Source organism: Metapseudomonas cellulosilytica (assembly GCF_049334135.1).
Taxonomy (GTDB): Bacteria; Pseudomonadota; Gammaproteobacteria; order Pseudomonadales; family Pseudomonadaceae; genus Metapseudomonas.
On the sequence record NZ_JBHZGN010000003.1, the window covers coordinates 112,766 to 168,543 of the forward strand.

49 protein-coding genes, 1 tRNA gene and 4 pseudogenes (1 of these 54 cut by a window edge) are annotated in these 55,778 nt (G+C 62.9%); 23 read left to right on the forward strand and 31 right to left on the reverse strand.

Going from position 1 to position 55,778, the window contains the following annotated elements:
- Nucleotides 1-198 precede the first annotated feature (198 nt).
- Complete coding sequence (locus ACFW0H_RS04765) at nucleotides 199-2,490, forward strand: TonB-dependent receptor (protein ID WP_422912752.1); 2,292 nt, start codon at nucleotides 199-201, stop codon at nucleotides 2,488-2,490.
- 485 nt (nucleotides 2,491-2,975) lie between these two features.
- Here ACFW0H_RS04765 and ACFW0H_RS04770 read toward each other — a convergent pair whose 3' ends face one another.
- Both ACFW0H_RS04770 and ACFW0H_RS04775 read right to left on the reverse strand, forming a co-directional pair.
- Nucleotides 2,976-4,052, reverse strand: a complete 1,077-nt coding sequence (locus ACFW0H_RS04770) for a PhnD/SsuA/transferrin family substrate-binding protein (RefSeq protein ID WP_422912753.1) — start codon at nucleotides 4,050-4,052, stop codon at nucleotides 2,976-2,978.
- Nucleotides 4,053-4,102: 50 nt separating this feature from the next.
- A complete protein-coding gene (locus ACFW0H_RS04775) occupies nucleotides 4,103-6,370 on the reverse strand; it encodes a TonB-dependent receptor (protein WP_422912754.1) in 2,268 nt (755 codons plus the stop codon).
- 370 nt (nucleotides 6,371-6,740) lie between these two features.
- Between ACFW0H_RS04775 and ACFW0H_RS04780 the strand changes: the two genes are divergently transcribed.
- From ACFW0H_RS04780 to ACFW0H_RS04795, 4 genes and pseudogenes are all read left to right on the forward strand, one after another.
- Nucleotides 6,741-7,811, forward strand: coding sequence for a sigma-54 interaction domain-containing protein (locus tag ACFW0H_RS04780; RefSeq protein WP_422912755.1), 1,071 nt, complete (start codon nucleotides 6,741-6,743; stop codon nucleotides 7,809-7,811).
- 467 nt (nucleotides 7,812-8,278) lie between these two features.
- Nucleotides 8,279-8,420, forward strand: a pseudogene (locus ACFW0H_RS04785) (phage integrase); the annotation flags it as partial.
- A 144-nt stretch (nucleotides 8,421-8,564) separates the two neighbouring features.
- On the forward strand, nucleotides 8,565-10,481 hold the full coding sequence (locus tag ACFW0H_RS04790) for a sulfatase-like hydrolase/transferase (RefSeq protein WP_422912990.1): 1,917 nt from the start codon (nucleotides 8,565-8,567) through the stop codon (nucleotides 10,479-10,481).
- Nucleotides 10,478-11,356: a formylglycine-generating enzyme family protein gene (locus ACFW0H_RS04795; protein ID WP_422912756.1), complete on the forward strand. Its 879-nt coding sequence runs from the start codon at nucleotides 10,478-10,480 to the stop codon at nucleotides 11,354-11,356. The genes ACFW0H_RS04790 and ACFW0H_RS04795 overlap by 4 nt, the downstream gene beginning before the upstream one ends.
- A 100-nt stretch (nucleotides 11,357-11,456) precedes the next feature.
- On the opposite strand, the gene ACFW0H_RS04800 is transcribed toward ACFW0H_RS04795, so the two are convergent.
- From ACFW0H_RS04800 to ACFW0H_RS04815, 4 genes are all read right to left on the reverse strand, one after another.
- Complete coding sequence (locus ACFW0H_RS04800; protein WP_422912757.1) at nucleotides 11,457-12,824, reverse strand: DUF1329 domain-containing protein; 1,368 nt, start codon at nucleotides 12,822-12,824, stop codon at nucleotides 11,457-11,459.
- Nucleotides 12,825-12,882: 58 nt separating this feature from the next.
- A complete protein-coding gene (locus tag ACFW0H_RS04805; protein ID WP_422912758.1) occupies nucleotides 12,883-14,853 on the reverse strand; it encodes a DUF1302 domain-containing protein in 1,971 nt (656 codons plus the stop codon).
- Between the two features lie 163 nt (nucleotides 14,854-15,016).
- Nucleotides 15,017-16,405: a glycoside hydrolase family 1 protein gene (locus tag ACFW0H_RS04810; protein ID WP_422912759.1), complete on the reverse strand. Its 1,389-nt coding sequence runs from the start codon at nucleotides 16,403-16,405 to the stop codon at nucleotides 15,017-15,019.
- A gap of 26 nt (nucleotides 16,406-16,431) precedes the next feature.
- The gene (locus ACFW0H_RS04815) at nucleotides 16,432-17,877 is read right to left on the reverse strand and encodes an MFS transporter (RefSeq protein WP_422912760.1); all 1,446 of its coding nucleotides are present in this window, start codon (nucleotides 17,875-17,877) and stop codon (nucleotides 16,432-16,434) included.
- Nucleotides 17,878-18,077: 200 nt separating this feature from the next.
- Here ACFW0H_RS04815 and ACFW0H_RS04820 point away from each other — a divergent pair, with 200 nt between their 5' ends.
- Nucleotides 18,078-18,698 (forward strand): TetR/AcrR family transcriptional regulator, encoded by a 621-nt coding sequence (locus ACFW0H_RS04820; RefSeq protein WP_422912761.1) that lies wholly within the window; start codon nucleotides 18,078-18,080, stop codon nucleotides 18,696-18,698.
- Between the two features lie 290 nt (nucleotides 18,699-18,988).
- Here ACFW0H_RS04820 and ACFW0H_RS04825 read toward each other — a convergent pair.
- Nucleotides 18,989-19,147: pseudogene (locus ACFW0H_RS04825) on the reverse strand (helix-turn-helix domain-containing protein); the annotation flags it as partial.
- On the opposite strand from ACFW0H_RS04825, the pseudogene ACFW0H_RS04830 reads away from it, so the two are divergent.
- From ACFW0H_RS04830 to ACFW0H_RS04845, 4 genes and pseudogenes are all read left to right on the forward strand, one after another.
- Nucleotides 19,112-19,399, forward strand: a pseudogene (locus tag ACFW0H_RS04830) (hypothetical protein); the annotation flags it as partial. The pseudogenes ACFW0H_RS04825 and ACFW0H_RS04830 sit on opposite strands and share 36 nt — an antisense overlap.
- A 125-nt stretch (nucleotides 19,400-19,524) precedes the next feature.
- Nucleotides 19,525-20,031 (forward strand): ClbS/DfsB family four-helix bundle protein, encoded by a 507-nt coding sequence (locus ACFW0H_RS04835; RefSeq protein WP_422912762.1) that lies wholly within the window; start codon nucleotides 19,525-19,527, stop codon nucleotides 20,029-20,031.
- 351 nt (nucleotides 20,032-20,382) lie between these two features.
- Entirely contained in the window at nucleotides 20,383-20,913 is a 531-nt protein-coding gene (locus ACFW0H_RS04840; protein ID WP_422912763.1) for a helix-turn-helix domain-containing protein, read from the forward strand.
- Nucleotides 20,910-22,178: a type II toxin-antitoxin system HipA family toxin gene (locus tag ACFW0H_RS04845; protein WP_422912764.1), complete on the forward strand. Its 1,269-nt coding sequence runs from the start codon at nucleotides 20,910-20,912 to the stop codon at nucleotides 22,176-22,178. Before ACFW0H_RS04840 ends, ACFW0H_RS04845 begins: the two co-directional genes overlap by 4 nt.
- A 62-nt stretch (nucleotides 22,179-22,240) precedes the next feature.
- Here ACFW0H_RS04845 and ACFW0H_RS04850 read toward each other — a convergent pair.
- From ACFW0H_RS04850 to ACFW0H_RS04875, 6 genes and pseudogenes are all read right to left on the reverse strand, one after another.
- Nucleotides 22,241-22,657 (reverse strand): annotated as a pseudogene (locus tag ACFW0H_RS04850) (Arm DNA-binding domain-containing protein); the annotation flags it as partial.
- 592 nt (nucleotides 22,658-23,249) lie between these two features.
- Nucleotides 23,250-23,477, reverse strand: coding sequence for a hypothetical protein (locus ACFW0H_RS04855; protein ID WP_422912765.1), 228 nt, complete (start codon nucleotides 23,475-23,477; stop codon nucleotides 23,250-23,252).
- A gap of 507 nt (nucleotides 23,478-23,984) precedes the next feature.
- Nucleotides 23,985-24,539, reverse strand: coding sequence for a hypothetical protein (locus tag ACFW0H_RS04860; protein WP_422912766.1), 555 nt, complete (start codon nucleotides 24,537-24,539; stop codon nucleotides 23,985-23,987).
- Between the two features lie 84 nt (nucleotides 24,540-24,623).
- Nucleotides 24,624-24,914, reverse strand: coding sequence for a hypothetical protein (locus ACFW0H_RS04865; protein ID WP_422912767.1), 291 nt, complete (start codon nucleotides 24,912-24,914; stop codon nucleotides 24,624-24,626).
- A 168-nt stretch (nucleotides 24,915-25,082) separates the two neighbouring features.
- Complete coding sequence (locus ACFW0H_RS04870) at nucleotides 25,083-26,870, reverse strand: AAA family ATPase (RefSeq protein WP_422912768.1); 1,788 nt, start codon at nucleotides 26,868-26,870, stop codon at nucleotides 25,083-25,085.
- Nucleotides 26,871-27,014: 144 nt separating this feature from the next.
- Nucleotides 27,015-27,293 (reverse strand): hypothetical protein, encoded by a 279-nt coding sequence (locus tag ACFW0H_RS04875; protein WP_422912769.1) that lies wholly within the window; start codon nucleotides 27,291-27,293, stop codon nucleotides 27,015-27,017.
- A gap of 259 nt (nucleotides 27,294-27,552) precedes the next feature.
- Between ACFW0H_RS04875 and ACFW0H_RS04880 the strand changes: the two genes are divergently transcribed.
- From ACFW0H_RS04880 to nadS, 3 genes are read left to right on the forward strand one after another with little or no spacing between them, the layout of a single operon-like run.
- Nucleotides 27,553-28,236, forward strand: coding sequence for a tyrosine-type recombinase/integrase (locus tag ACFW0H_RS04880; protein ID WP_422912770.1), 684 nt, complete (start codon nucleotides 27,553-27,555; stop codon nucleotides 28,234-28,236).
- A gap of 44 nt (nucleotides 28,237-28,280) precedes the next feature.
- Entirely contained in the window at nucleotides 28,281-28,595 is a 315-nt protein-coding gene (locus ACFW0H_RS04885) for a type II toxin-antitoxin system RelE/ParE family toxin (protein ID WP_422912771.1), read from the forward strand.
- A 5-nt stretch (nucleotides 28,596-28,600) separates the two neighbouring features.
- Complete coding sequence (gene nadS, locus ACFW0H_RS04890; RefSeq protein ID WP_280286606.1) at nucleotides 28,601-28,888, forward strand: NadS family protein; 288 nt, start codon at nucleotides 28,601-28,603, stop codon at nucleotides 28,886-28,888.
- A 93-nt stretch (nucleotides 28,889-28,981) separates the two neighbouring features.
- On the opposite strand, the gene ACFW0H_RS04895 is transcribed toward nadS, so the two are convergent.
- The 4 genes from ACFW0H_RS04895 to ACFW0H_RS04910 form a co-directional block, all read right to left on the reverse strand.
- Nucleotides 28,982-29,055, reverse strand: a tRNA-Gly gene (locus tag ACFW0H_RS04895).
- A 97-nt stretch (nucleotides 29,056-29,152) separates the two neighbouring features.
- Entirely contained in the window at nucleotides 29,153-30,034 is an 882-nt protein-coding gene (locus ACFW0H_RS04900; RefSeq protein WP_422912772.1) for an alpha/beta fold hydrolase, read from the reverse strand.
- A gap of 398 nt (nucleotides 30,035-30,432) precedes the next feature.
- Complete coding sequence (locus ACFW0H_RS04905) at nucleotides 30,433-31,125, reverse strand: pseudouridine synthase (RefSeq protein ID WP_422912773.1); 693 nt, start codon at nucleotides 31,123-31,125, stop codon at nucleotides 30,433-30,435.
- Nucleotides 31,125-31,337 (reverse strand): cysteine-rich CWC family protein, encoded by a 213-nt coding sequence (locus tag ACFW0H_RS04910; protein ID WP_422912774.1) that lies wholly within the window; start codon nucleotides 31,335-31,337, stop codon nucleotides 31,125-31,127. Before ACFW0H_RS04910 ends, ACFW0H_RS04905 begins: the two co-directional genes overlap by 1 nt.
- Nucleotides 31,338-31,599: 262 nt before the next feature.
- On the opposite strand from ACFW0H_RS04910, the gene pcsA reads away from it, so the two are divergent.
- From pcsA to ACFW0H_RS04925, 3 genes are all read left to right on the forward strand, one after another.
- The gene (gene pcsA, locus ACFW0H_RS04915) at nucleotides 31,600-32,322 is read left to right on the forward strand and encodes a phosphatidylcholine synthase (RefSeq protein ID WP_422912775.1); all 723 of its coding nucleotides are present in this window, start codon (nucleotides 31,600-31,602) and stop codon (nucleotides 32,320-32,322) included.
- A 166-nt stretch (nucleotides 32,323-32,488) separates the two neighbouring features.
- Nucleotides 32,489-32,929, forward strand: coding sequence for a carboxymuconolactone decarboxylase family protein (locus ACFW0H_RS04920; protein ID WP_422912776.1), 441 nt, complete (start codon nucleotides 32,489-32,491; stop codon nucleotides 32,927-32,929).
- Between the two features lie 7 nt (nucleotides 32,930-32,936).
- The gene (locus ACFW0H_RS04925; protein ID WP_422912777.1) at nucleotides 32,937-33,356 is read left to right on the forward strand and encodes a cupin domain-containing protein; all 420 of its coding nucleotides are present in this window, start codon (nucleotides 32,937-32,939) and stop codon (nucleotides 33,354-33,356) included.
- 353 nt (nucleotides 33,357-33,709) lie between these two features.
- Here ACFW0H_RS04925 and ACFW0H_RS04930 read toward each other — a convergent pair whose 3' ends face one another.
- The 4 genes from ACFW0H_RS04930 to ACFW0H_RS04945 all read right to left on the reverse strand — a co-directional run bounded on the left by ACFW0H_RS04930 (nucleotide 33,710) and on the right by ACFW0H_RS04945 (nucleotide 38,825).
- Nucleotides 33,710-34,972 (reverse strand): OprD family porin, encoded by a 1,263-nt coding sequence (locus tag ACFW0H_RS04930; RefSeq protein ID WP_422912778.1) that lies wholly within the window; start codon nucleotides 34,970-34,972, stop codon nucleotides 33,710-33,712.
- Between the two features lie 126 nt (nucleotides 34,973-35,098).
- Nucleotides 35,099-36,757: a cation acetate symporter gene (locus tag ACFW0H_RS04935; protein WP_422912779.1), complete on the reverse strand. Its 1,659-nt coding sequence runs from the start codon at nucleotides 36,755-36,757 to the stop codon at nucleotides 35,099-35,101.
- A complete protein-coding gene (locus ACFW0H_RS04940; protein WP_422912780.1) occupies nucleotides 36,754-37,083 on the reverse strand; it encodes a DUF485 domain-containing protein in 330 nt (109 codons plus the stop codon). The genes ACFW0H_RS04935 and ACFW0H_RS04940 overlap by 4 nt, the downstream gene beginning before the upstream one ends.
- A 119-nt stretch (nucleotides 37,084-37,202) precedes the next feature.
- Nucleotides 37,203-38,825 (reverse strand): acyl-CoA synthetase, encoded by a 1,623-nt coding sequence (locus ACFW0H_RS04945; RefSeq protein ID WP_422912781.1) that lies wholly within the window; start codon nucleotides 38,823-38,825, stop codon nucleotides 37,203-37,205.
- Nucleotides 38,826-39,045: 220 nt separating this feature from the next.
- On the opposite strand from ACFW0H_RS04945, the gene ACFW0H_RS04950 reads away from it, so the two are divergent.
- The 5 genes from ACFW0H_RS04950 to ACFW0H_RS04970 all read left to right on the forward strand — a co-directional run bounded on the left by ACFW0H_RS04950 (nucleotide 39,046) and on the right by ACFW0H_RS04970 (nucleotide 45,191).
- Nucleotides 39,046-41,298 carry a PAS domain-containing sensor histidine kinase gene (locus ACFW0H_RS04950; RefSeq protein ID WP_422912782.1) on the forward strand — a complete coding sequence of 751 codons (2,253 nt, stop codon included), beginning with the start codon at nucleotides 39,046-39,048 and terminating at the stop codon, nucleotides 41,296-41,298.
- 26 nt (nucleotides 41,299-41,324) lie between these two features.
- On the forward strand, nucleotides 41,325-41,957 hold the full coding sequence (locus ACFW0H_RS04955; RefSeq protein ID WP_422912783.1) for a response regulator transcription factor: 633 nt from the start codon (nucleotides 41,325-41,327) through the stop codon (nucleotides 41,955-41,957).
- A gap of 129 nt (nucleotides 41,958-42,086) precedes the next feature.
- Nucleotides 42,087-42,296, forward strand: a complete 210-nt coding sequence (locus ACFW0H_RS04960) for a hypothetical protein (RefSeq protein WP_422912784.1) — start codon at nucleotides 42,087-42,089, stop codon at nucleotides 42,294-42,296.
- Nucleotides 42,297-42,404: 108 nt separating this feature from the next.
- On the forward strand, nucleotides 42,405-43,769 hold the full coding sequence (locus tag ACFW0H_RS04965; RefSeq protein ID WP_422912785.1) for a glutamine synthetase family protein: 1,365 nt from the start codon (nucleotides 42,405-42,407) through the stop codon (nucleotides 43,767-43,769).
- A gap of 108 nt (nucleotides 43,770-43,877) precedes the next feature.
- Nucleotides 43,878-45,191, forward strand: coding sequence for an NAD(P)/FAD-dependent oxidoreductase (locus tag ACFW0H_RS04970; protein WP_422912786.1), 1,314 nt, complete (start codon nucleotides 43,878-43,880; stop codon nucleotides 45,189-45,191).
- A gap of 234 nt (nucleotides 45,192-45,425) precedes the next feature.
- Here the strand turns inward: ACFW0H_RS04970 and ACFW0H_RS04975 are convergent, their stop codons facing one another.
- The 8 genes from ACFW0H_RS04975 to metG form a co-directional block, all read right to left on the reverse strand.
- Complete coding sequence (locus tag ACFW0H_RS04975; RefSeq protein WP_422912787.1) at nucleotides 45,426-45,605, reverse strand: PA3496 family putative envelope integrity protein; 180 nt, start codon at nucleotides 45,603-45,605, stop codon at nucleotides 45,426-45,428.
- A gap of 108 nt (nucleotides 45,606-45,713) precedes the next feature.
- Nucleotides 45,714-46,352, reverse strand: coding sequence for an endonuclease III (gene nth / locus ACFW0H_RS04980; RefSeq protein ID WP_422912788.1), 639 nt, complete (start codon nucleotides 46,350-46,352; stop codon nucleotides 45,714-45,716).
- A complete protein-coding gene (locus tag ACFW0H_RS04985) occupies nucleotides 46,352-46,921 on the reverse strand; it encodes an Rnf-Nqr domain containing protein (protein WP_422912789.1) in 570 nt (189 codons plus the stop codon). Before ACFW0H_RS04985 ends, nth begins: the two co-directional genes overlap by 1 nt.
- Complete coding sequence (locus ACFW0H_RS04990) at nucleotides 46,918-47,526, reverse strand: RnfABCDGE type electron transport complex subunit G (protein WP_422912790.1); 609 nt, start codon at nucleotides 47,524-47,526, stop codon at nucleotides 46,918-46,920. Before ACFW0H_RS04990 ends, ACFW0H_RS04985 begins: the two co-directional genes overlap by 4 nt.
- Nucleotides 47,523-48,530, reverse strand: a complete 1,008-nt coding sequence (locus ACFW0H_RS04995; protein ID WP_422912791.1) for an RnfABCDGE type electron transport complex subunit D — start codon at nucleotides 48,528-48,530, stop codon at nucleotides 47,523-47,525. The genes ACFW0H_RS04990 and ACFW0H_RS04995 overlap by 4 nt, the downstream gene beginning before the upstream one ends.
- A gap of 12 nt (nucleotides 48,531-48,542) precedes the next feature.
- Nucleotides 48,543-49,910, reverse strand: coding sequence for an electron transport complex subunit RsxB (rsxB, locus tag ACFW0H_RS05000; protein WP_422912792.1), 1,368 nt, complete (start codon nucleotides 49,908-49,910; stop codon nucleotides 48,543-48,545).
- Nucleotides 49,907-50,461 (reverse strand): Rnf-Nqr domain containing protein, encoded by a 555-nt coding sequence (locus ACFW0H_RS05005; protein WP_422912793.1) that lies wholly within the window; start codon nucleotides 50,459-50,461, stop codon nucleotides 49,907-49,909. The genes rsxB and ACFW0H_RS05005 overlap by 4 nt, the downstream gene beginning before the upstream one ends.
- A gap of 237 nt (nucleotides 50,462-50,698) precedes the next feature.
- Complete coding sequence (gene metG / locus ACFW0H_RS05010; RefSeq protein WP_422912794.1) at nucleotides 50,699-52,732, reverse strand: methionine--tRNA ligase; 2,034 nt, start codon at nucleotides 52,730-52,732, stop codon at nucleotides 50,699-50,701.
- 146 nt (nucleotides 52,733-52,878) lie between these two features.
- On the opposite strand from metG, the gene apbC reads away from it, so the two are divergent.
- On the forward strand, nucleotides 52,879-53,973 hold the full coding sequence (apbC, locus tag ACFW0H_RS05015; protein WP_422912795.1) for an iron-sulfur cluster carrier protein ApbC: 1,095 nt from the start codon (nucleotides 52,879-52,881) through the stop codon (nucleotides 53,971-53,973).
- A 90-nt stretch (nucleotides 53,974-54,063) separates the two neighbouring features.
- Nucleotides 54,064-54,630, forward strand: coding sequence for a dCTP deaminase (gene dcd, locus ACFW0H_RS05020; protein WP_422912796.1), 567 nt, complete (start codon nucleotides 54,064-54,066; stop codon nucleotides 54,628-54,630).
- Between the two features lie 211 nt (nucleotides 54,631-54,841).
- Here the strand turns inward: dcd and nadE are convergent, their stop codons facing one another.
- Both nadE and pncB read right to left on the reverse strand, forming a co-directional pair.
- Nucleotides 54,842-55,669, reverse strand: coding sequence for an ammonia-dependent NAD(+) synthetase (gene nadE / locus ACFW0H_RS05025; protein WP_422912797.1), 828 nt, complete (start codon nucleotides 55,667-55,669; stop codon nucleotides 54,842-54,844).
- A 12-nt stretch (nucleotides 55,670-55,681) separates the two neighbouring features.
- Nucleotides 55,682-55,778: the end of a nicotinate phosphoribosyltransferase gene (gene pncB / locus ACFW0H_RS05030; protein WP_422912798.1), read on the reverse strand. Its footprint extends 1,109 nt past the window's final position; the window shows 97 of its 1,206 coding nt (coding positions 1,110-1,206); its start codon lies off the right edge, out of view; it ends in the stop codon at nucleotides 55,682-55,684.

The following is a 55,778-nucleotide window of genomic DNA, read 5'->3' on the forward strand; positions in this document are numbered from 1 at the left end:
CTTTGTTTTTTCGCTATTTAGCGAGATGGCACAGTTGTTGCGCTTTCGCTCGGGACTTCTAGTCACAAGCCTGTGTGCAGATATCTGGCCTTCTTATTTAAGGAACTGATGATGTTGTATCGTGCTCTTCCGTGCGTGATTGATGACGACCCCGAGTTATCTCGACTCTATTCGTTGAAACCAGGCCGGCGCCTGACGGTGGCTGTTTCCCGCGCTTGCCTGGCCGGCAGCCTGATGGTGGGAAGTGCCTGGGCGGCGGAATCGACCGGCGATGCCGAGAGTCAGGACGGCACGCTGGAGACGGTGGTGGTCACCGCCTCCAAGCGCGCCGAGAAGATCAAGGATGTGCCCATTCCAATCACCGCGATCACCGGCGAGGCGATCCGCGACAAGAACATCACCACCTCATCGGACATCGAGCGACTGGCGCCCAACCTGTCCGGCCAGTCCAGTGGCAACACCGGCGGTCGATCCGGCAAGCCACGCTGGTTCCTGCGCGGCATTGGCACCAACGACCCGAACGCCAACCAGGAAGGGCCGCTGGCCATCTACGTCGACGAGGTGGTGGTCGGCCTGCAGGGCGACCAGAACTTCCCGCTGTTCGACCTGGAGCGGGTGGAAGTGCTGCGCGGACCGCAGGGTACGCTGTGGGGCAAGAACAATACCGGCGGCGCGATCCACTTCATCTCGCGCAAGCCGACGTTCGAAAGCGATGGCTATACCAAGCTGGGCGTCGGCAACTACGGTAGTCGCCTCACTGAAGCTGCGGTCGGTGGAGAGCTGGTGCCGGAGAAGCTCGCCGGTCGTGCGGCGATCTACTACGAGAAGGGCGAGGGCTGGGCCGACAACATCGTTACTGACACCACCGGCCCGCGCTTTGAAGACTTCAACGGCCGCTTCCAGTTGCTCGGCAACCTGACCGACAACCTGGACGCGCTGCTGATCCTCAACCTGCGCAAGCTGAACACCGGCAACACGCCCAATTACATAGTGGGTGCCACCAGCGTCAACAACGTCACGACGCCCAATCCGGGCGGCGGCATCAACCAGGGTGGCAGCACCTTCTTCCCGCCCTATGGCGATGATCCGGACAACAAGAGCGACTTCTTCAGCACCCTGGCCAATGGCTCGAACAACTGGTACGGCACCACCCTCAAGCTGAACTGGTACCTGGGCGAGAACACCCTGACGTCGATTACCGGGGTCAACACCGGCGACGGCGACACCTGGCTCAATCCGCTGATTCCGGCGGGCAGCACACTCGACAAGACGGCCTCTCGCGGCAGCACTTCTTCCGACCAGTACACCCAGGAAATTCGCCTGAGCTCGCCGACCGACCAGGCGCTGAGCTGGATCCTCGGCGGCTACTACTACAATCTGCAGGCTGACGCGGAATCCGCCCAACTGCGCTTCCAGTCGGGCACCACCCGCGAACAGTTCTCGACCAGTTCCTGGGATCAGGACGCGAAGAGCTGGGCGCTGTTCGGCAACCTCAAATACCGTTTCACCGAGCGTGCTGCGCTGACCCTCGGCTTGCGCCAGACCTGGGAAAGCAAGGAGATCACCGAGACCACGTTGACTGCCACCGACACTGCCGGCAATCCGAACGTGGTGATCATCGGACCCGGCGGCATCGACTCGGTGGGCGGCTCGGGCGTGGTCGCGCCGCTGCGCTTGAGCAAGGATGCCGACTGGACCAGGACCACCTGGGACATCACCCCGGAGTACCGCTTCACCGACGACATCCTCGGCTACATCCGTATCGCCACCGGCTTCCGCTCCGGCGGGTTCAACCAGTCCATCGTGCGCGACGAGATCATCGAGACCGATCCGGAAACCCTCACCGACTACGAGATCGGTCTGAAGACGTCGTGGCTGGACGGGCGCCTGAACGCCAACTTCTCGGCTTTCTACTACGACATCAAGAACCTGCAGCTGAACATCCAGCAGCAGGTACCCGGCACCACCATTACCAGCACCGCCGGCGCTTCTGACGGCAACGTCAAGGGCGTCGAGCTGGAGGTCGAGGCGCTGCCGCTGGAGAACTGGCGCTTGGCCGCCAGCCTGGGCCTGCTGAAGACCGAATACACCGACTTCGTCTTCACCGTCGGCCCGACCACCCTGGATGCCAGCGGCAACGAGTTCTACCGTACCCCCGAAACCTCGTTCCGCCTGGATACCGACTACCGCGTCCATCTCGGCGACGTTGGCCATTTGCTGTTTGGCACTGACTGGTCATACCGCAGCCACATCTTCCACAACGCCACGGTGCAGGATGACCCGGTACAGGAGACGCCGTCGTACTGGAACGGCAACGCACGAATCAGCTACTTCACCCCGGACAACTCGCTCCAGGTCACCGGCTTCGTGAAGAATGTCACCGACCAGTCGAACAAGGTGCTGTCGCAGATCGTCAACCAGCGTGGAGTCTATCCCACCGGGTTCGTGGCACCGCGGACTTACGGTTTGCAGCTCACCTACAACTTCTGACACTTGGCAACGAGATGGTAGAGCCCTCGCCAGAGGGCTTTTTTCATTGGAAGGGCAGGGTCATGCGTCATCGGCACTGCCTGCGACGAATCGAACTGCACAGAGGGGGTGAGTAGGAGCGAGCTTGCTCGCAAAAGGGCAGGCACAGGAGGTTCGCGAGCAAGAACTTGGCGCCCCCCGCTTGCTCCTGCACGTGCGGCGCCGCTCAGAACACCAAGGTTGGCCACGCCCGCTTGCAGGGAGCGAGGCACGAGCCAAGCGTCTGGATCCTGGCTTGCGCACGTTACGGCCCGCACATCGGTGGAGGCGAGTTCCTGCTGATGGAGAGAGGGGTGAGACCAGGATGCCGCCGGGACGGCGGGACGCGAGTCGCGCGATGCCCGCGGAGTCGCTGAAGCGGATTCGCTATGGATGGGGGATCGAGCGGTAAGCGTGAGGGGGGCCGGCCGTTGCGGAACTTTCGCGAACGGCCGGTTGTTGGACATTCACTGTCCAGCCAGGTCGCGCGGCGTGTCTTTCCAGTAGTCCTGCAGCTGCAAGGCCTCGAGGCCCTGTTCGACGAACCTGGGTTCGAGCAGGGTGTCGACGTCCAGGTCGCTGCGGATCAGCCCGGCCTTGCGGCTGTAGGTGATGGCATCAGCGTAGTGCTGGCGCAGGGCCTGGTCGTAGTGGGGAGTGAATTGGGCTGTCCAGGATTCACCCGCCACTTCCCGCTGCAGCACGTTCAGCGGCTGGCCGGATTGCGACAGGTAACCCTGGTAGGTGTCCTTGTTCGCTTCCTGGGCAGTCCAGGAGGCGGCCTTGAGGTAGGCGTTGACCACCAGTTGGGTCAGCTCGGGCTGCTGGGTGACGAACTCGCTGGCGCCCCAGAGTTCGGCGCGCATCTTCCAGTCCCGCGGTGCCTGCTTGCTCGACCAGATGATCTTGCCGACCTGCTTGTCTTCCAGCAGGAAGGCGTCGCTCAGGGTGAAGAAGGCGTCGACCCGTCCGGCACTGAGGGCGGCTGCGCCGGCCTGGGGATTGAGGTTGAAGATGCGGAAATCCTTGAAGTCCAGCTGGTTGGCCTCGAGCAGTTTGGCGAACGACAGCTCCCAGGGACGGCCACGGTGCAGGGCGATGCGCTTGCCCTTGAGGTCGGCAATGGTGTTGGCTTTGGAGCCGCTCGGCACCACCAGGTAGACATTGTTGCCACTGCCCCCCGGGGCGATCAGCCGGGTGGAAACGCCCGAGGCGTTGGCGATGATGGACGGCAGATCGCCGTAGAAGGCGAAGTCGATGCGCTTGTTGGCGAACTCTTCGTTAACGAAGGTGCCGACCGAGGCGGTGGCCGCCGGCACCCATTCCAGCTTGATGTTGCGTCGGGCCAGTTCCTGCTCCAGCCACTTGTCGCGGTCCATTACGTAGGCGGGGCCGTTGAAGGTGATCTTGCCTGCGTTGGCATAGGCCACTGTGGCGATCCGCACGCTCTGCGGCGGGTCGGCGGCGACGACCTGGGCCGCGAACAGGGTTGCCGGCAGCAGAGCCAGGCGGCGCAGCAGGCGAGTGAAGAGGGCTGCATTCATGGAAATTACCTCGCGATGGCCCGCACCCCGCTGGGTGCGGGCGGGGTGGCTCAGAAATCGGTGGTGACGGACAGGCCGACGGTGCGCGGGTCGCCGAACATCACGGCGGCGCTCTGGAATCCGCCCGGCAGGGTGTGGTTGCGGTATTCCTTGTCGGTGAGGTTGTTCACGAATGCCGTGACGCGGGTGGTTTCGCCGGGCAATTCGTAGGTCACCTGTGCGTTGCCCAGGGTGTAGCCGCCGCTGCGCATGTTCCGACTCTGGTCGTTGGAGAAGAAGTACTGGCGGCTGCGGGTATTCCAGTCAGTGGCGAGGATGATGGCTCCACCGACATCCAGCGGGATGCGGTAGTCGGCGCCGAGCACCGCCGAGACATTGGGCGCGCGCGCGAACTTGTTGCCCGAAAAGTCGCTGCTGCCGGAGCTGAAGTCGGTGAACTCGGTATGCAGCAGGCCGAGGGCGAAGCTCAGGTGGAGGTTCTCCACCGGCACTGCCTCCAGTTCCAGCTCGGCGCCATAGGCTTCGCCCTGGGCGCCGTTGGCCAGACGCGAAACCGTCTGATTGTTCACCGCGGTCACAATGTTGAGCTGGATGTCCTCGTAGTCGTAGTAGAACAGCGCGGCGTTGGCGTTGAGCCGGCCGTCCAGCCACTCCGACTTCAGGCCAAGTTCGTAGGAGGTCAGGTACTCCGGGTCCACCGTGGCGACCGTGGCTTGGCTGGTCACGCCGGTGTTGTAGCCGCCGGAGCGGAAGCCGTAGGCGTAGCGGAAATAGACCCGCGCATTGTCGCTTATCCGGTACTCGGGGGTCAGGTCATAGGTCCAGTCGCTCCAGGTATTGCTCTCATCCTGGGTAGCGTCGACCACCAGGGGCGAGAGGAGGTTGTCCTGCTTCCACCAGTCGCCGGGGCCGAAGTTGGCCTGGCCCTGGTTACGCAGGCGGATCAGGTCGATGTCCTTGGTCTCGCGGGTCCAGCGCAGGCCGGTGGTCAGGCTGAAGGCGTCGGTGAAGTCGTAGGTGGCGCTGCCGAACAGCGCGTAGCTCTCGGTACCCTGGTCGAAGCTGACATTGTTGTAGAAGCGCGGGATGAAGGGATTGGCCAGCGCGGCGTTGGCGTTCTCGGACTCCAGGTCCTCGTTGAAGTAATGGAAGCCCAGCACCCATTTCAGTCGCTCCTCACGGGGCGAGGCCAGGCGGAACTCCTGCGACCACTGCTTGCTGTCGGCGAAGCTGGAGCTGCGCTGCAGCTCCAGCGGGGTGTTGTCGCTGTCGCTTAGCCCGTCGCGGGTGAAATGCTCGAAGGCGGTAATGGAGGTCAGCTCCAGCTCGCCGAGCAGCCAGTTCAGGGTGAGGTTGGTGCCTGCCTGGTCTATGTCGACTGCAAACTTGGCGTTGTAGTTGACCTTGCCTTTCTCGGGGTCGATGAAATAGCCGAACTGGTTGGTGCCATTGGGGCGGGTGCCGTACCCCACGGTGCTGTAACCGCCGGTGTCATGGTAGTGGCGGGCATGCAGGTTCAGGTTGGCTTCCAGGTCGTCGTTGATCCGGGCGAGGAATTGCAGGCGTGCTGCGTCGTCTTCCAGGGCGCCCTGATCCTTGTTGTCGTTGAGGTTCTCGTTGTAGCCGTCGCGGCCCTGATGACGGAATGACAGGCGCGCGGCCAGGCGATCCTCCACCAGTGCATCGCTCACCGCGCCTTCAAGCACCCGGTCGGCGTAGTCGCCAATGCCTGCCTTGAGATAACCGGATTGGTCGAAGGTAGGCCGGCGCGAAATGAAGTTGATCGCACCGGCAGTGGTGTTCTTGCCCCACAGCGTGCCTTGCGGGCCGCGCAGCACTTCCACGCGTTCCAGGTCGAAGAGCGGGAAGCCGGTGGCACTGATGTTGGCGATGTAGACGTCGTCGACGTAGATACCCACCGGGCTCACGGTATTTGCGCCCTGGTCGCCGGTGCCCAGGCCTCGGATCCACCAGCGTGGCCGACCGTGGCCCTCAGTGGTTCCAGCGGAGGCGTTGGGAATGAACCGGGTGACCTCGTTGGCCGATTGCAGGGAAGAGTCCCGCACCTTGTCGCCGCTCAACACCGAGATGGATGCGGGAACCTTCTGCACGGTTTCCTCGCGTTTCTGCGCGGTGACCGTGACTGTGGCCAGGGCGGGTGCCTTGCTGGCTGGTGTCTCGCCGCCGTGCTCGCTACGCGTCTGTTCCTGGACCGCGGCGTCCTGCTCCTGTGCGGCATGAGCGGTGACGATGCACAGCCCGACGAGGCTCCCCAAGCCCCAGGCGATGGCTGTGGAAAGGGTGTTGCGTTTGAACATGTTTCCCCCAGTTGCGGATGGTGCGCCGTCGAAAATGAGTCGGCGCCTTTCTATTGGGTGTTGCTTGTGCAGGGGCCTCTGCGGGTCCTGTCCCGCTACTGATGGCAACAACCGTACCCACTCGCCTCTGGGCTGTTAATGTTGTCTATCTGTATGAAATATAAGGATTTTTATGTGACCCATATGCCTGGTCGTTGTTTTTCGCAACTGCTCAGGCAGCAATCGCTGCTGACGGGGTGCTGCTGGCGAAGCAGAGAGGGAGGGGGAAGATTTTTATTCCAAATAGAAATAAATAAATGAATATTTAAGATTTATGAGAATAATGATTTTCATGCACTATTCGCCGACTGCTAGCCAAGGACTCGCCATCATGTCGCTGATTACCCATCCGCAAGCTCGTGAATTGACCAAGTCGGTCCGGGCCACCGTGATGGTGTTCAAGGACCCGCGCTCAGAGGAGCTGCTCAACCGCATCGAGCGCTTGGCGCCCAGCGAAGCCAATGCGCTGATCATCGGCGAGACCGGAACCGGCAAGGAGCTGGTGGCGCGACATGTCCATCATCTGAGCCGACGCAGCAAGGCGCCGTTCGTTGCGGTGAACTGCGGCGCGTTTCCGGAAAGCTTGGTGGAGAGCGAACTGTTCGGCCATGAAAAGGGTGCCTTCACTGGGGCGACCACGAGCAAGGCGGGCTGGTTCGAGTCAGCCAACGGCGGCACCCTGTTCCTCGACGAGATTGGCGACCTGCCGCTCTCCATACAGGTCAAGCTGCTGCGGGTGCTGCAAGAGAGGGAAGTGGTGCGTCTGGGCTCGCGCACGCCGATTCCGATCGACGTGCGCCTTGTGGCTGCAACCAACGTCAACCTCGCCGATGCAGTGGTGGCCGGGAATTTCCGCGAGGACCTGTTCTATCGCCTGCACGTGGCGACCATCCGTTTACCGCCACTGCGCGAGCGGCCGGGGGACATCCTGCCGCTGGCGGAGTTCTTCCTCGAGGAGCACTGCGAGCGCCTTGGCTATACGCGTGCATCGCTCTCCGCCGAGGCAGAGCACAAGCTGTTGAGCCACAGTTGGCCGGGCAATATTCGCGAGTTGGAGAACGCCATTCACCACGCACTGCTGGTGTGCCGTAACCAGCAGGTACAGCCCGGCGACCTCAACCTGGCCGACATGCGCTCTACCATCAGCCGTCCCGAGTTGCCGGTTGCCCACCTCGTGCCAGCCGAAGTCAGCCTGGAGGCTGCTTTGCATGCGCTCTACGAACAGAACCTGCCAAACCTGTACGAGCATATCGAGGAAACAATATTCCGCAGCGCCTACCGCTTCTGCCACGGCAACCAGTTGCAGACGGGCCGACTGTTGAACATCAGCCGCAATATTGTTCGCGCGCGCCTGGATAAGATCGGTGAACTGGAATCGACAGTCCATCTGGTGAGGAATTGACTGAACTGTATCCACCCCGTCTGAGCTGGTGTGGTGCTTCACAAGTCAGGCTGAAAAACGCAGCCTAGGCCCAGCTCAGAGGGGTTTCTCAGGAGCCGCCACGTATGAAAATGGGGCGACCATCTACTTCCATTGTCCTGTCCATCGCTGACTAAGTAGAAGCTGGTCTGCTTTCTAACAGCCGGCAGAGCGGATATTGGGAGGGCTTCTCCGTAGCAAATATTGGAGTGCCCTACCGGGGCTGATGGAGCGTTTCCGGCTTTTCCCGCTTTTCAGTGGGTTGGACGGCCGGCCGGTGTTTTTGCAGATTGGGTCGTCATGGGTCTTCCTGGGCAACTTCGTGAGCTTGCTCGCGAGGGAGCGTGCCTGCGCGGGAAAGGCCATTGCCAGCCGCGTGATCAAGGACCACTACGCGAACCTCTACAAGCACATCCAGAAGCTGCTGGCGGAGCGCACGGTGGGTCGATGTGGAACCCATCAAGGGGAAGCGTTTTCGCAAGACGTTGAAGACCAAGGGCGAGGCCCAGCGCTTCGAGGCTACCTGCGTCCAAGTGCATCGAGACTCCCAACTGGAGCCCTAAACCCAAGGATCGTCGACGACTCTCCGAGCGGCAGGTTTCAGATCGTGATTTGCCAGTATTTATCCACATGGATTATTTTGTCGGCGCCGATCCACGAGGGGCTGCAAGCCGGCTGCCCCCGCGAAACCTTCCTACAATGGCCGTCCCCGGCCTCCCTGACGAGCAGACAGACATGCCGCATATCGACCGCCGTCGACTCCTGCAACTGGGCTCCATCCTGCTGGCTTCCTCCCTGACCGGCGTTTCGCTGGGCGCAGCCGGGCGCGGCCAGTCCAGGCCGAACATCCTCTGGCTGGTCAGCGAGGACAACTGTCCCTTGATCGGCGCCTATGGCGATCCGCTGGCCAGGACGCCCACCCTCGACCGCCTGGCGCAGGAGGGCATCCTCTACCGCTACGTCTACGCCAACGCCCCGGTCTGCGCGCCTTCGCGCTTCGGCATTCTCACCGGCGTGCGGGCCGAGTCCTGCGCGCCGGCCAACCACATGCGCGCCCAGGCGAAGCTGCCGGATGTGCTCAAGACCTATCCCCAGTACCTGCGCGAGGCGGGCTACTACTGCAGCAACAACGCGAAGACGGACTACAACTGCGACGTCGACCCGGACGCCATCTGGGACGACAGCAGCGACCGCGCGCACTGGCGCAAGCGCCCCGAGGGCACGCCCTTCATGGCGGTGTTCAACTACGAGACCACCCATGAATCGCGAATTTTTCTCAGCCGGAAGGGCGCGGTGAAACCCGCGGACATCCGCGTGCCCGTCTACCTGCCGGACACGCCGGCGATCCGCCAGGACTTCGCCTCCTACTACAACCTGATGGAGCGCCTCGACGGCCAGATCGCCGAGCGCTTGGCCGAGCTGGAGGAAGACGGCCTGGCCGAGGACACCATCGTTTTCTACTACTCGGACAATGGCGGCGTACTGCCCCGCAGCAAGCGCTATTGCTACGAGGAAGGGCTGCGCTGCGCACTGATCGTGCGAGTTCCACCCAAGTGGGCGCACCTGGCCGAGGTCCGCCCCGGCAGCCAGGTCGACACCCCGGTGACCTTCATCGACCTGGCGCCCACCGTGCTGGCCCTGGCCGGCGTCCCGGCGCCGGCGCAGATGCAGGGTGCCGCGCTGTTCGGTGTTCCGGCGGTGAAGGCCCAGCGCTACGCGTTCGGCATGCGCAACCGCATGGACGAGCGCTACGACTTCGTGCGCACCGTCAGCGATACCCGCTACCGCTACATCCGCAACTACATGCCGCACCGCATTGGCGGCCAGTACCAGGCATTCGCCTGGGTGGCCGAGGGCTACCGCGACTGGCTGCGTCTGTTCCAGGAAGGCAAGCTCTCGCCGCAACAGGCGGTGTTCTTCCAGGCGCGGCCCTTTGAGGAACTCTACGACCTCGCCCTCGATCGCGATGAAGTGAGCAATCTGGCGGGTTCGCCGCAACACCGCGACAAGCTCGAGGAGCTGCGCGCGGCCCTCGACCGGCACTTGCTGGAAATCAACGACAACGGCTTCATTCCCGAGGGGGCGGAGCTGGAGGGCTACCTGAACAGCCGCCGTCCCGGTGCCTATCCGCTGGAGCGGATCATGCAGGTGGCGGCGCGTGCAGCGCAGCGCGATCCCGCTGCGCTGAAGGCCTTGCTGGCCGACCTGGACGATCCGCACGATGTGGTCCGATTCTGGGCCGCCAGCGGCCTGCTCATGTTGCGCGACCAGGCGGCTCCGGCGCGGGAGAGGCTGCTGCGCACCCTGCGCGAGGATCTGCCGCAGACTCGCATAGTGGCCGCCGAGGCGCTGGTTCATCTGCAGGAAAGCGAGGGCCCGATAGCGCTGCTCGCGGAATACCTGGAGGCCCGCCATCCCAAGCCGCTGCGCCTGCAGGCGATCAATGCGCTGACCTACTGCGGCGACGCGGCCCGGCAGGCATTGCCGGTGATCGAAGCCAACGCCGAGGATGACGACGATGACGTGCGCAATGCCTGCCGCTATCTGGCGCAGGTGCTGGAAGGCAGCTTCGACCCGGACGAGCCGGTGTTCGAGGTGACGCGCTTCCTGCGCCAGCGCCTGGTCGAGGCGATCAAGGCCCGCCTGTCATGACGGGGCATCCAGCAGGCATGTGCCGCCTGGCCGGCGGCACCTTCACCATGGGCTCGGAGCGTTTCTATAGGGAGGAGCGGCCGTTGCGCGAGGTCAGGGTCGAGCCGTTCCGGCTGGACCCGGGGCCGGTGACCAATGCCCAGTTCGCCCGCTTCGTGGCGGAAACCGGCTACCGCACCCAGGCCGAGCTTCCACTGCCGGGGCAGCCCGGCCACCGTGCCGGCTCCCTGGTGTTTCGCAAGCCCGACCGGCCGGTGCCGTTGCACGATCCTTCGTTCTGGTGGCAGCTGGACCCGGCAGCCGATTGGCGGCACCCGGAGGGCGCCGGTTCAGGCCTGACGGGGCGGCAGGACCACCCCGTGGTGCATATCACCCATCGAGACGCCCAGGCCTATGCCGCCTGGGCCGGCAAGAGGTTGCCGAGCGAGGCGGAGTGGGAGTTCGCCGCCCGTGGCGGGCTGGCGGGCGCCGATTACGCCTGGGGCGATGAGCTGCTACCCGAAGGGCGGCAACTGGCCAACTTCTGGCGAGGCGACTTTCCCTGGCACCGTGAGGACGGGTTGGCAGTGGCATTCACCACCGCCGTCGGCCATTTCCCGGCCAACCCGTTCGGCCTGTTCGACATGATCGGCAACGTCTGGGAATGGACGGCGGATGACTACGCCGAACGCGCCACTTCCTGCCCCAGCTGTGCGGCAGGCCAGCCCGCCCTTGCGGAGACCGAGAAGGTCATCAAGGGCGGCTCCTTTCTCTGCGCGCCGAGCTATTGCCAGCGCTACCGCCCGGCGGCGCGCCAGGGCCTTCGCGCCGATGGCTCGGCCAGCCATATCGGTTTTCGCTGCGCGGTTTCCGAGGCGGCGATACCAGCTCCGTAGGTTGGTCCGAGCGCAGCGAGGCCCAACAGCCTGCCCATCGCTGGGCTTCGCACGCTCAGCACCAGCCTACGGTCCACCTCTGTCAGAAATCCCCGGCCTGTCAGCGCACCCCACGCGCCCGCAGGCTGGCGGGGCTGAAGTAGTCGTCGCTCGGCGCCGGCTGGCTGTAGTCGGTGATCCCCGGTTGCTCGTTGTCCAGCCATTGCACCATGTAACGGCGCGACTGCAGGTCATGGAACACATCCAGGGCCGAACCGGTGGAGGGCAGTTCGTAGGTATTGGTCAGATAGGCCATGGATACCCGCCACAGTTCGCCGCGACCGTCGTACAGGTCGACCATCGCCGCACTCCAGCTGTCCTCGTCCAGGTACAGGGTACGCTTGCTGTAGACATGGCGTGAGCCGGTCTTGAGCTTGCCTTCCACCACCCAGACCCGGTGCAACTCGAAGCGGGTGTATTGCGGGTCGATGTGACCGGGCTTGATCAGGTCCTTGTACTTCAACTCGGGGCTGGAAATCCTGTAGTTGTTGTAGGGGATATAGAGTTCCCGCTTGCCCACCAGGGTCCAGTCGAATCGGTCCGGAGCACCGTTGAACATGTCGGTGTCGTCGATGGTGCGCAGGCCGTCGGTGGTGGTGCCTGGGGTGTCGTAGGCGAACAGCGGCGCGCGCCGTACGCGGCGCTGGCCGGGGTTGTAGCTCCAGGCCTGGCGCGGCTCCTTGACCTGGTCGAGGGTCTCGCGCACCAGCGAGGCGGTGCCCACCAGGCGTGCCGGGCTCCTGACCACCGTCTGATAATAGAACAGCGTGTTGTTCAACCCGGCGAAACTACCGCCTTGCTGGTAGTACTTGAACAGCATGTTGTACTGGGTGGTGACGGGGGTGAAGCTGCCGTCGCGCTGCACGGCCGCCTCCGAGGAGTTACGCACGAAGTAGGTGCCACGGTAGCGAGCGACGTGGTTCCACAAGGCCTCCAGTCCGCTTTTCGGAATGGGGAAGGGAATACCGCCGAATGCATCGACGAAGCCGTTGCCGCCCTCCACCAAGTGAGCGCTGCTGGCATTGCGGAAGGTGTTGTCGTAGACCCACTGTGGCGCCGAGGCCGAGCGGCGGCTGGGGTACACCGGGATGTTGAAACTGTTTGGGTAGGCGTTGAGCAGGGCGATCACCCCGGGGCTGAGGTTGGCCTTGTACAACTCCAGGTTGGCCTTGGTGATGGTGTACAGCGGCTTGTCCTCGGCGAAGGGGTCGATGCGGTGCTGTCCGGGCTGGTAGCCGGCGGGCGCCTGGGTGATGCCACCTGCCCAGGCCGGGATGGTGCCGGCCCCATTGCCGGCCTTCTCGGCGCCGAGTGGCGTCAGGTCGGTCTTCAGCCGTGCCGCTTCGTCGGGGGACACCGCGGCCAGGGCGCCGCTGGTGAGGAACATCAGCGCGGCTGCGGCGCTGGCGAGGAAGTTCAGGTTGGACATGAGCGTTCTCCATGGAGATGCCCGCCGAGCCCCTGCCAGGGGCCGGCGTGGGGGTGGGTCAGAAGGAGTACTTGAGGTTCAAGCCGATGTTGTCGCGGTCCCGCGAGCTGTTGTGCTGGCCGGCGCCGTAGAACTCGGTGTACTGCAGTTCCGCTTCCAGGGAGCTGCGGTAGGAGGCCTTCAACCCGAGGGTGTGGGCCTTGCGTCCTTCGATGAAGTTGCCGGCGGAATAGGAGTTGCCTCGGAAGTCCTCCCGGAACACCAGGTAGGGCGAGAGGTTGATACCGGCGAATACGTCATTCCAGGTACCGGCGAACTGGATCACGTAGCCATAGGCATTGCGGTCGACCTGGCTGTCGCGGCCGAATCCCGAGGAGTAGCCCTTGTTGGCGCCGCTGGCGAAGTAGCGCACGCTGCCGTCAAAGGCGGTGTACTTCAGGCTGCTGCCGCGCAGGTGATCGGCGGCCAGCTCGGCGATGCCGGTGAGGGAATCGAAGATCAGCGTGGGACCGAAGTTGTAGATCGCGCCGATGGAGGTGTTGAAAGCCTCGACCCGCTCGTAGTTGTGCACGCTCGACCCGGTTCCCAGGGCGATCGGCTGGCCGGCGATGTCGGCGCTGCCGCCACTGTTCACCAGGGGGGCCTGGACTATCAGGTCGCCCAGCAGGTCGTTGGTACTGGCGACGCCGATCGGCAGGTTGGGGCGATAGGCCAGCTCGCCGAACAGCGTGGCTTCGCCGAGGGTGCTGTTGAAGCTCAGGCCGAGCATGCGAATGTCTTCCGGGTACTCGCGCCGGGCGGTCAACTGGTTGGTCAGGTCCACCACCGTGGCGCCATTGACCAGGCCCAGTGTCCGGGCCGCCGCCGCGTTGCCGCCACGGGCGGCGCTGACCAGTTGCCCGTAGCTGCCGAAACCGCCGAGGGACGCCAACTGGTTGAGGTTCACCCCGGCATAGGATGGGTCCAGCTGTGCGGTGATCGACGGCTCCTTGGCGTGGTAGTTGACGAAGTAGAAGCCGAACTCGGTGGAGTTGAGTGATTCCGCCATGTAGCGGAAAGCCACGCCGAACTGGCCGTCGTCCCTGGCGTTGATGTCACGGCCGACGCTGGCGACCTTGAGCACGCCGTTGGCGTCCAGGTAGTCGGTGCCCTGGAGCCCCGCGAAATGGGCAGCCGCCAGTTGCGGGTAGAGCGCCTGGAAGGCCGGGTTGGCCAGTGCGCCGATCCGCGTGTAGGCGGTGTTGCCGCCATCGGCGAAGAGGTCCGTTCCGCCATAGAAGGTGCCCACCGGGTCGATGCGGGTCTCCTTCCAGTTCCATTGGTAGAAGGCGTCCATCGACAGGTTCTCCGTCAGCCCGGCGTTGAAGCTGATGGCCTCGATCGGCACCAGGACTTCCTTCACCTCCGAGCCCGGCAGGTGCAGGGCGGAGGCATCCACCGGGTTGGTGGTGTTCACCCCGCCCCGGTAATAGAGGCCCTCGCCCCAGTTGAACACCTGGCGGCCGAGGCGCACGGTCAGCGGTTTGCCGTCGATGTCCCAGTTGCCGTAGAGGTAGGCATCGAGAATCTCCGCGCGATGGCCGGCGACCTCGCGGGTCTCGGCGGTGAAGTGGTCATCCTGGGGGAACGACTGGCTCGGTTGGGGCGGCGTGTTGTTGTCGTAGTAGTCGTTGCGCTTGTCCATGATCTGCGTGTCGTAGAAGGTCGAGCCACGCAGGAACAGGCCGTAGTTGCGCCAGGTCGCGCCGAGATCCGAGGTGATCTTGTACACCTCGGAAACCAGGCCGGTATTGAAGTTGCGGTTGCCGTCGTTGCCGTTGATATCGTCGTTGTTCCGGTCGCGGCCCTGGACGCGCCACAGCGTGCCGTAGGACACCGTGGTATCCAGCGAGCCGGCCACCTCGCCATCGTCGAAACTGAACTCCAGTGCCTGGGCCTGGAAGGTCATGCACAGCGGCAGCAGGCTGGCGAGGGCGAGACCGGCGCGGGCCGGGGCAAGCTGCGGAAGAGGGCGATGGATCGTTGCCATGGTGAAGCACCCTAAGGTCTGATCATTGTTGTCCGGGCCGCCTGGCGGCCCGCTTTTGTCGATCGTTCAGGCAAAACTGATGCGCGCCGCTGCTCGGCGGTGTCCGACCGCGTGCGGCGAAGTGGGGTGATCGATTGGTCCCGGCGCGAGGCCGGGCGATGCCTCAGGAGGGCGCGTCGAGTGCCGCGTTGTGGCGGATGCAGCGGGCGAAGTAGTCGAGGCTGCGCTTCGGCGTGCGGGCCAGGGTCTGCCGGTCGACGTGGATCAGCCCGAAGCGCTTGGCGAAGCCTTGGGCCCATTCCCAGTTGTCGGTCGCCGACCAGTAGAACAGGCCCTTGAGACGCACGCCTTGGGCATGGGCGGCCTGCGCGGTCTTGAGGTAGCTCGCCAGGTGGGCGATTCGTTCCGGGTCTTCCACCACGCCGTTTCGGGGTTGCGGGTCGGCCATGGCGAAGCCGGTCTCGGTGACGTAGATATCCGGCGCGTCGTACTCCCGGTGCAGGCGCAGCAGCATTTCGTCGAGGCCTTCGGGCTCCACGTGGAAATAGGCGGTGCGCGGCAGGTTCGCCGGCGGCTCGCCCTGGGCGATGCCGAGGGATTCGCCGGGGGCCTGCCGGACGTAGATGCGGCTGTAGTAGTTCATGCCGAGGAAGTCCGGGCGGACATCGATCAGCTCCATGTCGCCATCGACGACGAAGGGCGACACCAGTTTGTCCACCGGCTGGGGATAGCCCTTGCCGTACAGCGGATCGACGAAGGCGCGGTTCCACAGGGCGTCCACCAGTTGCGCCGCCGCTTCGTGTTTCACCCGGCCGGCTTCGCCTCGCACCGGCTGCAGGTTCACCGTGGTGCCGATGCGCGCCTGGCCGGCCAGCATGGCGCGGAGCCGCTGGAAGACCAGCCCCTGGGCCAGGTTCTGGTGGTGGATGGCGGCGAACGCGGCATCGGCGGAGTTGAGCGCCGGGGCGTGGACCTGGGAGGCATAGCCGCGCAGGGCGACGCTGTTCGGTTCGTTCAGCACGATCCACTGCTGGATGCGGTCGCCCAGCTTGCCGGCGACTATCTCGGCGTAGTCGGCCAGGCGCTGGCTGATGTCGCGGTTACGGAAGTCTCCGGCCCAGGCCGGTACGTCCCAATGGAACAGCGTCGGCCAGGGCGTGATGCCGCGCTCCAGCATGGCGTCCACCAGGCGGTCGTAGAACGCCAGGCCTTCGGCGGCCGCCGGGCCGGGCCCCTCGGGCTGGATGCGCGGCCAGGCGATGGAGAAGCGGAAGGCCTTCACGCCAGCGTCGCCGAGCAGGGCGAGGTCTTCCGGGTAGCGGTCCTCGAACTGCGTGCAGAGGCGGTTGGTGGAGCCGTCGTGGACCACCCCCCGCTCATCGCAGAGTGCATCCCAGTTGCTGTAGCCACGCCCCCGCCGGCTTTCGGTCTGCGCGGCGGACGAAGCGACGCCCCAGACGAAATCGTCGCAGAATCGTGCGTCCATCCCGCTGTCGGCGGCTGGTGCGTTGTCCCGGGTAGCCTGATCGGAACGATCATGGGTTACCGTCATGCTGATCTCCTTCTTATGGTTGTTGTTCACAGGGGTTCACCGCTTTTCTGCGGTTTGGATGGAAGGGCCTGGGGTTTCCCGGGCGTCTCTGCCGGGGCGTGCGCTGGCGCGGGGTCGGCCAGGGCTTCCACCAGCCGGCGGTGCATCTCCGGGCCGATGGGGTAGGCCCGGGCGAGCAGGAATACGCCGGCGTTGCCCAGCAAGGGCACGAGGGACATGGCGGCCAGCAACAGGTGCAGCGTGTGCGGCGACTGGCTGGCGTTGGGGACGAAACCGATCGCCCCCAGTGACAGCCCAAGGGCGCCAGCGGCGATGCCGAGGGCGGCCTTCTGGGCGAAGATCACAGTGCCGATGATCAGTGACTCGGTGCGGATGCCCGAGCGCCATTGGCCGTATTCGACGGTGTCCGGGACCATCGCCCAGAAGCACACCACACTGGCGCTGGCGCCGATGGCGATGAGCGCCAGGATCGACAGCAGCACGGCATAGCCGGACCCGCTGAACAGATACCAGAGCAGGAAGCCCAGGCCGTAGAAGCCAGTACCGGCCAGCAGGGCGGAACGCTTGCTGCGCCTGCGCGCGACCGAGGCCCAGAACGGTGCCGCCAGGGCGGCCACCACCGCCATCAGGGCCAGCGCCGTGCCGCCGAAGTCGGGGTCGTTGCGCACGTACTTGAAGTAATAGAGGAGGTTCTTCGAGAAGAAGGTGCTGGCGAAGGAGTACATCAGGGCGATACCCAGCAACAGCAGCAATGGCCGATTGAGCAGCAGGGCCGCCAACGCGTGGCGTGCGCCAGGCCAGGCAGCGGCGTGGCCATCGTCATCAGCGGCGGAGTCGTTGGCGCCGGCGGCCAGCGCGGCGGTCCAGAGCATCAGCGAAGCGATGCCGGCGAACACGCCGGTTACCAGGGCCCAGGCCTGGGCGCCGCCGCCGAAGTGCCGGGTTGCCGGCAGGGTGATGGCCGACACCGCCATGGCCGCGAGGATGGCGAAGACCATGCGGATGCCCGCCATGGTCGCGCGTTCCGCGCTGTCGCGGGTGACGCGGGCATAGAGCGAGGCATAGGGTACCGAGACCAGGGCGTACAGCGTGCGGAAGGCGAAGTGGCTGGCAATGGTCAGCACCACCAGTTGGGTGCCTTCGCCGCGCGGCAGGGCGAACATCAGCACGAAGGACACCGCCAGCGGCACGGCGCCCAGTAGCAGGTAGGGGCGGAAGCGCCCCAGGCGGGTGCGGGTTCGGTCGGCCATGGCGCCGATCAGCGGGTCGACGGCGGCGTCCCAGATCAGCGCGCTCATGTAGACCAGGCCCGCGGCGGAGGCCGAAAGACCCAGCACCTCGGTGTAGAAGAACAGCAGGAAGAGCGTCGCGATCTGCCAGTAGAGGTTCACCCCGAAATCGCCCGCGCCCAGCGCGATCTTCCTGCCCAGTGATAGCCGGCGATGTGCTCCGGCCGGCGCTAGCGCCACCATGTTCGACTCCCATGCATGCCGTGTTCGGCTGTTGTTGTCCCCGTGGCGAATGCCGCTTCACGGGCGTTTTCATGCGATGGCGCAGTGCGCGCAATAATTTATCCGATCGGATAAATAACCTTCGGCAATGGAGTTGTCAATGCCCGGCGACCTGCGCCAGACTTGCCGCTTCCGGATTGATGGGGCGGTGACAAGGACCTATGGCGACGCCACGAGTAGCCAAGCAAGAGCGCAGCGAGCAGACGCGGACGGAGATCCTGCAGGCGGCGCTGGACCTTTTTTCCACCCGTGGTTTCGCAGCGGTGAGCGTGCGCGATATCGCGGAGCGGGTAGGGGTCAACCACGCGATGATCCGCTACCACTTCGGCGGCAAGGAGGAACTCTGGCGCGAGAGCGCCGCCTACCTGTTCGATCGCCTGGCGCAGGAGATTCCCGCTCCGGAAGTGGCCGAGGGCGAGTCCTCGGTGGAGGCGCTGAAGCAGTACGTGAGGGCGTATGTCCGCTACTGCGCGCGACATCCCGAGCATGCGCGCCTGATGGTGCAGGAATCCATCGTGCCGTCGGAGCGGCTGAAGTGGGTCTCGGACAACTACATCCGCCCCAACCACGCGCGGACCCTCAGGCTGATCGAGAACACCCGGCTGCCCGAGGGCCTCGCGGGGATCGACCCGGTGATGATGCTCTACATGGTGGTGGCCATCGCGCAGATGCCCTACCTGGTCACCGCCGAGCTGGAGTTCTCCCATGATCGGGCCGTGCTGACGCACGAGGCGATCGATGCCCATGCCGACGCGGTGGTGAAGTTCATTTTTCGCGACTGACTACATCGGCCTGCTGGGACTAAGTTCCGCCGAGCACGGGCTGGCCTTCGGCGCCACCATATCCGGCCTGATCCTCGGCGCCCTGCAGGACGGAAGCCCTTCGCCGATGATGGCCATCCAGGCCGTGTTCGTCGTGGCCGCCTTCAGCACACCCAGGCTGATGACCCGCAAGCCGCGCAGTGCGGCGGTGTCGGTGGCGGGGTGACGAGGGAAGGGCATCGCCTTTCCTGCTGGGGCGATTTCAAGCGCCAAACGGGTCGCGGATTCGCCCCCGGGACGGGGCTGAGTCCGTAGGGCCGGAATGCCCGCACCTCTCGGGCGGTACAACCGAACTGTTGTCGGAAGGCGCGAGTGAACTGGGCCTGGTCGCTGAAGCCCCGGCGGAAGGCCAGTTCGCCGATGGACTGGTGGCAGTGCGGGTCGCGCAGCTGGCGGTGGACTGCCTCCACATGCACTACAAGCATCACTTCAAAACCTCCAAAGGCTTCTCCGGTAAGAACGTGGAGCTTTTCCTGGGCAACTTTGTGAGCTTGCTCGCGAGGGAGCGTGCCGGCGCGGGAAAGGCCTTTGCCAGCCTCCAGAGTTGGGTGTGCTGGCCAGTGATCAAGGACCACTACGCGAACAAGGGGATGACTGAGCGCGATATCTACAAGCACATCCAGAAGCTGCTGGCGGAGCGCACGGTGAAATCTGCAAGATAAGCACTAGACTGGTTCCAGCAATCCAAGGGGCTATTTCAGGGGCCAGACACCTAACGCCACACGCTGATGGATTTCTGGACCTTGATGAAGCCTTACTAACGACCCTCCGAGGAGCCGTAAGCTTCGTGTCTGTTCCAGCCTCCAAAGCCGAACTCTTGCTCGCGATTAACGTGAGCTTCGACAAACTGATGAGCGACCTTGTACAGATTCCCGAGGAGCGCACCCGGGAGGTCTCCCTGCAAGGCCATGCCGCCGGGACAATGATGAGCCCAGCTGATCTGGTTTCGTATTTGCTTGGCTGGAATGAACTGGTCCTGAAGTGGCTGGATCAGGACGATCAAGGGGCGGCGGTCGATTTCCCTGAGACTGGGTTCAAATGGAACCAGCTTGGATTGCTGGCGCAAAAATTCTACGCGGATTATCGCCTCCTCGATTGGCCAACTCTTATCGAGCGTCTGACAACAGCAAAGACGCGACTCGTCGAAACCATAGCATCCCGGCCGAACGACGAACTCTACGGCAAGCCCTGGTACGACAAATGGCCCAAGGGCCGAATGATCCAGTTCAATTCTTCGTCCCCCTATGCCAATGCACGTGCTCGCATCCGCAAATGGCTCAAGGCAACAACATGATTGCAACGGCGGCCTGAGCGCTTACATAGGTTTTCTATTCCATTGCTACGCAGACTTGAGACATACGGGCCACAGGCCCGCGAGTTGTTCAGAGCGCGTGCGCGCTGAACCTCGACAGTCCGCGAAGGGGCGGGCTATGCCCCTTTCTTCTTTAACGTCGCGCCGCCGCCACCTGTGGGAAGCTAGAGCGATAATGTAAATATTCTAGCTGTTTTCGGCGTAAAAGCATGAAATACCATCATTCATCCCGCACGTCGTGGGAATGACTGAATCGCCGGAATTTGGCTTCACGGCACCGAAAATGCTAATATTCTGGCCGAATCATCCGAAAAGCGATGGAATATTAGTGCCATGGCCAAGAAGACAGCCCCACTCCTGCCGTCGACCAGCAAGCTGCTCATCGACTTCGGCGAGCGGCTCAAACTCGCACGCCTGCGCAGAAAACTGACGGCCAAACAGGTTGCCGAACGCGCGGGCATGTCTCCCATGACCCTGCGTTCGTTGGAGGCAGGTGGATCAGGCGTCACCATGGGCGCCTACGTTTCCGTCATGCAGGTCCTTGGCCTGGCCAACGACCTGACCAAGCTCGCCGCTGCAGACGAGCTTGGCCGCCAGCTCCAGGATGCGCGACTGATCAGGAACGAGGCGGTACACCGCACCTCCAACCAGAAAGTGGATCGCAATGAGCCACAGGCAACACGTGCGGCGCGCAGTTCTTCTCCAGGCACCGCAATCAAGACGGCAACACCAGACAGCCCGCCTGCAGGCACTTGGCAGGAGAAGGATTCCCGCGTGGGAGAGTTCATCGACGTCAAGAAGAATACGAATGACCTGAGCTCATTGCTCAAGAAACCCAAGCGCAAGGAGAGTGTAAAGGGATGAGCATGATTGCCGTGTACGCGGACTGGGACGGACTGCCCGAACCCCGACGACTTGGTTTCCTACACAGCCGCAGGACCCGAGCGACCGAGCGGTTCGAGTTCGCCTACGACGAAGCGGCGCTCGCCGATCCTCAGTTTGCCGGGCTGCCGTTGGATCCGAGCATTCAGGCATTCGGCGGACCGCAATACCCCACCCCGCCTAGGGACAGGTTCGGCGTCTTTGATGATTCAAGTCCGGACCGGTGGGGGCGCCTGCTCATGGATCGCAGGTTCGAGCGTGACAAGCGGGCGGGTCTCGTTCCTGCTGAGGCACGTCTCTATGAATCCGACTACCTGCTGGGTGTGCATGACCTGTATCGCGTGGGCGCGTTGAGGTATCGACTTGAGGATGATGGAGACTTCCTAGATAACCGAATCAACGTCGCGGCTCCGCCTTTCACTGAAATCCGCGCCCTGGAGCAAGCCAGCCGCGCACTCGAGCAGGATCCTGAAAACATCGCTGACGAGGGCCAGGACTGGCTGCGTATGCTCATCGCACCGGGCGGTTCGCTCGGCGGCGCCAGGCCCAAGGCGAGCGTTGCAGACGATGCGGGACACTTGTACATCGCCAAGTTTCCCAGTACGCGAGATACCTACGATGTCGGCGGATGGGAAATGGTGGTCAATGCCTTGGCGGATGGTTGTGGCCTGAATGTCGCACCGGCGCAGGCGCGAAAGTTCGCCAGCGACTATCACTGCTTCATGGTGCGCCGCTTCGATCGTACGGACGCAGGTCGCCGGATGCATTTCGCCTCGGCGATGACCCTGGCCGGCCACAACGATGGTGATGATGCCTCTACAGGGGCGAGCTACCTGGAACTTGCGGAAGTGCTCATCCGTCACGGCTCGCAGCCCAATGAGGATCTGCAAGAACTCTGGTCGCGAATCGTCTTCAACATCCTCGTCTCCAACACGGACGACCATCTGCGCAACCATGGTTTCATCCTGGTGCCAGGCAACGGCTGGAAGCTCTCGCAGGCCTACGACATGAACCCTGTCGCCCATGCCGACGGCTTGAATCTCAACATCACCGATGCGGACAACGCCCTCGATCTTGACTTGGCCCGTGAGGTTGCCGGGTACTTCCGTGTGAACCTCCACGCAGCGGACGAAATCATCGAGGAGTTTCGCGGCATCGTTTCCCAATGGCGAACGCTGGCCCAACGCATTGGCCTCTCAATGCGGGAACAAGACCGTATGGCCGATGCCTTCCGCCTAGCCGGATGAGTCTCCTGCACTGAGACGATCGCGCAGTCCTGGGACCAATCGGCACAGATGGTTGTCGCATTGCCCAGCAGGGGCAGCACGTCGTTGGCGAAGATGCGCGGGATCAGCGACCGGGTGGTCTGCCGTCCCTCTTCAAAGGTCAGGCCCCGATGCGCCAGCCATTTCAGGAAGACCGCCTTGAAGGTGTACTCGGTGGTCAGACGGGCGGTGAACCGCTTCTGCTTGCGATGGGCGTGGGGATTGGTGTCCTTGGCCAGCAGGGCGCGTACTTCGTCCCGCAGGGTGCGCGCATCTCGCAGGGAAAGCTCCGGGTAGGTGCCCAGCGACATCCGCTTTTGCTTGCCGTACCACTGGTAGCGGAAGTGCCAGGATTTGCCCCCACCCGGCGCTACGGCCAGGGAGAGTCCATCCAGATCTGCGAGGGTGTATGCCTTGCCGGTGGCTTTGGCTTTGCGGACAGCGAGGTCGGATAGCGCCATGTTCTAGCTCCTGAGCTTGGGTCAGGAACCAGATGCTGCTCACCGCCGAACCGCTCTCCCGGCAACAATCCGAACACCGCGCCGTCCTAAAGATGGACTAAAAAGTCCTGGCTTGGTGTGGATTTCAGTGGACGTCCCTGGATCGAGTCGAAAGGAAAACCTGTTTGTTTTCAACGACTTGAAACGCTCAGTGGACGTTCGTGGAAATCCTTGGAAAGGTGGAGTGGAGCGGGCGAAGGGAATCGAAACCTAGATCTTGCGTTTCGGTGGGTGGTAAAGCGGCGTAGTTGGTGGGGGCTGCTCCGCTTTCATGGCCCGATACGTCGCAAAAAATCTCACTGGATTCGACACCTTTTCGACAGCTCGGGCCTTCAATCTTAGGAAAAATAAATGTGTCTTTATCCCGGTCCCCTTTATCGTCCTTTGCGAGAAAAATAGGCTTTTAATAGCCTGTCGGCTAGGACTGCGAGGCCAAAAAATAGCGCAATCTGGACAAGTCTTTTGTGCTGAAAATCACTAACCAGCAACATGCCAGACATGTATACGATTGCCGCTATGACAAGATATGTTAGCGGGTACGCCATTTTTTTAATCATGGAGATAAGCCTTGTTTAATTTCTTCTCGGGTAACTGGCCGTATATATTCTTGATGTGCATAGGTTTTCTGCTGATTTTCAATGGTTCCACCCTTGATGTTGGCCTGACTAGTCGGGTCATGAATAGCAGCGGTGGCATCCCCGTAAGCGTTGGATTGCAAAAATTTTTGGGCAGTATTTTTGTAATTTACGGACTGATAAAAGTGCTCAAGAAGAAATGACATGGTATGGGGCTGTTAGTCTGCGGCAGGGCATGAGCGGGCCTCTTAAAGATTCCTGCTAGCTCTGTGCTAAATTAATATATTCAGACCAAAAGAAAACTCTTGTTATGAATAGAATGGACATGATAAGTACGCATATAGCCCCTTTCTTGCAGCAGGACTTTCCTTCAGGCGTAGGGAAGGACTTTGGATTTAAGTACCAGGTTCCGAGCCAAATATCTATCTTGTTGTTCGACAAATTATATGCCTTGACCATGTATGTCAAATAGACCGCCGAAGTAATTATTAATGAGGCTGTCCAGATTATCGTCATATATTCCATTGAGCTCCATAGGTGTAGTTTCTAGCGACCTATCCCCTCCCTGGCGACACGTCCGACCTGGTCCACGAAGTGGTTATAGCGCGTTCTACTGTTTCACGGGGTTTCTTCCCGAATCAGGCTAAATTTCCAGTTTGGCGAAAACTGTTCGAAAACTAGCGTAGAGAAATAGATCTGTCCCGCTTCTTTCGTTAATGGTCTAGACTGATTCTTTCTATCGTGTAACCGAATCGAGATTTTTTGCCAAAAACAACCGCATTCATCTCGCCAGTCTGCAGTTGATTGTATTTTGATTCGGAAATGCAGAAATGAAAGAAGGTGAAATCTATAGATTGGAGTTTTAGGCGGTAGTCGCATGATTTTCTTGAGCGGTGTTTTATTTTTTCTGCTGTATCTTGTCTAGAGAATTCCTGGCCGAAGGCCAACGTATAAAGATGCGGAATTGTTATTGCTAGGTTTGCCCAGATAAAGAGAAAAATAACAATTGGTGAGAATACTATTCCAATTAGCTTTTGTATTCTTGTGAGGGTGCCAAAAACTACTAATAGATTCTGTTTCTTGAGGTAGATGATTATGGCGAGGGTCGTCAGTGTGATAGCTATCGCGCCATGAAACGTCGGTGTTGAAATGCTAGGGTCCGGCACGAAGTCATGATGGAGAACAGGCCAAAGAATACCTCCGGTCAGTATCATGAAAAATACTCCCAAGACTTTCTGTGGCCTTGATACTCCTTTGGAATAGAGCATTTTCACCCATCTCCTTTTTCGATCGAAATTGCCTTGCTTGATAACAAATAGACACGAACCTTGTGCCTAGAGGGAGATAAAAGCTCAGGGGAAGTAGCGACTCTTAGCCAAACACCATTTGTTCGATTTATCGTCCGACTTATTGCAGCGTTCACGAAACATCACCTGGGCGTCGCGACGGCAGTTTCGGTACTGGATTGATCCTTGCTTGTTTGCGCTGCATACGGTGTCGTAGGCAATTTCACCGTTGCGCTCCTGCCAGTCTAGGTGGTAGCGATTGCCCTCGGCCTGCATATGGTCGTATTTCGGTGTCGCTGCCAGCGCTAGGCCAGCCATCAGCGCTAGCGTGCTGCCTAGTGCGTATCGGATATCCATATCTGCTCCTTGCTAGTTACTCGTACAGTGCCGCGCCTTCTTGGCGGCGGTTTTCTTATTGCCTGTTCGGCGATTGCGCGGGGTTCTCTCCCGAATCAAGCCAAACTCCCCGTTCGGTGCTGCCTACTAAAATTAGAGTAGAAAAATAAATCCGTCCCCTTTTTGGTCCTAATTTATAGATGAGAATGTGTCGTGTATGTCCGCGGATAAGAACTTAGGATGTTCCTCGATGACGGTCATTATCCCTAGCTTTAGAGCAGAGTCACCCTGGCCTTTTTTGATCGCATTTAGCTGGGGGAAGGAGCTATTTAGTTGCTCCTCGTAGGAGTGCCCCTGCATGTTTAGGAACTCGTTAGGGTAAGAAAGGATAAAGCCATTTTCTAGTAAGCAGTTACTTTCTTTGCCTCGCGGAATACTAAGCTTATTAAAAACAAAGTCAGCCATTTTCTGAGCTTCGTCATTGTGTAAGTCGGCTGCCTCAACGTAGTTGTAAATTCTGTCTATCCCAAAATCCTGAAAGGTAAATTTTTGCGCTCGAATTAAGCCAAGACAAATAAAAACAGGATCCAGTATGTAGTTTTCAATCGAATATCTCTTCTTTTCGCCTAATACATAAAGTGGTGGTTGGTGGTCATTGACCCCATCAAAGTCGACAATTCCGCGAACAAGGTCATTGCCTAGGGATGTAAGTTTTTTTGTAATACTAATTACGTCAGTGCAATTACTCGTTCCACTATGGGGTTCAAGAAACACCAGGTCGTAATCGTACTTGTGTCGCCTGGAGAGCAGATTGTGCAGCCTCTCGTAGTAAGCAGTATCATATTTGCTTTCGACAAAAACTTGGAGTCTGCTTTCCGTTGACACTCTTAGGTGTGGTATGTCGGAGGTTAAGATTTCAAGCCCTTCCGCAATGCTAATCATCGTTGGAATTTTTGTTTCTTTATCAATTTGGTAAAGGGAATTGTCTGGGCACATCGCTACTGTAGAGGGGGAGTGTGTCGTGATAATAACATTCGTATTTGCGGACTTGACGATCGTGTCGTGAATGGTAGTGATTAGAATTTTTGAGAACTGAGGGTGTAGTGGAGCATCTGGCTCATCCAGCATTATAAGATCTGGTTTGCTTCCCCCGTCTTTCGTGTTGTACACCGCTAAGGCTAGCGACATTAGAACTCGCTCACCAGTTGAGAGATCATTTACGGATATTTCGGTGTTATTTGTTTTGTCAAGAAGTTTTAATACAAAGGTCTCATCTGGCTCCGAGTCTTCAGGGTTGGTAGTAGTGTAAGGAAGTCCCGCGCCATCTAGAATTGTGTTAACAAGGTCCCATGGTTTTGGGCCAAATTTTGCCTCGAATTCTTCATCCGAGAGATATTCTTTTCGGTGTCCCTTTGTTTCGTTTAGAAATCGGTTAAATTCATTATTTTGCAATCTTAGTTGATATGATTTGAATATTGATGCGAACTGACTAAAGAAGATCCCGTTGTTGTTTGTTTCTCCAATCTTGATATTTTTTATTACGTCTCTCTCTGTTATTTCAAAAAAATCTTTATTTGTTTCTTGGCACAGCTTTTCGACTATTCTTTTTACTGCTGCGTTTTGGTTTATGGTGTTCTCAATTGCTGTTTCATAACTCCAGTTATGTTGCCTCATGTAATTTCTTGCCTGATTCTGAATGGCTTCAATCTGTTGCCACCATCCTTTCATTTCCGCGCTAATTTGCTGTGGGTCAGCTCTTTCATGTATTTGCGGGGAGAGCGTGCCAAATGCGATGTAAGATATATCTTTAAGGGTTTTTAAATCGTCGGAGACTTCGCTTATCCCGGTATTCGAAATGGCTTCCAGTAAATGGCTCTTGCCACTTCCGTTTTTTCCGGTAAGAACTGTGAATTTGGGGAGTTGAAACTCCAATCCTTGTGGTATCGATTTGTGTGCTTTGTTGATTTTAATTTTCATGAGCAACCTGGATTTGTCGGGGTTTTTGAGTTTTACTGGATTGTTTATATTTTTCGGAGATGGTGGGCGGAGTTTTCTATAAAGTGCGAAGGAGATAATTATGAGTTCCCTGGTGCGAATACATTCACGAAATCCAGTTTTCCCTTATCGCTTAAGTGGTTTGAATATCGCCGGATTGTGGCGTTCGATCTGCCCGCACTGCATTATTTTTTCAAGCCTTTCAAGCCTTTCAAGCCTTTCAAGCCTTTCAAGCCTTTCAAGCCTTTCAAGCCTTTCAAGCCTTTCAAGCTCAGCGTGCTTCTTTTCGAGGTCGGCAGCTTGCCTACAGTCCTGAACCGTCGACCAGGTCGAGGTGTTAACGGCTTGTGGCTCAAGGGTCCTGGGCGGATTGGCGAGTGTTATCGTTAGTGCCCATGGAAGCATCTACTCCCTTCCTTCTGCTTAAGCAGTTTTCCCCTGATTACACTGACCACAACAATGGAGGCTCTTTGCTATCAGGAAGGTAATCGGCCGGCCGCTCTGCTTCAACGACTTTTCTCGTTTCTGCCTAGGAATCGTCTGGATTTTTACTCACCTGATGATGAGTTCTCTTCGCTGTGTTGTTCTCTCCAGCCTTCTGGCCAGGGAGCGTGTTGGCGCGGGAAAGGCCTTCGCCAGCCTCCGGAGCTGGGAGTGCTGGCCCGTGATCCGCGACCATTACGCCGCCAAGGACATGAGTGAGCGTGATATCTACAAGCACATCCAGCAATTGCTGTACAACGAGCTGCACAAGCTGGATGTGATCGACTATCCGTGCCCGTTTAGCCGTATCCAGCCCGTCCGCTTGCAGGAAAGGCCTCTGGCCTATCTGACCAAACCGCAGATAGCCGAGTTGCTGGAGGCGCTACGCACTCGAGATACGGCGCCGCATACCTACATGGTCGCGGTGATCTGTTTATCGACAGGGGCCAGGTGGGGAGAAGCACAGGCTTTGACTCCCGAAAGGGTTGGCTCAGGGGTGATCACCTTCGCCAACACCAAGTCGAAGCGAGTGAGGGCAGTTCCGGTGGCTCCGTCCCTGGTGGAGTCGATGCACAAGCACTGGCGAGAGCATGGCCCGTTCAGCAACTGCATAGGCGTGTTCCGCAAGGTACTGCTCGAAACCTCGATCAATCCGCCGAAGGGGCAGTCGAGCCACATCCTGCGCCACACCTTCGCTGCCCACTTCATCATGGGAGGCGGGCACATCGTGACGTTGAAGGAGATCCTGGGGCATGCCTCGCTGAGCATGACGATGCGCTATGCGCACCTGGCTCCAGAGCATCTGCATGATGCGATCAGGCTTGGGCCGATGGCGGGTTTCTCGTTACCGCTTGCTGACCAGTGATCGGTTCAATTGAAGGAGATACGCCACTGGCGTACCATTCGACCATGATCTTTATTGAGACTTCGATTTTTACCAAGCGTCTGCGTGAGTTGCTCAGTGACGATAGCTATGCAGCGTTTCAGCGCCAGTTGGCCGAGCGGCCGGATATGGGCGATGTGATCGAAGGAACAGGCGGCATTCGCAAGGTGCGTGTTGCGTCCAGCGGGCACGGTAAGCGGGGCGGGTCCAGGGTTATCTACTATCACTTCACGTCCGCTTCACAGATTGCGTTGCTGCTGATCTACCCGAAGAACGAGAAGGATGATCTGACGGCCGATGAGCGAAAGGTGCTCAAGCAAATCATCGAGCGGTGGAGGTAATCGCCATGAGCAAATTCTTTGAAGACCTTCTGGAAAGCGTCCAGCAGATGGACGAAATCCATCGTGGCGAACGTAAGCCCTCACGGGAGTTCACCGTGGATGCGCTGCAGGTGAAGGAAATCCGCAAGGCCACCGGCCTGACCCAGGCCAAGTTCGCGGCCATGATCGATGTGCAACTCGGTACGTTGCGTAACTGGGAACAGGGGCGGCGTGAACCCACTGGCCCGGCCAAGGCGTTGCTGCGGGCTATTCACAATGACCCTGAGCACGTCATCCAGGCACTGTCTCACTGAGCTTGTAGGCTGGTCGATTTCGACACTTCTTCGACACCGCCAACCCCCAGAAACGAAAAAACCCCATAAATCAGGGGCTTAGTCAGGGGATTTTGGAGCGGGCGAAGGGAATCGAACCCTCGTCATGAGCTTGGGAAGCTCAGGTAATGCCATTATACGACGCCCGCGGAGGGTGCCATTTTTACCAGAAGCGAACCGCAAGGTGAAGCCCAGGGCAGTCACAAGTTACTGAAAATACTTGCACCTGCCCGGGCGGCCACGCGCTCAAACGGCTACGGCCTGGTAGTCGGCAGCATGCGGGCGAGGCATGCCCTTGGTGGCCGAGGTCTTGAGGAAGCCCAGCATCGCTTGCTGGGTCTGCAGCCAGCCGGCCTTGTTTTCGACGTCGACGAAGTGCCCGGCGTTGTCGATGGTGGCGAACTGGCAATCGCGCACATGCTTGGCGAAATGGCGGGCATCCTCGGGGGAGGTGTACTCGTCACGCTCGCCGTTGATGAACAGCAGCGGGATGTCGACGTTGGCCAGGCAATCCACGTAGCAGCGCGAATCCATGTTCAGCACCTGACGGACATGGTGGTGCATCTGCAGGTACTCGTGATCGTCCAGGCTGCTGCAGTGCTTGTGGTTGAAGCGCTGGTACAGCGACGGCAGGTGCTTGCCGATGGTGTTGTTCACCAGGTGGCCGACGTTGTCGCGGTCAATGGCCGACAGGTAGTCCAGTCCGCGGTTGAGGTAATCCATCATCGGCTCGTTGAGGATGGGCGAGAAGGAGGTGACGATGGCCTTCTTGATCCGCGCTGGGCACTGGGCCAGGGCGAGCAGGGCGGAGACGCTGCCCCAGGAGAAGGACATCAGGTAGTCCACCCGGAAATGCTCGATCAGGTGGAGGAGGATGTCGGCCTCGGTTTCCTTGCCGATGAAGCGGGTGTTGTCATTGTGCGGCTTGGACTGGCCGGCATAGGGCTGGTCGAAGAGCACCACGTTGAGATGCGGTTGCAGGTATTTCACTGTCTGCGCGAACGAGGCGGTCGTCGACAAGGAGCCGTTGACCAGGATGATGGTCCCCTTGGCTTCCGGGCTCCGGTAGAACTCCGTGTGAACCTTGTACTGGCTGTGAATCTCGACGATGGCGGTTTCCGGCCTCATGTCGTTTCCTCCTGGCGCAGATGGGTCATGCGAGCCCTCTCAACGGCTTGGCTCGCTCTAAGTCGTGGCAGTAGGAAAGCGCCTTTCGATGACAATCCAATGTCAGGCGGAGATTTTTAAAATTCTTTATATTTCAAGCGGTTAGGTCGAGAAAAGACGGCGGGGCCCGGCGCTTTGGAGGGCACCGGATGGGGTCTTCTAACCAGGCAGGGAACCTACGAGTGCAATGCACAAGGGACCGCAGGGAACGCTTAGATGGTCGGCGTGACTCTTTGGTCACGCTCTGACCTCGGGTTCGATTTAAGCAGGGCATCTTTTCACCTGCAAGCTCATTGAAAGGAAAAATTCTTGCAGTTCGTCGGTTTATTCAATCCCGATGTGACTCGCAGAGTTCCTAGCTAAAAGCAGGCCACTTCTTCGTTGGTGAGTGACCGGTAGTCGCCTGGCCGCATCCAAGGGTCCAGTTTCAGTGGCCCGACGCTCTCGCGGTGCAGGCGCACGACGCGGTTCTGGAAGTGGCCGAACATGCGCTTGACCTGGTGGTAGCGCCCCTCGTGCAGGGTCAGGCGGGCGCTGCGGGTGTCGAGGATTTCCAGCTGGGCGGGGAGGGTGGTCAGGCCCTCGTAGGCGAAATAGAGCCCCCGGGCGAAGGTCTCGATGTACTCGGGGCCGATGGGCTGCTCGGTTTCCACGTGGTAGACCTTCGGCTGCTTGCTGCCGGGCAGGGTGAGCCGGCGTGACCAGTGCCCGTCGTTGGTGATCAGCAGCAGGCCGGTGGTGGTGAGGTCCAGGCGCCCGCCCAGGTGCAGCTCATGCTTGTCGGGCTCAACCAGCAGGTCGAGCACGGTGGGATGTTCCGGGTGCTCGGTGGCGCTGACGTGGCCGGACGGCTTGTAGAGCATGAAGTAGCGCGCCGGCTTGCCTGCCTGGAGCAGGCGCTCGTCCAGTTCCACGCGGCTGAACTCACGGATCTCGACGCGGCCATCGGTGACCCGCTGGCCATCCACCCTGACCCGGCCGGCAACCAGTAGCAGGCGCGCGTCGAGGCGGCTGAACTCGGGAAAATTGCTCAAAAATCGATCAAGGCGCATCAGTTTGGTGCATCGGCTGGCCGCGCCTGGGCGCAACGGGGGCAGAGGCAGGCGCGGTCGAGGTCCTGCGGCGGGATGCGCTCGAGCGCGGCCGGGTCGATCTGCGCCGTGAAGCACCAGCAGTCCTGGCCGGCGCGGGAAAGATCGGCCAGGGTGCACTGGTTGCTCTGGCCGCAGAGCGGGCAGCGGGTGGGGTCGGATGGGGCGCTCATGGAGGGGTTCGCCATGGAAAGGCCGCAAGGGTGCAGCGTTGGGCAGCGGGCTGCAAGTGCCTGCCGATGGGCGCCGTTTCCCGATGATCGCGAGCCGGGCGGCATTGCCGTCTGGCGTGGATCGCCTAGGCTCGAATAAGCAAGGTGAAGATGTCTGAAAGCGACATGGCCGGATTCATAAAAGTCTGAAGGCCTCTGAGAAGCTCACGCATAATCGCGGTCTATCGAATCTGTCCCCCACACTTCTGAGCAGAGCTGCCTCGTGTCCACCAACATCAATGTCGTCAACAAAGCCAAGGCCTGGTCCGCTCACGGTGTCACCGCCACCGGGGTCGTGCTGGCCCTGATGGCCATTCTCGCCCTGTTCGACAATCAGCCCCGAGACTGCCTGCTCTGGCTGGGCGCGGCCCTGCTGGTCGACGGTCTCGATGGCACCTTCGCAAGAAGGGTGCAGACCAGCACCATGCTGCCGAACTTCGATGGCTCCACCCTGGACCTGGTGATCGACTACCTCACCTACGTGTTCATCCCCGCCATCTTCATCTATCGCTACATCGACCTGCCCGAGCATACGGCGCTGGTCACCGTGAGCCTGATCCTGGTGTCCTCGCTGTTCTGCTTCTGCAACCTGAACATGAAGAGCAGCGACAACTACTTCGTCGGTTTCCCCGCCGCGTGGAACGTGGTGGCGCTGTACATCTGGATCATCGACCCGCCGCCGGTGGCCACGCTGGCGCTGATCTGCTTCCTCGCCGCGCTGACCCTGACCAAGCTGAAGTTCCTCCACCCCTTCCGCGTGCGCAGGCTGATGCCGCTGAACATTCTGGTCACCTTCATCTGGATGATCAGCAGCATGTTCCTCATCCTCCAGCACCCCTTCTACAAGTCGCTGGTACTGGGCATCTGGTGGCTGGCCTCGGCCTACTTCGTGGGCATCTGCCTGTGGCGCAGCCTGCTGGACTGGACCCACAAGCTGAAAGCCTGACGCGGTGTCTTGCACGGCCTCGCCGGTGGATAGAAAAGCGCTATCCACCCTACAGGGCTGGCACGGCACCGGATTGGCCACCTGGTATTCAGCTCAATTGGCCATAGGTTGCAGGCCCGACCGCCATTAGCTTGAAGGCATCCCTTCCCGACATGAGGATGCCGCGATGCCCCCGCGCCTGGACTACTACGCCGCATCACCCGATGCCCTCAAGGCGATGCTCGCCCTGGAGGCGGCGGTGAGCAAACTGCCGCTGGAAAAGCCTCTGCTGGAGCTGGTCAGGCTGCGTGCTTCGCAGCTCAACGGCTGCGCCTTCTGCGTCGACCTGCACAGCCACGATGCGCGCAAACGCGGGGAAGACGAGCGGCGCCTGCATTCGGTGGCCGTCTGGCGCGAAAGCCCCTTCTTCACCCCGCGCGAGCGCGCCGCGCTGGCCTGGACCGATTCCCTCACCCGCCTCGCTGAAACCCATGCCCCGGACGCGGACTATGCCGAGCTCAAAGCCCACTTCAGCGAGCGCGAACGGGTAGACCTGACCCTGGTTATCAATTCCATCAACAGTTGGAACCGGCTGGCTGTCGGCTTCCGCAAAGTCCCGAGCGAGTGAATCCATCATGCGCAACCTGAAAACCCTGACCACTCTGTTCGCCGGCCTGGCGCTGCTGAACAACCCGCTGGCCTTCGCCCACGACGCCGGCGACGGCAAGGAGCAAGTGACCGTGCTGCAGGAGCAGGCCTTGCTCAACGCACCGGGCAAGAAGGCCCTCATGCTCACCGTGACCTACGCGCCGGGCCGCCGTTCCCAGGCCCACAGCCACCCAGGTTCGGTGCTCGCCTATGTCGTGGAGGGGGAGGTGATTTCCCAGCTCAAGGGTCAGGAGCCCAGGGTCTACAAGGCCGGCGAAACCTGGTACGAGCCGGCCGGCAGCGTCCACCTGCAATCGCGCAATGCCAGTGAGAGCAAGCCGGCGAAGCTGGTAGCGTGGATCCTGCAGGACGAGAAGGACGCGGTTCTGGAACCGTACGAGCAGTGAGCAGCGATCCCGCGTCACCCCGGCGACGCCGGAGTGATCGGGCGTCTTCCTTGTGGGGGCGAATTCATTCGCGATGGGCAGCGAAGCCGCCCCCTTCAAGGCCGAAGGGGCGAACCTGCGGTCCGCTCAGCGATTGAAATCGCCCCCACAAGGCCATCGCTCGGGCTTACCGGCCGTGTAGTTCGTAGGATGGGTGGAGCGGAGCGATACCCATGCGGACAGGGCTGATGGGTATCGCAAGCTCCACCCATCCTACGAGGGGCTATGCGGCAGTAGGTGAGCTGGATGAAATCCGAAGGCCGACTGGGCGAACCGCGGTCCGCTCAGTGCTTGAATCGCCCCCACAGGCTGCCTTACCAGAGCGGCAGGGTGTAGCTGAGGATCAGGCGGTTCTCGTCGAGATCGCTGCCGAAGTTCGTCGTGCGCAGCGTGGCGTTGCGCCATTTGAGCCCGAGGTTCTTCAGCGGGCCGCTCTGCACCACGTAGGCGAGGTCGGTATCGCGCTCCCACTCTTTGCCTGCTGACCGACCCGCGCCCAGTTCGATGTCGTCGCCGGACAGGTAGCGGGTCATGAAGGTCAGCCCGGGAATCCCCACGGCGGCGAAGTTGTAGTCGTAGCGGGCCTGCCAGGAGCGTTCCTCGCGGTTGGCGAAGTCGCTGATCTGCACGAAGTTCACCAGGTAGGCGTCGCTGCCATTGACGTAGGCGAAGCCGGTGTCGCCGCTCATGCGCTGGTAGCCGAGGCCGAAGGCATGGCCGCCGATGCCATAGGTGAACAGCGCGCCGAAGGCCTGGTTGTCGACATTGCTGCCGCCCTCGTCGCTGGAGCGGGCGAAGCGCAGGTCGCTCTTCAGGCTCTGGCCGTCGCCCAGCGGCAGCAGGTGGTTGAGGGTCAGTTGGTGCTGGCGGTAGAAGTCGTCGAGGCGGCCGAAGCCGTAACCGGTGGTCAGGCGGTCGTTCCACTTGTAGCTGAGGTTGGCGAAGTCGAAGGCATCGCTGGTGGCCTGGCGTGCGCGGATGTTCTTCACGCCGACGGTGGTGATGCTCAGGTCCTCGTAGTCGGAGGAGTCGCGCTGGTTGACCTGGCGCAGGTGGCCGGCATCGAAGGTCAGGCCGTCGAGTTCCAGGGAGTTGAGCTGGCCGCCCTTGAAGGTCTGCGGCAGCAGGCGCGAGTCGTTGGCCAGCAGCACCGGCACCTTGGGCAGCAGGGTGCCGAGCTTGAGGGTGCTCTTCGAGGCGCGCAGCTTGGCGGTGAGGCCGAGTTCGCCGTACTCGTCCTGGGCGCGCTTGGGCGCCTCGCGGTCGCGTTTCAGCAGGCCGGAGCCGGCGCGGTCGGGGCTGGAGTCGAGCTTGACGCCGAGCAGGCCGATGGCGTCGACGCCGACGCCGACGGAGCCTTCGGTGAAGCCCGACTCATAGCGCAGCAGGAAGCCCTGGGCCCATTCCTCGGCCTTGTTCTGGGGCGCGTTGTCCTGGCGGAAGTCGCGGTTGAAGTAGAAATTGCGCAGCTCCAGGCTGGCCTTGCTGTCCTTGATGAACTCGGCGCTGGCGGAGGTGGACAAGCCGAGGGCGCCGCTGGCCAGGAGCAGGCCGGCGGTGAGGGTGTTGCGGTGCATGGTGAGTCCTCTTGTTGTTGTTTTCTCGGGGTATTGCGCAAAGGAAAAGGGCGCGGCCCAAAGGAGCCGAGGCCGCGCCACGCTCAAGCGTCGGAGCTGTTTGTCGGAAAGGCCGAGCCAGGTGGCTCAGTGACTGCTGGCTGCTGCCGCGCCGAGGCCGGTTTGGGCACGGACGAACTGGTCGTCGAAGGCGGCGCGTTCGCGCTCGGCGCGGGCGCTGCGGTCGAGGTTGGAAACCACCACGATCACCAGGAAGGCCAGCGGCATGGAGAACAGCGCCGGGTGGTCGTAGGGGACGATGGCCTTGGCATGGCCCAGCACCCCAACCCACACCGCCGGCGAGAGGATCACCAGCACCAGCGCAGAGACCAGGCCGGTGAAGCCGCCGCACAGGGCGCCGCGGGTGGTCAGGCCGCGCCAGTACATGGCCATGATCAGCACCGGGAAGTTGGCCGAGGCGGCGACGCCGAAGGTCAGGCCGACGAGGAAGGCGATGTTCATCTGCTCGAACAGCAGCCCCAGGCCGATGGCCACCAGGCCCAGGCAGACGGTGGCGATGCGGCTGACGCGCATCTCGTCCTTCTCGCTGGCCTGGCCCTTCTTCAGCACGGTGGCGTAGAGGTCGTGGGAGATGGCCGAGGCGCCGGCCAGGGCGAGGCCGGCGACCACCGCGAGGATGGTGGCGAAGGCCACGGCGGAGAGGAAGCCGAGGAACAGATTGCCGCCCACCGCCTGGGCCAGGTGCATGGCCACCATGTTGCCGCCGCCGACCAGGGCGCCACCCAGCTTGCCGTCGACGAAGTACTGCGGGTCGGTGCCAACGATGACGATGGCGGTGTAGCCGAGCACGCAGACCACCAGGAAGAAGAAGCCGATGAAGCCGGTGGCGAACAGCACCGAGCGACGGGCTTCCTTGGCGTTGGGCACGGTGAAGAAACGCATCAGGATGTGCGGCAGGCCGGCGATGCCGAACACCAGGCCGAGGGACAGTGACACGGCGTTGATCGGGTCCGCCAGCATGGAGCCGGGGCCCATGATGCCGTTGCCGATGGCGTGGGCTTCCACGGCGCGGCCGGCGAGGTTTTCGAGGCTGAAGCCGAACTCGCTCATGGCCATCAGCACCAGGGTCGTGCCCCCGGCGAGCAGCAGCACGGCCTTGGTGATCTGCACCCAGGTGGTGGCGATCATGCCGCCGAAGATCACGTAGACCAGCATCAGCACGCCGACCACCACCACGGCCATCTGGTAGTCCAGGCCGAACAGCAGTTTGATCAGCTGGCCGGCGCCGACCATCTGCACGATCAGGTAGCAGCAGACCACGGTCAGCGAGCCGAGCGCGGCGAAGCTGCGCACGCGCACCTGGTCCAGGCGGTAGGAGACGATGTCGGCGAAGGTGTAGCGCCCCAGGTTGCGCAGGCGCTCGGCCATCAGGAAGGTGATCACCGGCCAGCCGACGAAGAAGCCGATGATGTAGACGAAGCCGTCGTAGCCCTTGGTGAACACCAGGCTGGTGAGGCCCAGCAGGGTGGCCGCCGACATGTAGTCGCCGGCGATCGCCAGGCCATTCTGGAAGCCGGAGATGCCGCCGCCAGCGGTGTAGAAGTCGGCGGTGGAACGGGTGCGGCGGGCGGCCCACCAGGTGATCGCCAGGGTGGCGAGGACGAAGACGAAGAACATGCCGATGGCGCTGAGATTGAGAGACTGCTTCTCGGCGGTGATGGGGGCGGCGAAGCTGCAGAGCGGCGCCAGGGCGAGGAGGGCGGTGGGGGCGAGACGCGTTTTCATGCCTTGGCCTCCTCGAGGATTTCCGCGCTGAGGCTGTCGAAGCGGGTGTTGGCGCTACGCACGTACCAGGCGGTCAGCAGCCAGGAGATGATGATGATGGCGGCGCCCACCGGGATGCCACGGCTGAGGTGGCTGCCCTCATACAGTGGCAGGTGCAGCCAGCCGGGGACGAAGGCCACCAGCAGGATGAACAGGTAATAGACTCCCAGCACCACCGCGCTGAGGGACCAGGCGAGCAGCGCGCGCTGGCGGGCCAGGCGTTGGAACTTGGGGTTGGACCGGATACGGTCGCAGCTTTGGCTGTGAGGTGTGTCGTGGGTACTCATGACGGGCTCCGCTTGTTGTTGTTGTCGATGCCTGTTGCCGGCCGCCGCACTTTTTTCGGGCAAGCGGCGGCCTTGGGCGGCAACCGTCAGGCTGCCGCCTTGATTACTGAGTCAGGGAGTTAGAGGTTCTTCGCCATGTCGCGCAGGACGTACTTCTGGATCTTGCCGGTGGAGGTCTTCGGCAGCGCGGTGAAGATCACAGTCTTCGGCACCTTGAAGCCCGCCAGGTGTTCGCGGCAGAAGGCGATGATGTCCGCCTCGCGGGTGTCCTGCTGGTCGGCCTTGAGGGTGATGAAGGCGCAGGGCGTCTCGCCCCATTTCTCGTCGGGTCGCGCCACCACGGCCGCCTCCAGCACCGCCGGGTGGCGGTAGAGCACGCCTTCCAGTTCGATGGTCGAGATGTTCTCGCCGCCGGAGATGATGATGTCCTTCAGCCGGTCGCGGATTTCCACGTAGCCGTCCGGGTGCCATACGGCCAGGTCGCCGGTGTGGAACCAGCCGCCTTCGAAGGCTTCGCTGGTGGCGCTGGGGTTCTTCAGGTAGCCCTTCATCACGGTGTTGCCGCGCATGAAGATCTCGCCGATGGTCTGGCCGTCCAGGGGCACGGGCTCCAGGGTTTTCGGATCGGCCACCATCACCCCTTCCAGGGTCGGGTAGCGCACGCCCTGGCGGGACTTGATGCGGGCGCGTTCTTCCAGGGGCAGTTCGTCCCACTCCTCGTGCCAGGCGCAGACGGTGACCGGCCCGTAGACTTCGGTGAGGCCGTAGACATGGGTGACGCGGATGCCCATTTCCTCCACCGCGCCTATCACCTTGGCCGGCGGAGCGGCGCCGGCCACCATGGCGTGCACCGGGTGGTCGATGGCGGCCTTGGCCGACTCGGGCATGTTCACCAGGGCATTGAGCACGATGGGCGCGCCGCACAGGTGGCTGACCTGGTGCTCGCGGATCAGGTTGAGGATCTTCTGCGGGTCCACGCGACGCAGGAACACGTGCACGCCGGCCAGGGCGGTCACTGTCCAGGGGTAGCACCAGCCGTTGCAGTGGAACATCGGCAGGGTCCAGAGGTAGACGGGGTGGTTGCCCATGTTCCAGGTCATCTGGTTGCCCAGTGAGTTCAGGTAGGCGCCGCGATGGTGGTAGACCACTCCCTTGGGATTGCCGGTGGTGCCGGAGGTGTAGTTCAGGGAGATGGCCTGCCACTCGTCCTCTGGCCACTGCCAGGCGAACTCCGGGTCGCCCTCGGCCAGCAGCGCCTCGTAGTCCAGCTCGCTGACCGCCTGGCCTTCGCCGTATTCGGGATCGTCGACGTCGATCACCAGCGGCGGCTGGTCGAGCATGCCGATGGCGGCATGGATCACATCATGGAACTCGCGGTCGGTGATCAGCACCTTGGCCTCGCCGTGCTGCAGCATGAAGGCGATGGCCTCGGCGTCCAGGCGCACGTTCAGGGTGTTGAGCACGGCGCCGATCATCGGCACGCCGAAATGCGCCTCCAGCATCTGCGGGATGTTCGGCAGCATCACCGCCACCGTGTCGCCCTTGCCGATGCCGCGCCCCGCAAGGGCCGAAGCCAGGCGCCGGCAACGCGCGTAGGTTTCGGCCCAGTTGCGGCGGATCGAACCGTGGATGACGGCCGGGTAGTGGGGATAAACGGCGGCGGTGCGCTCGATGAAGCTGAGGGGGGAGAGGGCGATGTGGTTGACGGCAGCAGGCGCGAGGCCCTGATCGTAGATGGACATTCTGGATACCCGGCGGCTGATTATTAGCTCTTCTTCACCGGCTTATCTGGGAAGGCCGGTGGTTGTCTGGGGTTATTTATATACCAATACAAGAATGCTATGGAAGTAGTCCTAGAGTAGTATAGTAAAACTACTATATTATCGAGTTACCTCAGTAGGGTGGGCTTCAGCCCACCAGCAAGCGGTATATCCTTGCCCACCCCCAGCCGCTGGATTCGCCATGACCCAGACCCCGGTTCGTCTTCACACCTGGCTACGCCTGCAACGCGAGGGCGTGCCCCTGGCCGCTCGCGCCGATGCCTTGTGCCGGGCCCTGCGCGGCTGTCCCGAAGTGCGCCAGGCCTTCTACCTGGGCTGGCAGCCCGGCGCGCGTATCTACAGCCATGAAGGCAGTGGCCACCAGTTGCCACCGGGGCAGGGCGACCCCTTGCTGGCCAGCGACGAGGTCCTGGCGGCGCGCCTGGCTGCGGAGGGGCGCCTTGGCCTGGACCAGGTGCGCCAGTTGGATTGCTGGCTGGCCGGGCGCCTGCGCCGTGCCGCCATCAGCCACGGCCAGGTCTTCGCGCTGGCACTGGAGGCGGGGCAGCAGGGCTTGCTGCTGGTGGAGGTACGGGAAGGCGTGGGCCTGGACTGGCTCGGCTGGGTCCACGAATTGCTCGGCACCCTGCTTGGCAGTATCACCGGCCTGCTGCGCGCCTCGCCCTTGCTCGGCCATGACCCGCAACCGAGCCTGCTGGTGGATGCCGAGGCTCGTCCGCTGGAGTTGAACGCCGCATTGCTGGCTCTGCTGGGCGAATTGCCCCTGGCCGAGGTACTGCGCTTCCTGCCGGTCAATCACGCTGCCCTGGTGCGGGCCTGCCTGGCCCAGGAGCGCGCCATCGAAGGGGTGGAGGCTGATTGCGGCGAGCGCATGCTGATCTGGACCTACATCCCCGACCCGCAGGAGCAGCGGGTGCTGGCGCGCTGCCGCGAGGCCACCGCGCAGATCCGCGCCGAACGCGAGGCGGCGCGGGCGCGGCGGCTGTACCGGCTGATCACCGAGAACACCACCGACCTGATTTCCCGGCATACCCCGGACGGTCGTTTCCTCGATGCCTCGCCGGCCTCCTGGACCCTGCTCGGCTACTGGCCGGAGGAGCTGCGCGGGCAACTCGCCCAGTGCCTGTTCCATCCCCAGGAGCTGGCCCAGCTGGTGCAGCGTGCCCGCGATGCGCTGGAGCAGGACGGCTACCACACCATGACCTACCGCATCCGCCACCGGGCCGGGCATTACCTCTGGTTCGAGACCGCCAGCCGCGCCATCCGCGAAACCTACACCGGTGCCGTGGTGGAGGTGGTCAGCGTGTCCCGCGACATCACCGCGCGGGTGCAGGCGGAAGAGAACAAGCGCCGCCTGGCCGAAGTGGTGGAAGCCAATACCGACCCGGTGCTCTTCGTCGATCCGGCCGGGCATATCACCTACCTCAATCCGGCGGCGCGACGTGCACTGGGCCTGGGGGCGCAACAGCCGATGCCGGCGCTGGACCAGATCGTCGCCGCCGAAGACCTCGCGCGCCTGCAGCGCGAAGGCTGGAGCACCGCCGAGCGCCAGGGTGTGTGGAAGGTCGACACCCGCCTCCAGCCGCCGGCCGGTGGTGCTTCGGTGCCGGTGTCCATGGTGCTGCTGGCCCACAGCACAGCGGGCGGCGAACGCTACTACTCCCTGGTAGCCCGGGACATGACCGAGCGCGAACTGCGCGAGGCCCAGCAGCGCCGCCACCAGGATGAACTGGCCCACACCGCGCGGCTGGTCACCCTGGGTGAGCTGGCTTCCGGCATCGCCCACGAGATCAACCAGCCCCTCGCGGCGGTGATGAACTACGCCGGGGCCAGTCAGCGTTACCTGCAATCCCTGGCCAGCAATCCCAAGGCCGCCGAGCGGGTGGCCCAGGGCCTGGAACGCATCACCGAGCATGCCAACCATGCCTCGGAAGTGATCAAGCGACTGCGTGCCTTCCTGCGCAAGGGACAGCGGCGCATGCAGGCCCTGGACGTTGCCGAAGTGGCCCGCGAGGCGGTACGCCTCTGCGCCTGGGAGGCCGGTGCCAGCCAGGTGGCGATCCTGGAGCAATTACCGGAGAATCTGCCGCCGGTCTATGCCGATCGGGTGCTGCTGGAGCAGGTGCTGCTCAACCTCCTGCGCAATGCCATTGATGCCAACCGCGAGGTCCACCCGGGGCGGGATTCGTTGATCCGCCTGGTGGCGCGGGAGGGGGAGGGGCACCTCGTCATCGAGGTCAGCGACCAGGGGCCAGGGCTCGGCGAAGAGGAGCTGGCGCGCATTTTCACCCCCTTCTACACCAGCAAGCCGGACGGCCTGGGACTGGGGTTGTCGATGAGCCGCAGCATCATCGAAGGTTTCGGCGGCTCCCTCGACGGGATGCCGGGCGAGCAGGGCGGACTGCTGATGCGCTGCCGCCTGCCGCTGCAATAACAAGAATCGAAAAGGAGAGGGGATTGATGTCCAACGGCGGCGAACAGGTGGTCTACGTGGTGGATGACGACCAGGGCATGCTCGATTCCACCGTCTGGTTGCTGGAATCGGTGGGGCTGAAGGCGCTGCCCTTCACCAGCGGGCGCGCCTTCCTCGACGCCTGCGACGCCAGTCTCGACGCCTGCGTCTTGCTGGACGTGCGCATGCCCGGCATGGGCGGCCTCAATGTGCAGGAGGAAATGCGCAGCCGTGGCCTCGACCTGCCGATCATCTTCGTCAGTGGCCATGCCGACGTGCCCATCGTGGTCCGCGCCTTCAAGGCCGGTGCCCGCGACTTCATCGAAAAGCCCTACAACGAACAGCTGCTGCTGGACAGCGTGCAGCAGGCCCTCGGCAGCTCCGACCAACGCCGTGCCGCCGGCGGCCAGGGCCAGTTGGAAGAGCGTCTCGCCAGCCTCACCCCGCGCGAGCGCGACGTGCTGTTGCCGCTGGTGCAGGGCTACACCAACCGCGAAATCGCCGAGCAACTGGATATCAGCGTGAAGACGGTCGACCTCTACCGCGCCCGGGTGATGAAGCGCATGCAGGCCGAACGCCTGCCGGATCTGGTGGGCATGGCCATTGCGGCGGGGTTGGTGGATCCGTTGAAACTTCGGTAGCTGGGCAGCGGAGCCAATCCAACCGCCAATGTTTAGCCATCACTGAACCAAAGATAGAAAAACCTGGATTTTATTCACCCTTGGCGCCGTGCGAGCCTGCGGGGCATACCAATAACACGGCTTTCCCTCATGGGTTGTCCCTCTCCGCACCAATCGCTGCTGGCCGCCTTGCCCCTCGGGCTGATGCGTGCCGCGCGCCGTGCCCCCGGAGTCGCGCCCAAGGTCCAGTTCTCCCGCAAGTGGGCCTCCCACCTCCTGATTTCCCTGCCGCTCGAACTCGCCTTCTGGGCGCTCTGGCATTGCCGTCACGCTCGTCCGCCGGATAGCGCACTCGTCTGATTCCGGCCGCCATCGCAGCGGCCAAACCTCACCCAGAACGAGATTGCTGTTCCTTGCCGAAGCCGGCGAGGGCCTGATTGCGTGCCCACGGGCACTAAAGAGAGCGCCATGAATTTTGCCAGCGTGCAGGAAGCCCGGGATTTCCTCGAGCAGAACCCGGATATCGATGCCTTTGAACTCTTCATCCTCGACGCCAATGGCGTGCCGCGCGGCAAGCTGCTGCACCGCGACGAGCTGCTGGCCGTGTACGAAACCGGCCGGCCGCTGCCCAGCACCATCCTTGGCCTGACCATGCATGGCGAGGACGTGGAGAACTCCGGCCTGGTCTGGGAGGTGGGCGATATCGACTGCCGCGCCTATCCGCTGGAAGGCAGCCTGGTGCGCCTGCCGTGGCGCAAGATGCCCACCGCCGCCGTGCAGGTGAGCATGCATCCGCAGGAGGGCATGCCCGCTGCCATCGCCGATCCGCGCCATGTGCTGGTGGAGATGGTCGAGCGCCTCAAGGCCGACGGCTACCACCCGGTGATGGCCTGCGAACTGGAGTTCTACCTGCTCGACCAGAAGCGTGATGCCGACGGTCGCCCGCAACCGGCCCTGGATGCCGATGGCAACCGTCCGCGCAGTACCCAGGTCTATGGCTTGCGCGAGCTGGAGCAGATCGAGCCCTTCCTCGCCGATCTCTACGCCGCCTGCAAGGCCCAGGGGATTCCGGCGCGCACCGCGATTTCCGAATACGCGCCGGGCCAGGTGGAGATCACCCTGGAGCATGGCGATGCGCTGGAGGCCATGGACCAGGCCGTGCGCTACAAACGCCTGGTCAAGGGCGTGGCCCACGCCCACGGCATGCAGGCCTGCTTCATGGCCAAGCCCTTCGCCGAGATCGCCGGTACTGGCATGCACATGCACGTGAGCCTGGCCGACGCCGAGGGGCGCAATCTGTTCGCCAGCGAAGACCCTGCCGGCACGCCTCTGCTGCGCCAGGCGGTGGGCGGAATGCTGGAGAGCCTGCTGGATTCGCTGCTGCTGTTCTGCCCCAACGCCAACTCCTATCGCCGCTTTCAGGCCAACAGCTACGCGCCCCTGGCACCGACCTGGGGCGTCGACAACCGCACCGTGAGCTTGCGCGTACCGGGCGGCCCGGCCAATAGCCGACATATCGAACACCGCATCTGCGGCGCCGACGCCAACCCCTACCTGGCCGCCGCCGCGATCCTTGCCGGCATCCACCGTGGCATCCGCGAGAACCTCGATCCGGGTGATCCGGTGGAGGGCAACGGCTACGCCCAGGCCAAGGAACTGCTGCCCACCGACTGGCTCACTTCGCTGCGCGCCCTGGAGCAGTCCAGCTGGGCCCGCGATGCCTTCGGCACCGCCTTCCTCGGCGTCTACCTGGCGGTGAAGCGCGCCGAGTACCGCCAGTTCATGGCCGAGGTCGGCGAACAGGACTGGCGCTGGTACCTGACCCAGGCGTGAACCCGAGTTTCGTATCGATTCGAGTCCGCTCCTGTAGGGGCGAATTCATTCGCCAAAGCGAGCCGAAGGCTCGCCCTGACAGACTCGACATTTCCAAAGGATTCCTCCATGACCGCTGCATTCAAACACCCGCTACCCGCCGCCGAGCGCGCGCCTTCCTATTACTCCGCGACCCTCAATGAGGAGACCGCCTACCCGACCCTCGAAGGCGAGGTGAATGTCGATGTCGCCATCATCGGCGGCGGCTTCACCGGCGTCGCCACGGCTGTCGAAATGGCCGAGCGCGGCTACAAGGTCGCGCTGGTGGAAACCCACAAGATCGGTTGGGGCGCTACCGGGCGCAACGGTGGCCAGGTCACCGGCAGCCTCTCCGGCGACGCGGCCATGCGCAAGCAGATGAGCCGCTTCCTCGGCAAGGACGTGGACGACTTCATCTGGTACCTGCGCTGGCGCGGCCACGAGATCATCAAGAACCGCGTGGCGAAGTACGGCATCCAGTGCGACCTCAAGCACGGGCACCTGCACGCGGCCATGAAGGCCTCGCACATGGACGAGCTGAAGGCTTCCTATGAGGAAGCGCTGCGACGCGGCATGGGCGACGACGTCACCCTGCTGGATGCCGCCGGCATGCGCGCGCACCTGGACTCCGACCTCTACGTCGGTGCCATCAAGAACACCCGCAACATGCACCTGCACCCGCTGAACCTGTGCATCGGCGAAGCCAAGGCCGCCGCCAGCCTGGGCACGCTGATCTTCGAGCACTCCGAGGTACAGGACATCATCCACGGCGACCGCCCGGCGGTGATCACCAGCCGCGGCCGCATCAACGCCGCGCAGATCCTGCTGGCTGGCGATGTCTACCACAAGCTGGAGCGCAAGCAGCTCAAGGGCATGATCTTCCCGGCCATGGGCGGCATCGTCACCACCAGACCCCTGGGCGACCTGGCCAGGCAGATCAACCCCCAGGACCTGGCGGTGTATGACTGCCGCTTTGTCCTGGACTACTACCGCATGACCGCCGACGGTCGTCTGTTGTTCGGCGGCGGCGCGAACTACTCCGGACGCGACTCCCGCGATATCGAGGCCGAGCTGCGGCCCTGTATCGAGCGCACCTTCCCGAAACTCAAGGGCGTCGAGATCGACTTCAAGTGGAGTTGTGCCATGGGCATTGTCATCAACCGCATCCCGCAGCTGGGCAAGCTGTCGAAGAACGTCTGGTACTGCCAGGGCTACTCCGGCCACGGCGTGGCGACCACCCACATCATGGGCGAGGTCATGGCCAACGCCATGAGCGGCAGCCTGGAGAAGTTCGACACCTTCGCCCGCTGCCAGCACATCCGCGTGCCCCTCAGCGAGCGCCTGGGCAACCACATGCTGGCGGTGGGCATGTGGTACTACCAGATGATGGAAAAGCTGCGCTGACCGATTTGTTGTGCGTCCTTGATAAGCCGGCCTCGTGCCGGCTTCTTTTTGTCCGCTGTATGTAGGGGCGATTTCAATCGCCAAGCGGGCCGCAGGTCCGCCCTCCGGTCCATCGGGGGCCGCTGCGCGTCCCTTGGCGAATGAATTCGCCCCTACAGGTTCCATCCTTGCCCGCTGAGAGGCATGCGGCACAAACAGAAAGCCCCGCATCTGCGGGGCTTTGAGAGGTATCGACTACAGGTCGAAGTCGTAATCGTTAAGCTGCTTCTGCAAGCGCCGTTCTTCGAGGTAGTTGTCGATGATGCGGCGCTTGGTCAGGTTGGTTTTCGCGGTTTCTGCCGGGGCATCCGAATCGTCGGCGTCTTCGGAAACGAATTCTTCTTCGAGCTCGATGTCGTCTTTGGCTGTGCTCATAAGGGTCACTCCACAAAGCGGGGCGCTATTGGCGCACCTTATAACGGCAAAGCCAGGGGCGGTAAAAAAGATTTTTTCAATCGGATACCTGACTGAATCAATAGGTTATCAATCGTCAGACGTCTTCGCCTTGTACTCGCACAGGTCTTCGATGCGGCATGCACCGCAGCGCGGTTTGCGGGCGACGCAGACGTAGCGGCCGTGCAGGATCAGCCAGTGATGGGCGTCCAGCAGGAATTCCTTGGGTACGAATTTCAGCAGTTTCTTTTCCACCTCCAGCACGTTCTTGCCGGGGGCGATGCCGGTGCGATTGCTGACCCGGAATATGTGGGTATCCACGGCCATGGTGGGTTGGCGGAAGGCCGTGTTGAGGACCACGTTGGCGGTCTTGCGGCCGACGCCGGGCAGGGCTTCGAGGTCTTCGCGGTTGTCCGGCACCTGGCTGCCATGTTTCTCGATGAGGATGCGGCAGGTCTCGATGACGTTCTTGGCCTTGCTGTTGTACAGGCCGATGGTCTTGATGTACTCCGACAGTCCCTCCACGCCCAAGGCGTAGATGGCCTCCGGGGTATTGGCCACCGGGTAGAGCCTGGCCGTGGCCTTGTTCACGCCGACGTCGGTAGCCTGGGCGGAAAGAATGACCGCGATCAGCAGTTCGAAGGGGGTGCTGTAGGCCAGCTCAGTGGTGGGGTTGGGGTCGTCGTCGTGGAGGCGGCGGAAGATTTCGTAGCGTTTCGCGGCGTTCATCAGGAGTCAGCGGTCCGGTTGGTCAGGTGGCGCCAGAGCGCCAGTAGCGTACCGATCAGGATAAAGGCTCCGGGCGCCAGGGCGAACAGGGGAATGCCATCGGCGCTGAATTGCACGCGCCAGTCCAGGGCTGTCGGGCCCAGTAGCCAGTCGGAGTGGGCCAGCAGGCTGCCATGCCCGAGCGCTTCACGCAGGGCACCCAGCAACAGGGCCAATACGGCGAAAGCAAGCCCCGCGCGCAAGCCCTCGAAGGCGTCGGGACGTTCGCGTTGCGCCAGTTGCAGGCAGGGCAGTACCAGCAGGTAGGTGTAAGGCCCCAGCGCGCGGTGCAGCTCGAACGCGGTGGCCTGCAGCAGCAGGCTGCCCAGGCTCACCAGCAGCGCGCAGAGGAGCAGCGTGCCGAGCCCGTGGGCATGACCTACGAGGTGACGATCGAGGAGCGGCAGGACCAGGCCGAAAAGCGTCAGCAGGGGCAGGCCGAGCAGGGCGAGTCCCATGCCCTTCACCAGCAGATCGGTGGCACCCGCCAGCAGCGCCAGGCCCATCAGGCCGAGGTGACGGGCGTTCATGGCGATCTCTCCCCGAGCAGCAATCGGCGATTGCCGTCGAAGAACTGCAGGGCATGCTGGGTGGCGCTGACCACGGCGCGGGAGGTGATGGTGGCGCCGGCGATCTGGTCGAACTGGCCGTTGTCGGCCTTCACCCGCCATTCCGCCTCCGGGTGGCTGGCCAGGGACTGATCGGCGAAGGACTTCAGCCAGGGGCTTCGTGCCGGTTCGATGCGGTCGCCTATCCCCGGGGTTTCGCGATGGCCGAGGACCTTGGTGGCCAGCAGCCGACCATCCGGGCGGATTGCCAGCAACAGCCGGATCGGCCCTTCGTAGCCCTTTGCCGCGACCGGCAGCAGTACGGCCACCGGTGCACCTTCACGGGTGGCCAGCCATGCCGATGGCGGCGCCGGGTTGCCCAGCAGTTCGCTCGCAGGCAGGGCGATGGGGCGGACCAGGGGATGGTTGTCGTAGCTGCCAGGGGGCAGCAGGTCGAGCAGGGCGCGCTCGTCGGCGGCCTGGCGTTCGGCTTCGATACGGCCGGCCAGCAACCGGTCGGCGGCGATCAGCACGGTGAGGCCCAGGCCCGCCAGCAGGGCAAGGGTCGCCAGGCTGCGGCCGTTCATGGCTGCGGCTCCTGGCCGCGCGGGGCGTAGCGGTCGAGGGCCGGCACCAGCAGGTTCATCAGCAGGATCGCGAAGGCCATGCCATCGGCATAGCCGCCCCAGGTGCGGATGCCATAGACCAGCAGCCCGGTGCCGATGCCGAACAGCAGGCGGCCACGGTCGCTGGCTGCGCCGGATACCGGTTCGGTGGCGATGAAGAAGGCGCCGAGCATGGTGGCGCCGCTGAACAGGTGAAAGAACGGCGAACCGTTGGAGTCCGAACCGGAGCCGTTCCAGCACAGCAGGCTGATGACGAAGAGCCCGGCCAGCAGGCCCGCCGGCGCGTGCCAGCGGATCACCCGGCGTTGCAGCAGGAACAGGCCGCCGAGGAGGAAGGCCAGGTTGACCCATTCCGCGCCGCGCCCGCCGAAGCTGCCGAAGGCCAGGTGGCCGGCGAAGAGTTCGTCGATGGTCAGGCGGTCATTGTGCTTGAGGCTGTCCAGCGCGGTGGCCTGGCTCCAGCCGTCCACCAACCCACCGCCGATGCCCAGCACCTGCTGCAGGGATTCACCCAGGCCGTGGTGCTGGCCGGGTGTGGGCCACTGGTTGAGTTGGGCGGGGAAGGCCACCAGCACCAATGCATAGCCGAGCATGGCCGGATTGAAGGGGTTCTGCCCGAAACCACCGAACAGGGCCTTGCCAAAGAGCAGGGCGAAGGCGCAGGCGCAGGCGGTCAACCACCAGGGCGAGTAGGGCGGCAGGGCCAGGGCCAGCAGTGCGGCACTGACCAGGGCGCTGCCCTCGCCCAGCAGGGGCTGATTGAACAGCGCTGCCTCCGGCGCGGCGGGCTGCCGACGCAGGTGGCGCACCATGGCCTCGCAAACCAGAGCGACCGGCAGGGCCACCAGCAGTTGCAGCAGACTGCCCCAGCCGTACTGCCAGAACAGCGCCAGCAGGCCCGGCAGGCAGGCCAGCAGCACCAGCTGCATGCTGGGGCGCGGGTCGAAGGCCGGGCGCGTGGTCATGGCGATCGGCGGTCAGGCGTGTTCGGCCAGGGCCCGCTCGGCCCGGGCCAGGCGTTCACGGGCCTGTGCCAGGGTGGCCGGGTCGACATCGGCCTGGCGCTCCAGTTTGCTGACGTCGGCGCGGGCGTAGGCCAGTTCGGTCTTCAGGGCGCGCATGGCCGGGTCCACCGGGCGCTTGTCGATGCGTTGCAGGTTTGGCGGTTGCTTGCCGGAGGCATCCTCGGCGGCGTGCAGGGCGGCTTCAGCGTCGGTCAGGGCCTGGCGCAGTGGGACCAGTTCCGCGTCGTCGGCGCCGCGCGCTTCGGCGCTCTTCAGCTCGGCGCGACGGCCGGCCAGGGCGATCTTGGCCTGCTTGAGACGGGCCTCGCCTTCGCCGGCCGCGGGCGCCGGGGGAGTGCCCTGGAGGCTTTCCAGGCGTTGCTGGGCCTGTTCCACCGCGGCGCGCAGTTCGGCCAGTTGCGCCTGCTGATCGTCCGAGGGCGTTTCGCCAAAGGCTTTCTCGGCCCTGGCCAGCTGTGCGCGGCTCATGGCGGCGGCGATCTTCGCCTGCTTGAGGGCGGCTTCGTCCACTTGCGGGGCCGGCGCGTCCATAGCGGTCTGGAGGGCGGCCTGGGCCTTTTCGTTGGCGGCGCGCAGCTCGGCGACCTGCGCTTGCAGGTCCGAGGTACCGTAGATCTCCAACTGGGTTTCGGCCTTCTTCAGCGCCACCTGGGCCATGGCTGCCTCGATCTTCAGGCGCTTCTGCTGGTCGCTGAGACTGGGGGCGGCGGCTTTCTGCGCCTTCACCCGTTCGATGGCGGCCTGCACCGCGTCCAGCGGTGCGGCGGTGACCTGCTGGGCTTGGGCCGCGCGGGCGGCGCGGGCTTCGCGCTCGGCCTGGCGGCGGGCCTCGTCGCGGGCGAGCCGCGCATTGCGGAATTCGAAGCGCTCACGGAACTGGTCGGCGCGCTGGCGCTGGGCGCGGGCCTCGGGTTCGGCCAGCGGCAGGATGTCGATGCAATCCACCGGGCAGGGCACCACGCAGAGTTCGCAGCCGGTGCATTGGTCGGTGATGACGGTGTGCATCTGCTTGGCGGCACCGACGATGGCGTCCACCGGACAGGCCTGGATGCACTTGGTGCAGCCGATGCATTCGGCCTCGCGGATGAAGGCGATCTGCGGCGGCACCGGGCCGTTGGGGGCATCCAGGGGCAGAGGCGCGACCTTCAGCAGGTCGGCCAGGGCGATGATGGTGACAGTGCCGCCGGGCGGGCACTTGTTGATCGCTTCCCCTTGGGCAATCCCCTCGGCGTAAGGTTTGCAGCCCGGGTGGCCGCATTTGCCGCATTGGGTCTGCGGCAGCAGGGCATCGATGCGCTGGATCAGGTCGGCCTGGCTCATTGCGCCCCCATGCCGTTGAAGCCAAGGAAAGCCAGGCCCATCAGTCCGGCGCAGATCAGCAGCATCGGCGTACCGCGAAAGGGCGCCGGTACCCGGGAGTCATCCACCTGCTGCAACAGGTCATCGAACAGCGTCAGCACCAGCCAGAAACCCAGTCCGCCGCCGAGGCCGAGACCCAGTGCGGCGGCGAAGCTGCTGGCACTGCCGATCAGCATGGCGCCCAGCGCCGCGCCATTGGCCAGCAACAGGGGCCAGAGGCCTTCCTGGGCCAGGGCGGGACGCAGTCGCGCGAGCAGCTTCAGGCAAAGCCAGGCGAGCGGCGCCAGCAGCGACAGGAATACGAACAGGCGCAGGGGCTCCAGGCCAAGCGGCGCCAGCAGCCACTGGTCGAGGAGCCAGGCCAGTGGCGTGGCCAGGGCGATCAGCGCGCCACCGGCCAGGGCCAATGCGCGGCTGCGTGGCTGGCGCAGGCTGTCGGCGCCCAGGGGGAGGCCGAGGATGAGGTTGTTGACCAGCGCTGCGCCGAGCAGGGCGAAGATGAAGTCGGTCATAGGGCGTGGCGTCGCCGGGCTGTAAAAAGGCCGCGTATTATCCGGGATGCAGCCGGAGCGGTACAGGGGCGCGGCCGCAACGGCCTGCGTCCTGCTACAAGGCTAGCCCAGGGCTTTGCCGTGATGGGTTTCGCTTCGCTCTACCACATCCTACGGGCCTGACCATCGCTGATGGGTTTCGCTTCGAGTAAAACAAAACGCCCGCTGGAAGCGGGCGTTGTGCTGGAGCGCGGTGCCTTACTTGACGCGCTGGCCCGGCTTGGCGCCGCTGTCGGGGCTGAGCAGGTAGATCTCCTGGCCGCCGGGGCCGGCGGCCAGGACCATGCCCTCGGACACGCCGAACTTCATCTTGCGTGCCGCCAGGTTGGCGACGTACAGGGTGAGGCGGCCTTCCAGCTCGCTCGGGTTCGGGTAGGCGCTCTTGATGCCGGAGAAGACATTGCGCTTGGCGTCGCCGATATCCAGGGTCAGGCGCAGCAGCTTGTCGGCACCTTCGACGAACTCGGCCTTCTCGATCAGCGCGATGCGCAGGTCGACGGCGGCGAAGGTGTCGAAGGCGATTTCCGCCGCCAGCGGCTCCTTCACCAGTTCGCCGTTGCCCTTGGGCGCAGACGCGGCGGCCAGGTCTTCCTTGGAGGCGGCGACCATGGCTTCGATCTTCGCCGGCTCGATGCGGGTCATCAGCGGGTTGAACGGGTTCAGCTGGTGGTCGGCGAGCAGCACCTTGTGGTCGTCCCAGGTCAGCGGGGCGACATTGAGGAAGGCCTCGGCGTCGGCGGCCAGCTTCGGCAGCACCGGCTTGAGGAAGATCACCAGCTGGCGGAACAGGTTGACGCCGGCGGCGCATACGGCCTGCACCTCGGCCTGCTTGCCTTCCTGTTTGGCCAGGGCCCAGGGTGCCTTGTCGGCGATCCAGGCGTTGGCGCGGTCGGCCAGGGCCATGATCTCGCGCATGGCGCGGGCGAAGTCACGGTTTTCGAACGCTTCGGCGATGCTCGGGGCGGCAGCGGCGAAGTCGGCGAACAGCTCGGGCGCCGCGTTTCCGGCCACCAGCTTGCCGGCGTTGCCCTTGTGGATGAAACCGGCGCAGCGGCTGGCGATGTTGACTACCTTGCCCACCAGGTCGGAGTTAACCTTCTGCACGAAGTCCTCGAGGTTCAGGTCGAGGTCGTCGACGCTGCGGCTCAGCTTGGACGCGTAGTAGTAGCGCAGGTATTCCGGGCTCAGGTGGTCGAGGTAGGTGCGCGCCTTGATGAAGGTGCCGCGGGACTTGGACATCTTCTGCCCGTTCACCGTCAGGTAGCCGTGCACATTGAGCGCGGTGGGCTTGCGGTAGCCGGCGCCTTCGAGCATGGCGGGCCAGAACAGGGCGTGGAAGTTGACGATGTCCTTGCCGATGAAGTGGTACAGCTCGGCCTTGGAGTCCTTGTTCCAGAACGCGTCGAAGTCCAGCTCGGGACGGCGTGCGCAGAGGTTCTGGAAGCTGGCCATGTAGCCGATGGGCGCGTCCAGCCAGACGTAGAAGTACTTGCCGGGCGCGTCCGGGATCTCGAAGCCGAAGTAGGGTGCGTCACGGCTGATGTCCCACTCCTGCAGGCCGGCATCCAGCCACTCGGCGATCTTGTTGGCCACCGACTCCTGCAGGGCGCCGCTGCGGGTCCACTCCTTCAGCATGGCGTCGAAGTCGGGCAGCTTGAAGAAGTAGTGCAGGGACTCCTTGAGCACCGGGGTGGCGCCGGAGATGGCGGATTTCGGGTTCTTCAGCTCGGTGGGCGCGTAGGTGGCGCCGCACACTTCGCAGTTGTCGCCGTACTGGTCCTCGGCCGCGCATTTGGGGCAGGTGCCCTTGATGAAGCGGTCGGCCAGGAACATCTGCTTGTCCGGGTCGTAATACTGGGTCACCGGGCGGGTGGCGATGTGGCCGGCGTCGCGCAGCTTGGTGTAGATGCCGCTGGACAGCACGCGGTTCTCTTCCGAGTGGGTCGAATGGTAGTTGTCGAAGTCCACCAGGAAGTCGGCGAAGTCGGTGGTGTGCTCGGCTCGGACGTTGTCGATCAACTGTTCGGAAGTGATGCCTTCCTTCTCGGCGCGCAGCATGATGGCCGAGCCGTGGGCGTCGTCGGCGCAGACATAGACGGCCTGGTTGCCGCGCATCTTCTGGAAGCGCACCCAGATGTCGGTCTGGATGTACTCGACCATATGCCCGAGGTGGATGGACCCGTTGGCATAGGGGAGGGCGCTTGTCACAAGGATTTTGCGGGGCTCGGTCATGGTGCTCGGTTACCGGATCTGGAACGAAAGGGAAGTCGGCAACTATATAGGCCCGGCGCGATTTTTTCACCCGTGGGCGACCCAGCGGCCAAGCGGTCGGTTAGGATAGCCGCCTGATTTGCTCGGTTATTCTTTGGAGCCCTGCCATGAGCACCGTTACCCGCGCACAGGTCGAAGCCACCCTGCGCCAGTTCACCGATCCCCACCTCGACCAGGACCCGGTCAGCGCCGGTTGTCTGCGTGAAGTCGACATCCAGGGCGGCAAGCTCCGCGTGCGCCTGGAGCTGGGCTATGCCGCCGGCCTGTTCAAGGCCGGCTGGGCGCAGACGCTGAAGATGGCCCTGGAAAACCTGGATGGCGTGGACAGCGCCGAGGTCCAGGTGGACTGCGTGATCGCGGCGCACAAGGCCCAGGACCAGGTTCCGGCCCTGACCAACGTGAAGAACATCATTGCCGTGGCCTCCGGCAAGGGCGGCGTGGGCAAGTCCACCACCGCCGCCAACCTGGCCCTGGCGCTGGCCCGCGAAGGCGCCCGGGTCGGCATCCTCGACGCAGATATCTACGGCCCCAGCCAGGGCATCATGTTCGGCATCCCGGACGGTACCCGGCCCAAGGTCCGCGACCAGAAGTTCTTCGTGCCCATCGAGGCTCACGGCGTGGAGGTCATGTCCATGGCCTTCCTCACCGATGAGAACACCCCGGTGGTCTGGCGCGGTCCGATGGTCTCCGGTGCCCTGATCCAGCTGATCACCCAGACCGCCTGGGACAACCTCGACTACCTGGTGGTGGACATGCCGCCGGGCACCGGCGACATCCAGCTGACCCTGGCGCAGAAGGTGCCGGTGGCCGGCAGCGTGATCGTCACCACCCCGCAGGACCTGGCATTGCTCGATGCCAAGAAGGGCGTGGAGATGTTCCGCAAGGTGAACATCCCGGTGCTGGGCGTGGTGGAGAACATGGCGGTGCACATCTGCTCCAACTGCGGCCATGCCGAGCACCTGTTCGGCGAAGGCGGCGGCGAGAAGCTGGCGGCCCAGTACGGCGTGGAGCTGCTGGCGTCCCTGCCGCTGTCGATGGCTATCCGCATGCAGTCCGACGGCGGCAAGCCCACCACCATCGCCGACCCGGAAAGCCAGATCGCCATGATCTACCAGCAGATGGCCCGCTCGGTCGGCGCGCGTATCGCGCTGTCCGACCAGGCCGCCACCGCCATGCCGAACATCAGCATCAGCGACGACTGACGGCCCGGCCATCCGGCGGGGCCTTTGCCGAGGCCCGCGCCGGACTGTAAGATTCGCGGTCAATTTTCAGACCCTGACAGGACTCCCGCCATGAGCATCAAATCGGACAAGTGGATTCGCCGCATGGCCCAGGAACACGGCATGATCGAGCCCTTCGTCGAGCGCCAGGTGCGCGGCTTGGACCAGAGCCGGGTGATTTCCTACGGGGTGTCCAGCTACGGCTACGACGTACGCTGCGCCGATGAGTTCAAGGTGTTCACCAACATCTATTCGGCCGTGGTGGACCCGAAGAACTTCGACGAGAAGAGCTTCGTCGACATCAAGAGCGATGTCTGCATCATCCCGCCGAACTCCTTCGCCCTGGCCCGCACCGTGGAATACTTCCGCATTCCCCGCGACGTGCTGACCATTTGCCTCGGCAAGAGCACCTATGCCCGCTGCGGCATCATCGTCAACGTGACTCCGCTGGAGCCCGAGTGGGAGGGCCACGTGACCCTGGAGTTCTCCAACACCACCAACCTGCCGGCGAAGATCTACGCCAACGAAGGCGTGGCGCAGATGCTGTTCCTGCAGTCGGACGAGGCTTGCGATGTCTCCTACAAGGACCGTGGCGGCAAGTACCAGGGCCAGACCGGGGTGACCCTGCCCAAGGCCTGAGGCCTTTCTGGCGGCAATGAAGAAGCCGGGCGATTGCCCGGCTTTTTTGTGCCTGGTGGATGGGGTATCGGTGGGCTGAAGCCCACCCTACGAATGAGTGATTCAGTTTCGTAGGGTGGACAGCGCACTTCTGTCCACCATGGGTGCCAGGCACACCCTGAATGGTGGACCGAAAAGCGTGGTCCACCCTACAGGGAAGGCCTCGCCGGGTTCAGGGCACCAGCGGTAGGTCGCGCTTGTGCTGGCTGTTGTCGTAGGTACGCACGATGATCGCATAGGCCTCCGGGCTGACTTCCTGGCCGTGGAGGAAGGCGTCGATCTCGACGTAGGTGACGCCGTGGGCTTCCTCGTCGGGCTTGCCGGGGCGCAGCTCTTCCAGGTCGGCGGTGGGCACCTTGTGCACGGCGCTGTCCGGGGCGCCGAGGTAGCGGGCGATGGCGCGCACCTGGTTCTTCACCAGGCCGGAGAGCGGGGCCAGGTCGCAGGCGCCGTCGCCGAACTTGGTGAAGAAGCCCATCACCGCTTCGGCGGCGTGGTCGGTGCCGATCACCAGGCCATTGTTGGCATTGGCGATGGCGAACTGGGCCACCATGCGGATGCGCGCCTTGATGTTGCCGGCGACGAAGTCGCGGCGGGCGTCGGTGAGGTTGTTCAGGTGGGTGACCTGCTCGGCCAGGCCGATCACGCTGTCGGCGATGTTCACGGTCTCTTCTTCGTCGGCGTCGATGAAGTTCATCGCCACCTGGGCGTCCGCCTCGTCGTGCTGGACGTTGTAGGGCAGGCGCACGGCGATGAAGCGGTAGCCGGCATCACCGGTCTCGGCGCGCAGTTCCTCCACCGAGAGCTGGGCCAGGCGGCCGGCGGTGGTGGAGTCGACGCCGCCGCTGATGCCGAGCACCAGGACCTTGAGGCCGGACTTGCGCAGGCAGTCCTTGATGAACGCCTTGCGCCGCTCGACTTCGGCCACCAGGGCGGCTTCGTCGGCGAAGGGCGGGACGACGTCCAGGGCCTTGGCGATTTCTTGCTGGCGATTGCTCATGTGCGGAGTCCTTTACTGGGCGTCGGTGACGCGGAAAACGTGTTTCAGGTAGGTGACGAAGTTTTCGTCGCGGCATTGGGTTTTGCCCGGCACATCGGAGATTTTCGCC

Bases quoted from the DNA above. Each gene is read 5' to 3' on its own strand.
- ACFW0H_RS04770 (WP_422912753.1), bottom strand. From the start codon at position 4,052: ATGAATGCAGCCCTCTTCACTCGCCTGCTGCGCCGCCTGGCTCTGCTG.
- ACFW0H_RS04775 (WP_422912754.1), bottom strand. From the start codon at position 6,370: ATGTTCAAACGCAACACCCTTTCCACAGCCATCGCCTGGGGCTTGGGG.
- ACFW0H_RS04780 (WP_422912755.1), top strand. From the start codon at position 6,741: ATGTCGCTGATTACCCATCCGCAAGCTCGTGAATTGACCAAGTCGGTC.
- ACFW0H_RS04790 (WP_422912990.1), top strand. From the start codon at position 8,565: ATGCCGCATATCGACCGCCGTCGACTCCTGCAACTGGGCTCCATCCTG.
- ACFW0H_RS04795 (WP_422912756.1), top strand. From the start codon at position 10,478: ATGACGGGGCATCCAGCAGGCATGTGCCGCCTGGCCGGCGGCACCTTC.
- ACFW0H_RS04800 (WP_422912757.1), bottom strand. From the start codon at position 12,824: ATGTCCAACCTGAACTTCCTCGCCAGCGCCGCAGCCGCGCTGATGTTC.
- ACFW0H_RS04805 (WP_422912758.1), bottom strand. From the start codon at position 14,853: ATGGCAACGATCCATCGCCCTCTTCCGCAGCTTGCCCCGGCCCGCGCC.
- ACFW0H_RS04810 (WP_422912759.1), bottom strand. From the start codon at position 16,405: ATGACGGTAACCCATGATCGTTCCGATCAGGCTACCCGGGACAACGCA.
- ACFW0H_RS04815 (WP_422912760.1), bottom strand. From the start codon at position 17,877: ATGGTGGCGCTAGCGCCGGCCGGAGCACATCGCCGGCTATCACTGGGC.
- ACFW0H_RS04820 (WP_422912761.1), top strand. From the start codon at position 18,078: ATGGCGACGCCACGAGTAGCCAAGCAAGAGCGCAGCGAGCAGACGCGG.
- ACFW0H_RS04840 (WP_422912763.1), top strand. From the start codon at position 20,383: ATGGCCAAGAAGACAGCCCCACTCCTGCCGTCGACCAGCAAGCTGCTC.
- ACFW0H_RS04845 (WP_422912764.1), top strand. From the start codon at position 20,910: ATGAGCATGATTGCCGTGTACGCGGACTGGGACGGACTGCCCGAACCC.
- ACFW0H_RS04855 (WP_422912765.1), bottom strand. From the start codon at position 23,477: ATGTCATTTCTTCTTGAGCACTTTTATCAGTCCGTAAATTACAAAAAT.
- ACFW0H_RS04860 (WP_422912766.1), bottom strand. From the start codon at position 24,539: ATGCTCTATTCCAAAGGAGTATCAAGGCCACAGAAAGTCTTGGGAGTA.
- ACFW0H_RS04865 (WP_422912767.1), bottom strand. From the start codon at position 24,914: ATGGATATCCGATACGCACTAGGCAGCACGCTAGCGCTGATGGCTGGC.
- ACFW0H_RS04870 (WP_422912768.1), bottom strand. From the start codon at position 26,870: ATGAAAATTAAAATCAACAAAGCACACAAATCGATACCACAAGGATTG.
- ACFW0H_RS04875 (WP_422912769.1), bottom strand. From the start codon at position 27,293: ATGCTTCCATGGGCACTAACGATAACACTCGCCAATCCGCCCAGGACC.
- ACFW0H_RS04885 (WP_422912771.1), top strand. From the start codon at position 28,281: ATGATCTTTATTGAGACTTCGATTTTTACCAAGCGTCTGCGTGAGTTG.
- nadS (WP_280286606.1), top strand. From the start codon at position 28,601: ATGAGCAAATTCTTTGAAGACCTTCTGGAAAGCGTCCAGCAGATGGAC.
- ACFW0H_RS04900 (WP_422912772.1), bottom strand. From the start codon at position 30,034: ATGAGGCCGGAAACCGCCATCGTCGAGATTCACAGCCAGTACAAGGTT.
- ACFW0H_RS04905 (WP_422912773.1), bottom strand. From the start codon at position 31,125: ATGCGCCTTGATCGATTTTTGAGCAATTTTCCCGAGTTCAGCCGCCTC.
- ACFW0H_RS04910 (WP_422912774.1), bottom strand. From the start codon at position 31,337: ATGAGCGCCCCATCCGACCCCACCCGCTGCCCGCTCTGCGGCCAGAGC.
- ACFW0H_RS04920 (WP_422912776.1), top strand. From the start codon at position 32,489: ATGCCCCCGCGCCTGGACTACTACGCCGCATCACCCGATGCCCTCAAG.
- ACFW0H_RS04925 (WP_422912777.1), top strand. From the start codon at position 32,937: ATGCGCAACCTGAAAACCCTGACCACTCTGTTCGCCGGCCTGGCGCTG.
- ACFW0H_RS04930 (WP_422912778.1), bottom strand. From the start codon at position 34,972: ATGCACCGCAACACCCTCACCGCCGGCCTGCTCCTGGCCAGCGGCGCC.
- ACFW0H_RS04935 (WP_422912779.1), bottom strand. From the start codon at position 36,757: ATGAAAACGCGTCTCGCCCCCACCGCCCTCCTCGCCCTGGCGCCGCTC.
- ACFW0H_RS04940 (WP_422912780.1), bottom strand. From the start codon at position 37,083: ATGAGTACCCACGACACACCTCACAGCCAAAGCTGCGACCGTATCCGG.
- ACFW0H_RS04945 (WP_422912781.1), bottom strand. From the start codon at position 38,825: ATGTCCATCTACGATCAGGGCCTCGCGCCTGCTGCCGTCAACCACATC.
- ACFW0H_RS04950 (WP_422912782.1), top strand. From the start codon at position 39,046: ATGACCCAGACCCCGGTTCGTCTTCACACCTGGCTACGCCTGCAACGC.
- ACFW0H_RS04955 (WP_422912783.1), top strand. From the start codon at position 41,325: ATGTCCAACGGCGGCGAACAGGTGGTCTACGTGGTGGATGACGACCAG.
- ACFW0H_RS04960 (WP_422912784.1), top strand. From the start codon at position 42,087: ATGGGTTGTCCCTCTCCGCACCAATCGCTGCTGGCCGCCTTGCCCCTC.
- ACFW0H_RS04965 (WP_422912785.1), top strand. From the start codon at position 42,405: ATGAATTTTGCCAGCGTGCAGGAAGCCCGGGATTTCCTCGAGCAGAAC.
- ACFW0H_RS04970 (WP_422912786.1), top strand. From the start codon at position 43,878: ATGACCGCTGCATTCAAACACCCGCTACCCGCCGCCGAGCGCGCGCCT.
- ACFW0H_RS04975 (WP_422912787.1), bottom strand. From the start codon at position 45,605: ATGAGCACAGCCAAAGACGACATCGAGCTCGAAGAAGAATTCGTTTCC.
- nth (WP_422912788.1), bottom strand. From the start codon at position 46,352: ATGAACGCCGCGAAACGCTACGAAATCTTCCGCCGCCTCCACGACGAC.
- ACFW0H_RS04985 (WP_422912789.1), bottom strand. From the start codon at position 46,921: ATGAACGCCCGTCACCTCGGCCTGATGGGCCTGGCGCTGCTGGCGGGT.
- ACFW0H_RS04990 (WP_422912790.1), bottom strand. From the start codon at position 47,526: ATGAACGGCCGCAGCCTGGCGACCCTTGCCCTGCTGGCGGGCCTGGGC.
- ACFW0H_RS04995 (WP_422912791.1), bottom strand. From the start codon at position 48,530: ATGACCACGCGCCCGGCCTTCGACCCGCGCCCCAGCATGCAGCTGGTG.
- rsxB (WP_422912792.1), bottom strand. From the start codon at position 49,910: ATGAGCCAGGCCGACCTGATCCAGCGCATCGATGCCCTGCTGCCGCAG.
- ACFW0H_RS05005 (WP_422912793.1), bottom strand. From the start codon at position 50,461: ATGACCGACTTCATCTTCGCCCTGCTCGGCGCAGCGCTGGTCAACAAC.
- metG (WP_422912794.1), bottom strand. From the start codon at position 52,732: ATGACCGAGCCCCGCAAAATCCTTGTGACAAGCGCCCTCCCCTATGCC.
- apbC (WP_422912795.1), top strand. From the start codon at position 52,879: ATGAGCACCGTTACCCGCGCACAGGTCGAAGCCACCCTGCGCCAGTTC.
- dcd (WP_422912796.1), top strand. From the start codon at position 54,064: ATGAGCATCAAATCGGACAAGTGGATTCGCCGCATGGCCCAGGAACAC.
- nadE (WP_422912797.1), bottom strand. From the start codon at position 55,669: ATGAGCAATCGCCAGCAAGAAATCGCCAAGGCCCTGGACGTCGTCCCG.